The 56,115-nt window shown below is 69.7% G+C and carries 61 protein-coding genes (2 of these 61 running past the window's edge); 43 read left to right on the top strand and 18 right to left on the bottom strand.

Annotation, left to right across the window (positions count from 1 at the left end; all coding sequences use genetic code 11):
• From LX12_RS19365 to LX12_RS19235, 27 genes are all read left to right on the top strand, one after another.
• On the top strand, positions 1–35 hold the end of the coding sequence (locus tag LX12_RS19365) for a VG15 protein (protein ID WP_253656229.1). 628 nt of this gene lie to the left of the window's left edge; the window shows 35 of its 663 coding nt (coding positions 629–663); its start codon lies beyond the left edge, outside the window; its stop codon occupies positions 33–35.
• Positions 36–97: 62 nt separating this feature from the next.
• Entirely contained in the window at positions 98–607 is a 510-nt protein-coding gene (locus LX12_RS19360) for a hypothetical protein (RefSeq protein WP_253656228.1), read from the top strand.
• 13 nt (positions 608–620) lie between these two features.
• On the top strand, positions 621–1,523 hold the full coding sequence (locus LX12_RS19355; protein ID WP_253656227.1) for a phage major capsid protein: 903 nt from the start codon (positions 621–623) through the stop codon (positions 1,521–1,523).
• A complete protein-coding gene (locus LX12_RS19350; RefSeq protein WP_253656226.1) occupies positions 1,523–1,786 on the top strand; it encodes a DUF7302 family protein in 264 nt (87 codons plus the stop codon). The genes LX12_RS19355 and LX12_RS19350 overlap by 1 nt, the downstream gene beginning before the upstream one ends.
• Positions 1,761–2,234 (top strand): hypothetical protein, encoded by a 474-nt coding sequence (locus tag LX12_RS19345; protein WP_253656225.1) that lies wholly within the window; start codon positions 1,761–1,763, stop codon positions 2,232–2,234. Before LX12_RS19350 ends, LX12_RS19345 begins: the two co-directional genes overlap by 26 nt.
• Complete coding sequence (locus tag LX12_RS19340) at positions 2,227–2,616, top strand: hypothetical protein (protein WP_253656224.1); 390 nt, start codon at positions 2,227–2,229, stop codon at positions 2,614–2,616. Before LX12_RS19345 ends, LX12_RS19340 begins: the two co-directional genes overlap by 8 nt.
• Positions 2,613–2,813, top strand: coding sequence for a hypothetical protein (locus LX12_RS19335; protein WP_253656223.1), 201 nt, complete (start codon positions 2,613–2,615; stop codon positions 2,811–2,813). Before LX12_RS19340 ends, LX12_RS19335 begins: the two co-directional genes overlap by 4 nt.
• Complete coding sequence (locus tag LX12_RS19330) at positions 2,810–3,070, top strand: hypothetical protein (RefSeq protein WP_253656222.1); 261 nt, start codon at positions 2,810–2,812, stop codon at positions 3,068–3,070. Before LX12_RS19335 ends, LX12_RS19330 begins: the two co-directional genes overlap by 4 nt.
• Complete coding sequence (locus LX12_RS19325) at positions 3,067–3,456, top strand: hypothetical protein (RefSeq protein ID WP_253656221.1); 390 nt, start codon at positions 3,067–3,069, stop codon at positions 3,454–3,456. Before LX12_RS19330 ends, LX12_RS19325 begins: the two co-directional genes overlap by 4 nt.
• Positions 3,457–3,514: 58 nt before the next feature.
• Positions 3,515–4,369 (top strand): hypothetical protein, encoded by an 855-nt coding sequence (locus tag LX12_RS19320; RefSeq protein WP_253656220.1) that lies wholly within the window; start codon positions 3,515–3,517, stop codon positions 4,367–4,369.
• A 127-nt stretch (positions 4,370–4,496) separates the two neighbouring features.
• Positions 4,497–5,009 (top strand): hypothetical protein, encoded by a 513-nt coding sequence (locus LX12_RS19315; RefSeq protein WP_253656219.1) that lies wholly within the window; start codon positions 4,497–4,499, stop codon positions 5,007–5,009.
• A gap of 128 nt (positions 5,010–5,137) precedes the next feature.
• Entirely contained in the window at positions 5,138–5,449 is a 312-nt protein-coding gene (locus LX12_RS19310; protein WP_253656218.1) for a hypothetical protein, read from the top strand.
• Positions 5,446–10,335 carry a phage tail tape measure protein gene (locus LX12_RS19305; protein WP_253656217.1) on the top strand — a complete coding sequence of 1,630 codons (4,890 nt, stop codon included), beginning with the start codon at positions 5,446–5,448 and terminating at the stop codon, positions 10,333–10,335. The genes LX12_RS19310 and LX12_RS19305 overlap by 4 nt, the downstream gene beginning before the upstream one ends.
• Complete coding sequence (locus LX12_RS19300) at positions 10,335–11,243, top strand: hypothetical protein (protein ID WP_253656216.1); 909 nt, start codon at positions 10,335–10,337, stop codon at positions 11,241–11,243. The genes LX12_RS19305 and LX12_RS19300 overlap by 1 nt, the downstream gene beginning before the upstream one ends.
• A 62-nt stretch (positions 11,244–11,305) precedes the next feature.
• Positions 11,306–11,674 (top strand): hypothetical protein, encoded by a 369-nt coding sequence (locus LX12_RS19295; protein WP_253656215.1) that lies wholly within the window; start codon positions 11,306–11,308, stop codon positions 11,672–11,674.
• Positions 11,671–13,389, top strand: a complete 1,719-nt coding sequence (locus tag LX12_RS19290; protein ID WP_253656214.1) for a Gp37-like protein — start codon at positions 11,671–11,673, stop codon at positions 13,387–13,389. The genes LX12_RS19295 and LX12_RS19290 overlap by 4 nt, the downstream gene beginning before the upstream one ends.
• Positions 13,386–13,757: a hypothetical protein gene (locus tag LX12_RS19285; protein ID WP_253656213.1), complete on the top strand. Its 372-nt coding sequence runs from the start codon at positions 13,386–13,388 to the stop codon at positions 13,755–13,757. The genes LX12_RS19290 and LX12_RS19285 overlap by 4 nt, the downstream gene beginning before the upstream one ends.
• Positions 13,754–15,103 (top strand): hypothetical protein, encoded by a 1,350-nt coding sequence (locus LX12_RS19280; RefSeq protein WP_253656212.1) that lies wholly within the window; start codon positions 13,754–13,756, stop codon positions 15,101–15,103. The genes LX12_RS19285 and LX12_RS19280 overlap by 4 nt, the downstream gene beginning before the upstream one ends.
• 15 nt (positions 15,104–15,118) lie before the next feature.
• The gene (locus LX12_RS19275) at positions 15,119–15,388 is read left to right on the top strand and encodes a hypothetical protein (RefSeq protein WP_253656211.1); all 270 of its coding nucleotides are present in this window, start codon (positions 15,119–15,121) and stop codon (positions 15,386–15,388) included.
• Positions 15,385–15,621, top strand: coding sequence for a hypothetical protein (locus LX12_RS22385; protein WP_253656210.1), 237 nt, complete (start codon positions 15,385–15,387; stop codon positions 15,619–15,621). Before LX12_RS19275 ends, LX12_RS22385 begins: the two co-directional genes overlap by 4 nt.
• On the top strand, positions 15,618–17,465 hold the full coding sequence (locus LX12_RS19265) for a glycoside hydrolase domain-containing protein (protein ID WP_253656209.1): 1,848 nt from the start codon (positions 15,618–15,620) through the stop codon (positions 17,463–17,465). Before LX12_RS22385 ends, LX12_RS19265 begins: the two co-directional genes overlap by 4 nt.
• Positions 17,462–17,815: a hypothetical protein gene (locus tag LX12_RS19260; RefSeq protein WP_253656208.1), complete on the top strand. Its 354-nt coding sequence runs from the start codon at positions 17,462–17,464 to the stop codon at positions 17,813–17,815. The genes LX12_RS19265 and LX12_RS19260 overlap by 4 nt, the downstream gene beginning before the upstream one ends.
• Before the next feature lie 55 nt (positions 17,816–17,870).
• Positions 17,871–18,083, top strand: coding sequence for a hypothetical protein (locus tag LX12_RS19255; protein WP_253656207.1), 213 nt, complete (start codon positions 17,871–17,873; stop codon positions 18,081–18,083).
• Positions 18,073–18,570: a hypothetical protein gene (locus tag LX12_RS19250; protein WP_253656206.1), complete on the top strand. Its 498-nt coding sequence runs from the start codon at positions 18,073–18,075 to the stop codon at positions 18,568–18,570. Before LX12_RS19255 ends, LX12_RS19250 begins: the two co-directional genes overlap by 11 nt.
• A 2-nt stretch (positions 18,571–18,572) precedes the next feature.
• Positions 18,573–19,373: a hypothetical protein gene (locus LX12_RS19245; protein ID WP_253656205.1), complete on the top strand. Its 801-nt coding sequence runs from the start codon at positions 18,573–18,575 to the stop codon at positions 19,371–19,373.
• Position 19,374: 1 nt separating this feature from the next.
• Positions 19,375–19,737: a hypothetical protein gene (locus LX12_RS19240; protein WP_253656204.1), complete on the top strand. Its 363-nt coding sequence runs from the start codon at positions 19,375–19,377 to the stop codon at positions 19,735–19,737.
• Entirely contained in the window at positions 19,737–20,984 is a 1,248-nt protein-coding gene (locus LX12_RS19235) for a hypothetical protein (RefSeq protein WP_253656203.1), read from the top strand. Before LX12_RS19240 ends, LX12_RS19235 begins: the two co-directional genes overlap by 1 nt.
• On the opposite strand, the gene LX12_RS19230 is transcribed toward LX12_RS19235, so the two are convergent.
• Positions 20,920–21,765 carry an SGNH/GDSL hydrolase family protein gene (locus LX12_RS19230; protein ID WP_253656202.1) on the bottom strand — a complete coding sequence of 282 codons (846 nt, stop codon included), beginning with the start codon at positions 21,763–21,765 and terminating at the stop codon, positions 20,920–20,922. The genes LX12_RS19235 and LX12_RS19230 overlap by 65 nt on opposite strands.
• A 91-nt stretch (positions 21,766–21,856) precedes the next feature.
• Here LX12_RS19230 and LX12_RS19225 point away from each other — a divergent pair, with 91 nt between their 5' ends.
• From LX12_RS19225 to LX12_RS19215, 3 genes are all read left to right on the top strand, one after another.
• Positions 21,857–22,366, top strand: a complete 510-nt coding sequence (locus LX12_RS19225) for a hypothetical protein (RefSeq protein ID WP_253656201.1) — start codon at positions 21,857–21,859, stop codon at positions 22,364–22,366.
• Positions 22,367–22,417: 51 nt separating this feature from the next.
• Positions 22,418–22,744, top strand: a complete 327-nt coding sequence (locus tag LX12_RS19220) for a hypothetical protein (RefSeq protein WP_253656200.1) — start codon at positions 22,418–22,420, stop codon at positions 22,742–22,744.
• A 661-nt stretch (positions 22,745–23,405) separates the two neighbouring features.
• Entirely contained in the window at positions 23,406–24,527 is a 1,122-nt protein-coding gene (locus LX12_RS19215) for a hypothetical protein (RefSeq protein WP_253656199.1), read from the top strand.
• A 7-nt stretch (positions 24,528–24,534) separates the two neighbouring features.
• Here the strand turns inward: LX12_RS19215 and LX12_RS19210 are convergent, their stop codons facing one another.
• The 3 genes from LX12_RS19210 to LX12_RS19200 all read right to left on the bottom strand — a co-directional run bounded on the left by LX12_RS19210 (position 24,535) and on the right by LX12_RS19200 (position 26,730).
• Positions 24,535–24,783 (bottom strand): hypothetical protein, encoded by a 249-nt coding sequence (locus LX12_RS19210; protein ID WP_253656198.1) that lies wholly within the window; start codon positions 24,781–24,783, stop codon positions 24,535–24,537.
• A complete protein-coding gene (locus LX12_RS19205; protein WP_253656197.1) occupies positions 24,780–25,661 on the bottom strand; it encodes a baeRF2 domain-containing protein in 882 nt (293 codons plus the stop codon). The genes LX12_RS19210 and LX12_RS19205 overlap by 4 nt, the downstream gene beginning before the upstream one ends.
• A gap of 79 nt (positions 25,662–25,740) precedes the next feature.
• Positions 25,741–26,730 (bottom strand): helix-turn-helix transcriptional regulator, encoded by a 990-nt coding sequence (locus LX12_RS19200; RefSeq protein ID WP_253656196.1) that lies wholly within the window; start codon positions 26,728–26,730, stop codon positions 25,741–25,743.
• Positions 26,731–26,918: 188 nt separating this feature from the next.
• Between LX12_RS19200 and LX12_RS19195 the strand changes: the two genes are divergently transcribed.
• Positions 26,919–27,809 carry a YdcF family protein gene (locus tag LX12_RS19195; protein WP_253656195.1) on the top strand — a complete coding sequence of 297 codons (891 nt, stop codon included), beginning with the start codon at positions 26,919–26,921 and terminating at the stop codon, positions 27,807–27,809.
• Between the two features lie 10 nt (positions 27,810–27,819).
• On the opposite strand, the gene LX12_RS19190 is transcribed toward LX12_RS19195, so the two are convergent.
• Positions 27,820–28,584, bottom strand: coding sequence for a DUF429 domain-containing protein (locus LX12_RS19190; protein ID WP_253656194.1), 765 nt, complete (start codon positions 28,582–28,584; stop codon positions 27,820–27,822).
• A gap of 53 nt (positions 28,585–28,637) precedes the next feature.
• Here LX12_RS19190 and LX12_RS19185 point away from each other — a divergent pair, with 53 nt between their 5' ends.
• Positions 28,638–30,083 carry an acyl-CoA synthetase gene (locus LX12_RS19185; protein ID WP_253656193.1) on the top strand — a complete coding sequence of 482 codons (1,446 nt, stop codon included), beginning with the start codon at positions 28,638–28,640 and terminating at the stop codon, positions 30,081–30,083.
• A 12-nt stretch (positions 30,084–30,095) separates the two neighbouring features.
• Here LX12_RS19185 and LX12_RS19180 read toward each other — a convergent pair whose 3' ends face one another.
• Positions 30,096–30,974, bottom strand: a complete 879-nt coding sequence (locus LX12_RS19180) for a spermidine synthase (protein ID WP_253656192.1) — start codon at positions 30,972–30,974, stop codon at positions 30,096–30,098.
• Positions 30,975–31,037: 63 nt separating this feature from the next.
• Here LX12_RS19180 and LX12_RS19175 point away from each other — a divergent pair, with 63 nt between their 5' ends.
• A complete protein-coding gene (locus LX12_RS19175) occupies positions 31,038–31,973 on the top strand; it encodes a cobalamin biosynthesis protein (protein WP_253656191.1) in 936 nt (311 codons plus the stop codon).
• Here the strand turns inward: LX12_RS19175 and LX12_RS19170 are convergent.
• Positions 31,951–32,910, bottom strand: a complete 960-nt coding sequence (locus LX12_RS19170) for an SURF1 family cytochrome oxidase biogenesis protein (RefSeq protein WP_253656190.1) — start codon at positions 32,908–32,910, stop codon at positions 31,951–31,953. The genes LX12_RS19175 and LX12_RS19170 overlap by 23 nt on opposite strands.
• A gap of 238 nt (positions 32,911–33,148) precedes the next feature.
• On the opposite strand from LX12_RS19170, the gene LX12_RS19165 reads away from it, so the two are divergent.
• Positions 33,149–34,165: a zinc-binding metallopeptidase family protein gene (locus LX12_RS19165; protein WP_253656189.1), complete on the top strand. Its 1,017-nt coding sequence runs from the start codon at positions 33,149–33,151 to the stop codon at positions 34,163–34,165.
• On the opposite strand, the gene LX12_RS19160 is transcribed toward LX12_RS19165, so the two are convergent.
• Complete coding sequence (locus LX12_RS19160) at positions 34,137–34,628, bottom strand: low molecular weight protein-tyrosine-phosphatase (RefSeq protein ID WP_253656188.1); 492 nt, start codon at positions 34,626–34,628, stop codon at positions 34,137–34,139. The genes LX12_RS19165 and LX12_RS19160 overlap by 29 nt on opposite strands.
• Positions 34,625–35,323 carry an HAD hydrolase-like protein gene (locus LX12_RS19155; RefSeq protein WP_253656187.1) on the bottom strand — a complete coding sequence of 233 codons (699 nt, stop codon included), beginning with the start codon at positions 35,321–35,323 and terminating at the stop codon, positions 34,625–34,627. The genes LX12_RS19160 and LX12_RS19155 overlap by 4 nt, the downstream gene beginning before the upstream one ends.
• A 120-nt stretch (positions 35,324–35,443) precedes the next feature.
• Here LX12_RS19155 and cobC point away from each other — a divergent pair, with 120 nt between their 5' ends.
• From cobC to LX12_RS19135, 4 genes are read left to right on the top strand one after another with little or no spacing between them, the layout of a single operon-like run.
• A complete protein-coding gene (cobC, locus tag LX12_RS19150; RefSeq protein WP_253656186.1) occupies positions 35,444–36,442 on the top strand; it encodes an Rv2231c family histidinol phosphate aminotransferase CobC in 999 nt (332 codons plus the stop codon).
• Between the two features lie 49 nt (positions 36,443–36,491).
• Positions 36,492–37,631 carry a Nif3-like dinuclear metal center hexameric protein gene (locus LX12_RS19145; protein ID WP_253656185.1) on the top strand — a complete coding sequence of 380 codons (1,140 nt, stop codon included), beginning with the start codon at positions 36,492–36,494 and terminating at the stop codon, positions 37,629–37,631.
• A 49-nt stretch (positions 37,632–37,680) separates the two neighbouring features.
• Positions 37,681–38,418 (top strand): zinc ribbon domain-containing protein, encoded by a 738-nt coding sequence (locus LX12_RS19140; protein ID WP_253656184.1) that lies wholly within the window; start codon positions 37,681–37,683, stop codon positions 38,416–38,418.
• Complete coding sequence (locus tag LX12_RS19135) at positions 38,367–39,560, top strand: bifunctional RNase H/acid phosphatase (RefSeq protein ID WP_253656183.1); 1,194 nt, start codon at positions 38,367–38,369, stop codon at positions 39,558–39,560. Before LX12_RS19140 ends, LX12_RS19135 begins: the two co-directional genes overlap by 52 nt.
• Positions 39,561–39,576: 16 nt before the next feature.
• Here the strand turns inward: LX12_RS19135 and LX12_RS19130 are convergent, their stop codons facing one another.
• Positions 39,577–40,497, bottom strand: a complete 921-nt coding sequence (locus tag LX12_RS19130) for an alpha/beta hydrolase (protein ID WP_253656182.1) — start codon at positions 40,495–40,497, stop codon at positions 39,577–39,579.
• 73 nt (positions 40,498–40,570) lie between these two features.
• Here LX12_RS19130 and LX12_RS19125 point away from each other — a divergent pair, with 73 nt between their 5' ends.
• Positions 40,571–41,113, top strand: coding sequence for a TetR/AcrR family transcriptional regulator (locus tag LX12_RS19125; protein WP_253656181.1), 543 nt, complete (start codon positions 40,571–40,573; stop codon positions 41,111–41,113).
• Positions 41,114–41,120: 7 nt separating this feature from the next.
• Here LX12_RS19125 and LX12_RS19120 read toward each other — a convergent pair whose 3' ends face one another.
• On the bottom strand, positions 41,121–42,392 hold the full coding sequence (locus LX12_RS19120; RefSeq protein WP_253656180.1) for a PucR family transcriptional regulator: 1,272 nt from the start codon (positions 42,390–42,392) through the stop codon (positions 41,121–41,123).
• 229 nt (positions 42,393–42,621) lie between these two features.
• Between LX12_RS19120 and LX12_RS19115 the strand changes: the two genes are divergently transcribed.
• The 3 genes from LX12_RS19115 to LX12_RS19105 are packed head-to-tail and all read left to right on the top strand — an operon-like array spanning position 42,622 to position 47,323.
• Complete coding sequence (locus tag LX12_RS19115) at positions 42,622–44,094, top strand: class I adenylate-forming enzyme family protein (RefSeq protein ID WP_253656179.1); 1,473 nt, start codon at positions 42,622–42,624, stop codon at positions 44,092–44,094.
• A gap of 38 nt (positions 44,095–44,132) precedes the next feature.
• Positions 44,133–45,914 (top strand): DUF3556 domain-containing protein, encoded by a 1,782-nt coding sequence (locus tag LX12_RS19110; protein WP_253656178.1) that lies wholly within the window; start codon positions 44,133–44,135, stop codon positions 45,912–45,914.
• A complete protein-coding gene (locus tag LX12_RS19105; RefSeq protein ID WP_253656177.1) occupies positions 45,911–47,323 on the top strand; it encodes a phytoene desaturase family protein in 1,413 nt (470 codons plus the stop codon). The genes LX12_RS19110 and LX12_RS19105 overlap by 4 nt, the downstream gene beginning before the upstream one ends.
• Positions 47,324–47,349: 26 nt before the next feature.
• Here LX12_RS19105 and LX12_RS19100 read toward each other — a convergent pair whose 3' ends face one another.
• From LX12_RS19100 to LX12_RS19080, 5 genes are all read right to left on the bottom strand, one after another.
• Positions 47,350–48,153: an SDR family NAD(P)-dependent oxidoreductase gene (locus tag LX12_RS19100; RefSeq protein ID WP_253656176.1), complete on the bottom strand. Its 804-nt coding sequence runs from the start codon at positions 48,151–48,153 to the stop codon at positions 47,350–47,352.
• Positions 48,154–48,270: 117 nt separating this feature from the next.
• Entirely contained in the window at positions 48,271–50,598 is a 2,328-nt protein-coding gene (locus LX12_RS19095) for a thiamine pyrophosphate-binding protein (protein WP_253656175.1), read from the bottom strand.
• Complete coding sequence (locus LX12_RS19090; protein WP_253656174.1) at positions 50,595–52,427, bottom strand: FAD-dependent monooxygenase; 1,833 nt, start codon at positions 52,425–52,427, stop codon at positions 50,595–50,597. The genes LX12_RS19095 and LX12_RS19090 overlap by 4 nt, the downstream gene beginning before the upstream one ends.
• Positions 52,427–53,053 (bottom strand): VOC family protein, encoded by a 627-nt coding sequence (locus tag LX12_RS19085; RefSeq protein ID WP_253656173.1) that lies wholly within the window; start codon positions 53,051–53,053, stop codon positions 52,427–52,429. Before LX12_RS19085 ends, LX12_RS19090 begins: the two co-directional genes overlap by 1 nt.
• Positions 53,050–54,027, bottom strand: coding sequence for a fumarylacetoacetate hydrolase family protein (locus LX12_RS19080; protein WP_253656172.1), 978 nt, complete (start codon positions 54,025–54,027; stop codon positions 53,050–53,052). Before LX12_RS19080 ends, LX12_RS19085 begins: the two co-directional genes overlap by 4 nt.
• Positions 54,028–54,143: 116 nt before the next feature.
• Here LX12_RS19080 and LX12_RS19075 point away from each other — a divergent pair, with 116 nt between their 5' ends.
• Positions 54,144–54,800 carry a TetR/AcrR family transcriptional regulator gene (locus tag LX12_RS19075; RefSeq protein WP_253656171.1) on the top strand — a complete coding sequence of 219 codons (657 nt, stop codon included), beginning with the start codon at positions 54,144–54,146 and terminating at the stop codon, positions 54,798–54,800.
• A gap of 28 nt (positions 54,801–54,828) precedes the next feature.
• Here LX12_RS19075 and LX12_RS19070 read toward each other — a convergent pair whose 3' ends face one another.
• The gene (locus LX12_RS19070; RefSeq protein WP_253656170.1) at positions 54,829–55,476 is read right to left on the bottom strand and encodes a TetR/AcrR family transcriptional regulator; all 648 of its coding nucleotides are present in this window, start codon (positions 55,474–55,476) and stop codon (positions 54,829–54,831) included.
• Positions 55,477–55,545: 69 nt separating this feature from the next.
• A protein-coding gene (locus tag LX12_RS19065) for an alpha/beta fold hydrolase (RefSeq protein WP_253656169.1) crosses the window boundary here: on the bottom strand, positions 55,546–56,115 show its 3' portion. It continues 396 nt past the right edge of the window; 570 of the gene's 966 nt are visible here — the last part of the coding sequence; the start codon falls outside the window, past its right edge; it ends in the stop codon at positions 55,546–55,548.

The following is a 56,115-nucleotide window of genomic DNA, read 5'->3' as shown; positions in this document are numbered from 1 at the left end:
GGATCGCAGAGAACCTCCCCCAAGCAAGGGGGTGAGCGCCCATGGCAGCGCGACCAAATGCCAGTGATGTCCGACGGGACAGAAACGGAGCAATCCCATGAGCGACAACCAGAACCAGGGCGGCGATCCCAGCGGTCAGGGTGGCGATCCGAATGCGTCCGGTGACGCGCCGAAGACGTTCACCCAAGCCGAAGTCGATCAGCTGATCGGAAAGACGCGCACCGAGGTGCGCAACCAGGTCAGCAGCAAGTACGCCGACTACGACCAGCTCAAGGCGGCGGCGGAGGGCAAGAAGACCTCCGACGATCGCATCGCCGAGCTGGAGAAGCAGTACGCGCAGTCGCAGGCGAATTCGTTGCGACTGCGCGTGGCGGGGGACTGGGGCGTGCCGACCAAGCGCGGCGAGAACGGCGAGGCGTCCGACGCCGACCTGTTCCTCACCGCGACCGACGAGGACACCCTCGTCGCCCAGGCGAAGCGCTACAACGACCTCATGGAGCAGCAGAAGCAGAACCAGCCCCACGTGTCGCGTGAGGGCACCAACCCGCGGCCCCAACCGAACAGCACCCAGGAGTTCCTCTCCGCGCTGACCGGCGGGGGCCAGTAGCAAGGAGAAGATCATGGCAGTGCTCCAGAGCACCGATCTCTACCTGCCGACCAACATCGCGTCCGGCATTGTCGAGAAGACCAAGACGGGTTCCACCGTCGCGGCGCTCTCGGGCCAGGAGCCGATGCGGTTCGGCAAGACCGAGATCATCACCTTCGATGACGATCTCACCGCAGAGTTCGTCGAGGAGTCCGCGGCCAAGGGCAGCGACGACGCCAAGCCCGGTCGCGTGACCGCGGTGCCCCACAAGGCCGTCGTGCAGATGCGCACCTCGGACGAGTTCAAGTGGGCCGACGAGGACTACCAGCTGGGCATCCTCGCCAAGTACCAGGAGAAGTGCGCCCGCGCCATTTCGCGCGGCCTCGACCTCGGCCTGTACTACCGCCTCAACCCGCGAACCGGCACCGCGATCAGCGCGTGGACGAACTACCTCAACTCGACCACCAAGCGGGTCGAGCAGGGCGCCAACGCCGACATCGATTTCGAGACCGCCGCAGGGCTCGTCATCGGCGCCGGCTACTCCGTCAACGGTGTGGCCTTCGACCCGAAGTACGCCTGGACGCTGTCCACCGCGCGCTACAACGACGGCCGCAAGAAGTACCCGGAACTCGGCCTGGGCGCTGGCATCTCCTCGTTCGAGGGCGTGTCCGCCGCCGTGTCGACCACCGTGTCGGGCAAGCCCACCGACGGTGACACCACCGACAACAAGGTGCGCGCCATCCTGGGCAACTACCAGGGCGGCATCCGCTGGGGCGTCCAGAAGTCGTTCCCGTTCCGGCTGCTCGAGTTCGGCGATCCCGACAATGCCGGCCGCGACCTCGCCGGTCACAACGAGATCCTGTTCCGCACGGAGATCGTCTACGGCTGGTACGTCTTCGCCGACCAGTTCGCGGTGATCGAGGATCTGGTCGCCTGATGCGGCTGCGCAACACCGCCAACGGTGCGGTCATCAACGTCGACGACGAACTGGGCAACTCCCTGCTGGGTGGTGGCTGGAAGTCGGCTGAAGAGGTGGACGTGCCCGACGGCGAGCCCAGCGAGTCGTGGAAGGTCGCGGAACTCGTGGCCTACGCCAAGGCGCACAGCATCGAGATCACGGGGGACGCGCGCCGCAAGTCCGACGTCCTCGAGGCGATCGAGAAGGCGAAGCAGGGTGACGGCAGTAACCCTGGGGCCTAACGACCTGGCGCCGTTCGCGACCATCGACTCGGCGAAAGCCACAGAGATGATCGCGGACGCGCTGGGCATGGCCGAGCTGGTCGCCCCGTGCATCTCCAAGCCGGATTTCAAGTATCCGGCGGCCGCGAAAGCGGTGTTGCGGGGCGCGATCCTGCGGTGGAACGACGCCGGTTCCGGCGCCATCACCACCAAGCAGGCTGGGCCGTACCAGCAGGTTGTCGACGCGAGCGTGCGTCGCAACAACCACCTGTTCTGGCCGTCGGAGATCGAGCAGCTCCAGTCGATGTGCCGGGACGAGAACGCGGGCGGTGCGTTCGCGATCGACACAGCACCGTCCGGTCGCGGCAGCCATTCGATCTGGTGCTCGCTCGGCCTCGGTGGCGACACCTGTTCGTGCGGCATCGGTGTCACGGCGGGTCAGTTCCCGATCTGGGAGCCCGATGTCTGACGCCGCGTTCCCGACGCCGTACCTCGTGGGTGTTCGCGCCTACGAGGGCGGTGACGGTGACGACTGGGGCAACGAGACCGACAGCTGGGCTGATCCTGTCCCGCAGCCGGTCTACGGCTGGGGCGCGCCCGGACGGCAGGACGCTGCAGAGCCGAAGGTCGTCGGCCACGACCGTGTCGTCGTCGAGACCGAGCTGCTGGTCCCGTCCGGATTCACCTGCAGCCCGCAGGATCGCGTGATCCTCGACTTCGATCCCGACACGTGGACCGAGGACGCCGGCATCCCCGAGCACGACGTGCTTGGCGAGGTCGAGTCTTACGACCGTGGGCCTTTCGGCTGGAACCCGGGCGGCGTCGTCAACTTGAGGCGGGTGACCGGGTGAGGAAGCTCCAGGTCGTCGTCGGGCTCGACCAGGCGGGCGAGGAGATCGTCGACGAGTTCGTCAACCCCTACGCCGAGTTCACCTGGATCACCGAACGTTCTGGCGTGCTCTCGGTCATGGACGGTGAGCGGGCGGCGACCGCTTACGCGCCCGGCGCTTGGCTCGTCGCGCGGTACGCACAGGAGGAGGAATCGTGACAGTTCGCATCGTTGACACTCCTGACGCGCTCTACGAACTGCGTCGTGATCCCGCTCTGGTCGCGGTGGAGCAGGCCGAGGCGCAGAAGATCGCGGACCGCGCGAACGCGCAGGGCAAGGGCACGTACGCGGTCGGTTCGCGCCAGGGCATTCGTGACCCGCAGGGTCGGTGGCGCACCAACGTGTCGACCGCCGACGCCTACGCGATGCGAGCGAACGCGAAGTACAACATCCTCATCAAGGCCATGTCGGAGTGACTGCCGTCTCGGTCATCACGGTCGCTCGATCGGTGCTGACGTCGGCGCTGCCCGCGGTGAAGGTGTCGAACACGCTGCCGGCATCCCTACCTGCACGGTGCATCCGTATCTCACGAGCCGGAGGTCCGCGCACGCGCGAACTGGACTCGCCGCGGCTGCTCGTCGAGTGTTTCGCCTCCACGTCCAAGGGCGCGGCCGACGGGCCACAGGCCGAGCAGGACGCCTGCGACGCCTACGACGCCCTTGACGCGGCGAGCAACGCCGGGCCCTGGGCGGGCGGATGGATCACAGGCTGGGACGGCAACAACTTGGTCGAGTTTCCCGACCCCGAACAGCCGTCACACGCCCGGTGGCAGTTCACCGGTTCTCTGTTCGTCCTCACCTGACAACTACATCCCCCTTCTTGCGGCTCCTGGTCAATCTGCCTGAAAGGGGCAACCAATCATGACGGTCACAGTCAAGAACGTCTTCGTGGCTCAGTCGATCGACGGTGGCGTGTACTGGCGCGCCCCGCTCGGGACCGAGCAGCCCACCGACGCGACGTCGCCGCTCGACGACGCGTTCGAGAACCAGGGCACCTGCTCGAAGGACGGTCTGTCCGTCGGCATCGCCCGGTCCTCGAAGTCCGAGCAGGACTTCGACGGCGTGGACTACGTCGACATCCAGGACGAGTACAACGGCACCTTCAAGCTCACTCTCATGGACGTCGAGCTCGAGTCGGTCAAGAAGACCGCGTTCGGCGACGAGAAGGTCACCTTCGAGCCCGCGACCACCAGCCACGGCAACCGCTACCACGTGGAGCACTCGCAGGATCAGCTGCCGCTGTCCTCGCACGTCTTCTGGACCCGGTCGGGCAAGAAGATGAAGCGCTGGGTCGTCGAGGTCGGCCGAGTCACCGATATCGCGGAGATGAAGGCCCAGCGCGACGCGTCGACCAAGCTGGAGCTGACCATCAAGGCGAAGCGCAACTCGAACGGCAACCTCGTCGAGGAGTACGGCGACGACGGTGAGAAGCTGCCCGCGACGCCGACCACGAAGACGGTCACGATCACGGGCTCGCCGACCGGCGGCACGTTCACCCTGTCGGTGGGTGGCCAGACCACTTCGGCGCTGCCGAACAACGCCACCGCCTCGGCCGTTGACACGGCCCTCGAGGCACTGTCGACCGTCGGCACCGGCAACGCGACGGTCACCGGTTCGGCCGGCGGCCCCTACTCGGTGACGCTCGCGAACGGCGGCACCCTGACCGCCACGTCGAGCCTCACCGGCGGCACCAACCCGGGCGTCACCGTCTCCTGACACCCAATCGACTCGGCCTGGCGGGGTGTCTCATCACCCCTTTGACCAGGAGCCGCGACTCTCCGCCAGGCCGGGGCATGGCTCCTGATCACCATCCCATCCATTCCGAAAGGGCTCCTGGTCACCCATGTCTGCTGTTCCCGAGGGCTACGAAGTCGTCGACTCGATCACCGATCACTACATCCGTCTCGCCGTGCCGGTCGTCGGCCGCGACGAGCCGATCCTGATCTGCGCACCCCGCAAGGACTGGGTCCCGCCCAGCGAGGTCGACAAGGTCTACGAGTTCCTCCGTCCCTACCAGGAGGCGGAGGCGAAGGTGCTGGAGTGGCACCGCGCCAAGGCCGTCCGGGACGAGCAGATGGCGGAGTGGCACCGCGTCAACGACGGACTGCCCGAAGCAGAGCGCGCCCCCGAGCCGGATGAGCTGCCACCGTTCCCCGACGATGCGAAGGCCACGCTCGAGAAGGTCACCATGCGCGAGCTCGACCTGCGCTGGCTCAAGCCGTACATGAGCGCCGCCGACTACAAGCTGCTCACCACGTCGAAGAATATCCCAGAGAAGAGCGTCGAGGATCTCCGGCGCCGCCTCGAGTCGAAGGACATCACGACGGGGGAATCTTCCGCCTCCACCGACTCCTGAAGGAGCACGGGGAGGCGATCGCCTGCGACCTGATCGATCGTGGGCTGCGCCTACGAGACCTCGGCAAGCCGTGGTTCTCGTGGGTCGACCTGCGTGTCATTGTCCGACGCGCGCAACGCGATCCGTCGATGGAGCTCCACCGGGAACTAAACCCGGATTGGGCGTTCGCGGATCCGCATACGTTCCTGCTGGCCGAGATCGCCACGCTGCAGTCCTCTTTGCGATTCCTGACCGCTCAGCAGCTCGTCGGCTTCGACGAGGACGGCAATCCGAACGACGTGCCCGAGACGTTCTGGCCGGCGACATACGGACCGCACCGAACTGCCGAAGAAGACCAGCCCGATGAGCCGCAGCACGACAGCGATGACGATGTCGCTCGCGCTGTCGCCGACGAACTCCTGCTGATGCAGGGGATCTCCCGAGGAGGTGAAACCGCGTGACTGAACTCGCAACCGCGTACGTGTCCGTGCTCCTCGAGACGAGTCGGGTACCTGGGCAGCTGCGGACGATGTTCAGTGGCGCGGGTCGGGAGGCGACGACCGCAGGACGCACCGCGGGACAGTCGTTCTCGTCGGCCCTCGGTGGGTCACTGAAGAACCTTGGTGCGGTGGCGGGCGTGACGGGTGCGGTCGCGGCGGTCGGCGGGGCAATGAAGTCGGCCATCTCGTCGGGCATGGACTTCACCACCAGTCTGAACACGATGCAGGCTGTCGCCGGCGCGTCGTCGGAGCAGGTCGCAAAGGTCGCCCAAGTTGCACGGGACCTCGGCACCGACAATCAGCTCGCGGCGACCTCGAGCGTTGATGCCGCGCAGGCGATGGTCGAACTCGCCAAGGGCGGCTTCACCGTCAACCAGTCGATGCAGGCCGCGCGTGGCACGCTGCAGCTGGCCGCGGCGGCGCAGATCTCGGCCGCCGACGCGGCGACGATCCAGTCGCAGGCACTCCAGGCGTTCGGCAAGGACGCCTCGTACGCTGGCACCGCAGCGGACATCCTCGCGAACGCCGCCAACCAGTCGTCCGCCGAAATCACCGACGTCGCAATGGCGTTCCAGCAGGGCGGTGCCGTCGCCAACCAGTTCGGCCTGTCCATGCAGGACACCGCGGCGACGATCGCACTCCTCGCCAACGCAGGCATCCAGGGGTCCGACGCCGGCACCCTGCTGAAGTCGGCGCTCCTCGCGCTCACCGACACCGGCAAGCCTGCGCAGAACGCCATCGAGCAGCTCGGCCTCACCGTCTACAACGCCCAGGGCCAGTTCGTCGGCATGGAGTCGCTGTTCGGCCAGCTGCAGACCGCGTCGAAGCGGATGACGCCCGAGATGTACCAGGCTGCGACGGCGACGCTGTTCGGTTCGGACGCCGCGCGCATCGCCGGCGTCGCTGCGCAGCAGGGCGCGGGCGGCTTCGACCGCCTCCGTGACGCGATGGGGCAGCAGGGATCTGCCGCCGAGGTCGCGGCCGCCAAGATGCAGGGACTCCCCGGCGCGTGGGAGAAGCTGAAGAATGAGGCGCAGGACGCCGGGCTCGCGTTCTACGACGCGGTCCAGGGCCCGCTCACTTCTGCGGCGACCGCAGCGGCAGGCGCGATCGGCAGCATCACCGACGGCGCGTCCGGGCTGGGCAGCAAGATCCGCGACGGCTTCGAGGGCATCGTCGACGCGTTCCAGAACGCGGGCGGACCGGCTCTGATCATGGAGTGGGGCGGGCGTCTCAAGGACGTCTTCACCTCGCTGTGGGGCTCGATCGAGGATTTGCTGCCGCTCGTCGGCACGTTGGGCGAGACGTTCGGGCAGGCCGGCGCGATCGTTTCCGCTATCGGCGTCGAGACCCTCGTGAGCGGCCTCGAGGCGGCGGCCGGGATCCTCGACGCCACTGTCGTGCCCGCGCTGCAGCTGACCAACTCGGCGCTGTCCGGCATGCAGCCGCTCGTCGTCGGCGCCGTCGCAGCCTGGCTCGCGTTCCGTGCCGTCGGCCCCGCGCTTGCTGGACTGCGCAGCAGTGTCGCGACACTCGGCGCCACCACGACCACGGCCACCGCGCGACTCACCTCTCTCGCGACCGCCCAGTCGGCCGTCGTGCGAGCGGGATCGTTCGGCGCGGTCAGCATGGGCCGCTTTGGCACGGCGATCGCGCAGGTCGGCCAGAGCGCGCCGGTCGTCGCTCGGATGCAGTCGTCGTTCGTGAACGCTGCGACCGGGGCGGAACGCTTCGGCCGCACCGCTGGCATCGCATCCGCCGCCGGTACAGGGCTGCGAGCAGCAGGCGCTGGCATCGCCGGCGTCTTCGGCGGGCCCGTGGGACTCGCGCTCGCCGGTGCCGCAGTCGTCGGGACGATGTGGGCATCCTCGGTGCAACGTCAGTCTTCGGCCGTCGACGCATACCGCGGGTCGCTCGCATCCCTCGCCGAGGAGCAGAAGCGCACCAAGGAACTGCTCGTCGACTCCAAGGGTGCGCTGACCGGGGACGTGTTCTCGTCCGTGGCGTCCCAGGTGGACGACGTGCGCGACTCGTTCACGAACGCCGGGAAGGCAACCGCCAGTTGGAACGACGCCCTCGTCTCCGGCCTGACGTTCGGTCTGAACGACCAGGAGAAGAAGGTCAACGAGACGGCGTCGGCGAATCGCGAAGCCGCCGAGGCCATCAACAACCTGGGCATGACGTCGCAGGCGGTCGGCCGCCAGGTGGCGGGCAGTGCGAGCGGCTGGGACCAGCTGAAGGCTCGACTGCTCGCGATGCCCGAGGGCGGGCAGAAGGCAGCCGAGACCCTGCAGGACGTGCGGAACAAGATCCTGCAGCAGCAGGACGTCGGCCGCCGCGTCACCCCGGGGATCACCGAGCTGGGCACCGCGTTCCAGGTGATGGGCGACAAGAGCTCCTCGGCGAGCGACAAGCTGAACGCGCTCAAGTCGGCCATGGACGCGATGAACCCCGCACGGTCGCAGACCGAGGCGGTCGCACAGTACGGCGAGGCGATCCGGAAGGTCGCGACGTCAACCGACGGCATCAACGGGACTGCGTTCGACCCGGCGGGCAAGTTCAACGCGATGTCGGAGGCCGGCGCGAACCTGTCGCGCACGCTGGCTGATCTCGCGGACAAGTCGGCGCAGGTCGCGTCGACCGGCGGCGACATGGGCACGGTGAACGCGCAGAACGAGCAGGCGTTCCAGGCGCTCGCCACAGCGACCGGTCAGTCGGTGCAGACGATCCGCGGCCTGTACGAGTCGCTCGGCGGCAAGGCGGTCGACCTCTCGGTGCAGCTGAAGGGCGCCCCGGAGGTGACCCAGCAGCTGGCCGCGATCTCGGCGCAGTGGAACAACACGCCGGAGAAGAAGACCATCGAGGTGGAGGAGTCGTCGGTCAACGCCGACACCCGCGCCGCACTCGAGCGCCTGCACGCCACGGTGTCGCAGCCGATGAACGGCATCGTCACGATCACCGCAAACGACGATCGAGCCCGCGCGCAGCTGCTCTACGTGTCGCAGAACGTGAACCTGCTGAACGGGCTCACGGCGAACCCGAAGGTCGGCCTCGAGACCGACGCGTTCACGCTCGGCAACCAGAACGCCCGCAACCAGCTCCGCGACTTGTCCGCCCAGATCGCCAACCCGCAGGCGAAGCTGACGATCGACGAACTGCTGCAGGGCAAGGCCGTGTCCGTGGCGCAGCTCGAGCAGCTGTCGGCGACGACCGCCAATCCGCAGGTCCGGATGGAGGTCGACAAGATCCTTGCGAACATCGCGCTGGTGAACTCGGCGCTGGACCGCACTGCGCAGGAGCGCGTCGCCTACATCAACGCTCAGGTCACGGGCCTCAACTTCGGGGACCGGACGCCCGACGGCGGCGTCTTCCGTGGACCCGGCATCTCGCGCGCGAGCGGTGGTCCGGTCACGGGGCCGGGCGGTCCGCGCGACGACAAGGTGCTGATGTGGGGCTCGAACGGCGAGTTCATGCAGCAGTCGGCCGCCGTCGACTACTACGGCCTGCAATTCATGGACGACGTCAACAACATGCGTCTGCCTCGCCGTGCCACCGGTGGCCCCGTCAGCAAGGACGATTTTGACAAGCTGGCCCGCGGCGGGTTCGGTGCGAGCCGTCCTCTCGAGGGCGCGCCGTACGTGTGGAGCGGCGTCAACTGGGGCGACTGCAGTGCGGCACAGTCAGCTTTCGCCCGTCTCGCAGCAGGGCTCGCCCCGTTCGGCGGTCGGTACGCGACCGCATCAGCGGCGAGCGCACTGAAGTCGATGGGCGCGAGCCAGGGAATCGGCCAGTCGGGTGACCTGCAGCTCGGGTTCTACAACGGCGGACCGGGCGGCGGGCACGCCACCACCAAGCTCCCGTCGGGCGTGAACGTTGAGATGGGCGGCAACCGCGGCGACGGCCAGTACGGCGGCGGCGCGGCCGACCCGAACGAGGGTCGCTTCAACGAGAAGTGGCACTTCCCGGCGTCGATGTTCGCCGACTCGACACCGCCGCTCCCGACGACCGGTGTCGGCGACGACACGGGCGGCACGCTGTCACGCCCCGACCTCACCACACCGGACATGTCGACGACCTCGACCACCACGCCTCGCGGCACGTCGATTTCGACGCGAATCGGTGGCGCTATCGGCGCCTTCTTCGAGGGCCAGATCAAGTCCGGTCTCGACGTCATCTCGGCGAACGACTCGCCAGGCTGGCTGTCGGCGATCACCGAGTACGAGAACCAGGTCGAGCAGAGCAAGAAGGGCGGCGCCAAGAACTCGCAGGAGCTGTCGAACGCTCAGGCGCAGCGCAAGTACGAAGCCGACAAGCTCACCCGACAGCAGGCGTACGAGGCGCAGCGCGACAAGCTGCAGGACGAGAAGAGCGCCACGAAGGACGAGGGCAAGAAGGCGGAGATCGACCGCAGGCTCGCCGACCTGAAGCGTGACTATCAGGACGCGACCCTGAAGGCGAAGCAGCAGTACGACGCCGAGAAGCTGACCCGCCGCCAGCAGTCGCGTGTGGCCGACCCGGGCACCCGCAAGCCGAACCCCGGCCAGGACTTGGGCGGCGTCTTCGACGACGGCGGCGAGGCCAACGGTCTCGGCATCATGCACAAGCGGGTCATCCGTCCCGAGCGCGTCCTGTCCCCGGATGAGACGCAGGCCTTCCAGGTCGGGATGCGCAACGGCTTCGCGGGCGCGAACGATCGTGTCGAGTCGCTCCTCGGTGAGCTCGTCAGCCTCTACCGCGCAGCGCCGCCGAGGGGTCAGGTGCAGTACAACCTGCGCGACGAGCGCGGGCTGCGGCTCGCGGAAGAGGCGCAGCGTCGGCAGATCTCGGTCGGATTGGCGGGCCGCTGATGAGCGTGCATGACCTTGCGACCATCGAGATCGTCGCCGACGACGACTCCGCGGTGGTGTCCGGTGGCGAGTTCGGGTTCAAGCCGATCAAGCTGAGCACCGATCCGAAGGGCCTGTTCTCCGACGAGCTCGAGCTGCAGATCATCCAGACCGCGTTCGCCCCTGGCGGTATCGCGGGCGAGGATGAGCAGCCCGTCCGGACGCTGACGCTGCCGTTCAACCTCTACGACACGGGCGCCGGCATCGAGGCAACGGTCAGCCGGTTCCGCAAGCTGTGGCGCAAGGGCCGCACGGTGCAGTGGCGCACCACGACGCAGGAGTCGGGGCTTCGCGTGCTGCAGCTGCGTCGGTCGAAGGGCATCGAGTTTTCGCCTGCGCGCGACTGGAACTTGCAGCAGTGCGCGAAGGCGACCGTCGAGGCCGTGGCGCTCAACCCGTTCTACGAATCCGCGCCACTCCAGGTGACGCTGACCAATCCGTCGAACGGCTCGAACACACTGTGGGCGCCGGTGTGGAACCCGACTGATCAGCGGGGCTGGCCCGAGTACGCGCTGCGACCTAACGGCGGTGCGACGTCGTTCGGGTTCCCTGACTTCAGCTTCGGCAACGAGCAGGACATCGACGTCCGATGGACGCCGGGGCAGTTCGCGGGCCGGATGATCGTCACCCCGCCGATCAGCGTGTGGTGGTCGGTCATGTCGCACCCGCTGATGGACACCTACGTCGCCGCGGATCTATCGAACGCGCCGGCACAAATGGGCGCTATCGACCCGCTGTTCTGGATCCCGCCGTACACCGGCACCCAGGACAACCCGATCATGATGCCGTTCGTCATCAACGGCCCGAAGGGGTCGCAGATCAAGTACATCATGCGTCGCTTCTGGTCAGCGGAGTCGGGGCTCGAATGAGCGCCAAACTGATCCGCGTCTCGTCGGACGCGACAGGTGAACGTCGCTCTGTGCGCGTCTACGTGTACGACACCGTCGAGGCGATGCGCGCGGCGGGAACGCGCTTCAACGGCAACGACGTCAGCGACGCGGTGGGGCTGTGCCAATGCATCAACAGGGTCGTCGTCGACCGCGACGGCCGAGCGACCAGCCACGCTGACTCGGTAATCGTCCGGCTGAGCCGATCGCACCTCACCACCCAGATCGTCGTCCACGAGATGAACCACGCTGCGACGGCCATCTACGGATCAAGCCTGCAGGGGCACGAGCTGGCGATCGATGTGCTCGACCACACCAACGAGACGCTGGCGCATCTTCAGTCGGACCTGACCGCAACTCTGGTCGGCCGCTTGCGCGCACTGGGTTACGGCGACCGGGTCGGCGTCCGATGAGCACCTCGGTCGTCGCCTTCGCAGGTGACAGCCTCGACGACTTCGCCCTGTGGGCCCGCGAGATCCGCGAAACCCGCATCGCGCGCATCGCCCGACCGCCGCGCATCCGTCTCTACGACGGCAACTACAAGTACCGCGGCACCTGTTACAGCCCGGCGGACGGCTCGACCGGAGTCAAGTACAACGACACCGGATCCATCCACCTCGAGCTGCCCATCGACAGCTCAAGCGAGGAAGGCATCCGCCAGACGTTCCTCGCGCACTGGGCACTGGACCAGGAGTCGCGCGGCACAAGCAACATCCACGTCGTCGTCGAGAAGGACGGCGCACGGATCGCCGGCCGCACCGACCCTGTGAACGGTGTGACGCTGCACCGATCGAAAGACGGTGACCGCGTCATCCTCGAGTTCCTCGAGGACATCCAAGAGCTGAAGCACGTCCACATGGCGGCATCGCCGTTCCTGCCGATCGGTCTCGTGCAGGAACCGAAGGAGCAGTTCCTGTTCTGCCCGGTCGACTGGGGTGGTCTCGCGACTCTCGGCTGGAACATGCTGCGGCTGCAGGGGACGAACTTCAACCTGAACCTGGATCTCCTCGACCCGTCGAATCACTCGACCGGGTTGTGGGCACAGGCGCAGATCGTCCCCATGCCGAAGCCCATCGGGTCGACGGTCGCACCGACGACCATCGTCGACGGCAACATCAAGAAGTCGTGGTGGGACGTCATGGCGCCGCGCCTTGAGGACGCCGAGCTGATGATCGTCACTAGACGATTCCTCGACGGCGATCCCGAGCCGTGGCCGGGCGCCGGTACGAACTGGCGGCAGGGCACGCTGTTCGTCGACATCGTCGACAAGTCGGGCTGGCAGTCGGGAACGTCGCTCGGCGGCAACCTCGCGACTGGCCTTCTGCGGTCTATCGCGAGCGTCACCAGCAATTACGTCGAGGACTCGTACGACCTCATCACCGGTCAGCCCGTCGACACGACTGGACTCAAGCTGCCTGGCGTCCTTGGCACCCAGCCGTCGCACCCGAACGTCGTGTACCGCGACGGCGACATCACCGGCATCCAGGACTTCAAGCTGACCCGCGGCGCCGGCGGCCCTGGACGGATCACCGCCGGCGGTCAGTCGATGCCCGGTGTGAATGAGCTGTGGGAAGCCGGGATCGGCTATGCCGGTGACGTCCTCGGCGACAACATCAACATCGCCGGCTACGGCGTCGGGTCGCTCGGCAGCATCCTGAACGCTTTCCTCCTGCCGATCGTGAAGGACGCGTTCCTGGCGTACATCACGGTCCCGCTGCTGGTGCGGGTCGCGAAGCAGGGCTGGGGGCACTACCTCGAGACTGCGGCGACCGGCGTCACGCAGGCCTACACGCCGTCGGCGTTCATCGACCTCCGCAAGCGGCGTCGTGAGACCGACCCCGACACCACGTTCAGCTTCGAGGTCGCATCGGCGATGCCGTGGCTGATCGGCGACAACGGCTACGGCCACTGGTGGCTCGGTGACCGCGTGGGCGCGACGTCGCGGCATCTGGGCGCGCGTGTGTACGTCACCCGCTGCCGTGAGCTGACTCTGCCGATGAAGCGCGGTGAGCCGTCGTTGTGGCAGGCCAAGTTCGGCGACGTGCGCACCCAGAAGGACGCCTTCGAGCGACTCATCGAACTGGCCTCGACGACCGCCGCTGACCTGAACGCGATTGGACTGGGATGACTGACACCGTGACATCGGGCGGCGACCCGATCGACCCGGAGAAGGCCGCTGAGGTCGAGAAGCTGACGAAGGCGTTCATGTTCGCGCTTCTCACCGGCAACGAACAGCCCTACCCGATCCCGACGCCTGCGGTCCGGAACATGGCGGACCGCTTGTACGACTGCGGAGTCCGTCAGACCGACGCCGTTGCGGAGGAGGTTGTGCTGCCGAACTGGGTGACGGAGAAGGTCCGCGAGGAGGCCGCCCCCGTCGCCACGGATCCCGACCACCATGCGATGCAGGACACCGATCGGGTGATGGTCGCGCCCGAACCGCCGAGGCGGATTGCGCAGAAGTACATGGGCGTGGTGGAGGACGTCGAGCTGTGACGACCCCGAACTACCCGTGGGCGACCACGACGCCGGCGGATCTGCCCCAGGGGGTCAGCACCCCGTCGCAGCAGGGCGAGGTGCTGCAGGACCATACGCAGGCGAAGTACACCGGGCTGGCTGCCGATCGGTTCCCGGCGATCGCGAAGACGACATCCGCGGGTTCACCGTCGTCGGTCTCCGGCCCGATGGGATTCGTCACGAGCGTCTTCTCGGGCATCGTGTCGCGCGTAGCAACCGCCGACCCGGCGACGGTGACGAAACCCGACGACATCGTCGACAGGGCGGGCAGCTTCTTCACTGGCCTTCCGCTCCTGTCGTTCATCGGCGACATCGCGGGGGCGATCACCGGCGCGATCGGCGGCGGGCTGAACACCATCCGCCAGTTCTTCGACGACCTCATCGGCAATGCGCTGCAGGGGATCAACCCGTTCTCGATCTTCACCAGCATCGGCAACATCTTCTTCCACCAGTCGGCCGTGGCGAACACCGCCACAGCCGCGTCGTCGGGTGTGGCGAGCATCGTCGACCAGCTGTTCGGCGGGTGGCGGGGCACGGTGTCGGGCGATGCTGGCCAGGTCGCGCAGACGATGAACGAGGTCCGGCAGTCCATCGAGGGCGACACGTTGAACGTGACGCTGATCGGGTCGGGCCAGTGGATCGTCCCTGAGGGATACAAGGACTGGGTCGTGACCGCGATCAGCGGCGGCGACGGCGGGCAGGGTGGTGACGGCGGCACGTTCGCCGGCGGCGGCGGCACCGGTATCGCGCAGGGCGGCGTGAACGGCGGTCAGGTCGGCGAGATCTTCACGACCGAAGAACTCGGCGGGGCGGGAGCTTCGATCAACTACGCGACGGGGAACGCGGGCGCGGGCGGCACCGGCAAAATGCAGTTCGGTGGGCAGGGCGGGCAGTCGGTGTTCGGTCCCTTTGGTCCCAACAACAACTACTGGCGCGGGCAGCGTGATGCGGGTGCGCTCCCGACCGGTGTCGGATACGCATTCGCCGCGAAACCCGGCAACGGCGGCAACGGTGGGCCGATTTCGGGCACGTACACCGGCACTCGCGGCGGCGCCGGTCCAGCGGCCCCAGGCGGCAACCCGGGCACTCGGGGGCAGCCTGGGCAGAACGGCACCGAGGGGCCGTTTGTGAAGAACCCGGGCGGCGGTGGCGGCGGTGGCGGCGGTGGCGGAAACTCCGGCGGGTTCTCGGCAGCGGGCCGCGGTGGTGACGGCGGCGCCGCGGGCGCCGGCGGCGGCGCGGGTGGGTCGTCGACGACAGATTCCCCCTTTGGTGCGGGCGGTAACGGTGGCGCGGGTCGGTTCTATCTCCAAGGCCGCAGGTAAAGGATTGGTGTGTACATGAAGGCGTCTGACATCAACACCCCCGCGAAGGCCGAGCCGTACATCGACGGGACGTGCACGGTCACGCTCACTGGCCGGGTGACGGGCATCGTGCAGGGGCCGACGTGGGTCGAGGTGCAGATCGACCCGGGCGTCGAGGGCGGCACCGTCGCCGCGGTCCGATTCGACGACGACGACCCCATTGAATTCGAGATCACCGAAGGCACTCGCGCACTCAACCCGCCCGAGACGGTGGTCGAACAGGTGCCGAACGAGATCGTCCGATGAGGTTCACAGTCGAACCACGTGGACGCTACTTCGTGGTCACCGATGCCCAGACCGGCGCGCAATGGCCGTACACGACCGAAGTAGCAGCGAATCAAGCTGCCGTGACGGCAAATACGGACGCTACCGCGATGCGCAACCACATCGCAGCGACACCTCCTGACGCCACGCTGCCCCCCGAGGACGAGCCGGTACTGCCGGTCGTCGACGACGAAGGACCGCAGACAACACCATGAACACGATCATCGACACCGCCGCCGGATTCCCACCCGCGGCGGCACTGAAGGCTGCCGGTCACACGGGCCTGATGGCCTACGTGTCCCCGTCGCGGTCGGGCACGAACTTCCCGGGTAAGCCGATCACTCGCGACATCGCCGACGCCTACCGGAAGGCCGGAATCGACATCGGCGCGGTGTGGCAGCTCGGCAAGCCCGGTGACCAGACGCCCTCGGACTGGACCACCGGACGCGAGGGCGGCCGCCGCATGGCGCGAGAAGCCCGCGACCGAGCGTTCGCCGCCGGGATGCCCGGCTACTGCCCGATCTACTTCGCCGTCGACGAGAACATCACGCTCGCGCAGTGGAACTCGACCGCCGTCGAGTTCTTCCGCGGCTGCGGTGACGTACTCGGCACCCAGTGGGTCGGCATCTACGGCAGCTCGCGCGTGTGCGGGTGGGCCATCGAGGACGGCGTCATCGGCCGCTCCTCGCGATCCAACTCCGGGCCGTGGGCGTGGGTGACCCGCGCCTGGTCTGACGACAACGGTCGCGGCTACGCCTCGCTGTACCAGCGCGTGATCGACACCCCGTCGTCGCCGGGCCCGAAGGTCGGCGGCATCACCGTCGATGTCAACGACGTCTACGCCGCCGACTGGGGCCAGTGGTCGATCGACCGCACCCCGAAGACCACCCCTTCGCCTGACCCGACCTCCCCCGCGCCGGTCATCCCGACGCCGGCGCCCACGACAGGAGCTCCGACCATGCCCGACTACGGCACCACCAAGGTGATGCACGGCTTCAACGCCGACTCGGCCGGTACCGGCAACAGCAACGGCCCACGCCGGTCGACCGACTTCGGCGCCGTCCACACCCAGCAGGGCAAGGGCCCGGCGGTGAACCTCGCTCAGTTCTGCATCAACTCGGCGAACACGAGCAACCCGGTCGCCTACAACCACTCGATCGACGGCCGCGACACCGTCGAGATCGTCCCGCCGAACGAGGGTCCGTGGGCCGCTGCCGACGCCAACGACATCGCCTACCACCTCTGCATCGCAGGCTCGTTCGCCGAGTGGTCGCGCGGGCAGTGGCTCGACGGCATCGACGACTCCGGTGACGGCCTGTCCGAGGACCTCGCGATCACCCGCGCGGCCAAGGCGATGGCCGCCGCGTCGCAGCAGTTCGGGTTCCCACTCGACTACGCCGGGTCCAACGGCACCGCGGGCTGGCCGCTGAGGGCGAAGGGAGTGGTGGGTCACCGCGACTTCGGCGCCCGCGGAGGTGGCCACACCGACCCCGGCAACGGGTTCCCGATGGACGAATTCCTCAAGCGCGCGAAGTCGTTCCTCGCCCCGGTGCGCAACCTCATCAACGACGCCGCGGCGGCGAGTCCGTGGGTTGGTGCGCGCGTCGACCCTCCGTTCGTCGAGCACGCGCTCAAGGCCGGCGTGTTCGCGGTGTACGCCAACGCGCACATCTACTACAAGCAGGGCGCCGAGGCGGCGTTCCCGATCCCGCACGGCGGGCTCTTCGAGACGTGGGGCGCGGACTACGGCTACGAGAACGGCCGCCTGGGTTACCCAACGCGTCCGTTCCTGAAGTTGCCCGACGGTGCGGTGCAGGCCTTCGAGGGCGGCACGCTGCTCCGCAAGGACGGCGCCTCCCGCGGCTTCGACGTCCACGGACGGATCGGCGACACCTACCGCGACCTCGGCTGGGAGAACAGCCGTCTCGGCTACCCGGTCTCCGAGGAGATCAAGGTGCCCGGCACCGACAACATCGTCCAGCACTTCGAGCACGGCGACCTCACCTGGTCCCCGTCCGGCGTCATCGTCACTCTCGCGAAGGAGACCGCTGCAGCATGACCACCACCAAGATCGCCGCGTTCATCCGCCGCGAGCCCGTCGCGGTCGCTCTGTCCACCATCATCGGTGCGCTCGTCGTGTACGGCGTGACCGCCGGTTGGTTGACCGCCGACGCCGCGCCGATCGTGCTTGCGGTCGCGTCGCTGGTGCTCGGGGTGCCGGTGACCGCGGCGGTCCGCTCGCAGGTCAGCCCGGTCGCCGCGGTCCAGACCGCGGTCACCGACGCCGCCCGCGACGCGCTCACCCGGGCGGTGAACAACCAGGCCGCCACCCCCGAGGTCGGGGACGCCCTGAACGACGTCGTACGCAACGTCACCGCCCACTTCGGCCGACACCGCGCCGAGTCCTGACCGGTGCCTGCGGGGTGCCTCTCCATGAAGGGACTCGACCGTGAAAGTGCCGCGAGTGACGCTCGTGCAACTGGTGACAGCTGTCGTGATCGCCATGTGGGTGATCGCGAACATCGCCGACATCTTCCTCGCCGACTACACGCCGCCCGAGTCGCTGAACACCGCGTTCATGGCTCTCGTCGGGCCGCTGTTGGCGCTGATGGTCACCAGACGCGGAGACAAGACCGACGACGACAAGACGTCCGGGAGCGACGAACATGATCACTAGCACCGGGATCGCGCTGATGCTGATCGGCGCGTTCGTGACTGCGCTCGTGCGGGTGGGGTACTTCCGCGCGAAGGGCTACAAGGTCCGGATCCTGTACATCCGCCGGACGGACGCGGCGTTCACCGCGGGCGTCGTCCTCATCACCGCGCTGTCCCTGGTCACGATCATCACGACGGCACGCAACTCGGCGGCGGGGGAGGAGTGCGCCCGCCAGTTCCGGAATGCGTTGCTCTACAACGCGAAGCTCAACCAGGAGCAGGCGGGACTGAGCGATGACCTCGAGGACGAGCTGACGAAACGTCGGGCCGCGCAGGACAACCTGATCAACACCCTCGGGCCGGACCGTGTCGCGTCGCCGCAGTCGCTCACCCAGTACCGCGTCGTCGTGGGACAGATCGAGCAGCGGATCGACGACATCCGCGAACGCAAGATGCAGGCGCAGCGGTCGCGCGCGCCCTACCCCGATCCGACCTGCGGGAGGAACTAGCCATGGCTCTCGTCACCGTGACCGGCACGGTCACCGACATCACCGGCAGGGGAGACCCGGACCAGCTCGTATTCTCGAGCCCCTCGATCCGCCAGGACGTAATGTCCCCGCGGTACCAGCGGGTCTCGCCCGATGCGACGACCGGCCAGTTCTCGGTGCAGCTCGTCGCGGGCCCGGCGACAGTCCGCGTCGGCGGCAAGGTCTACCCGTTCATCGCGGCGGCCGGCGACCTGTGGTCGATGATCCAGGTCGGCATCAACATCCCGCCCGGTACGTCGGCGGAGAAGTTGCAGGCCGCCGTCGCGCAGTGGGCGCAGGACTTCGCCGACGCTCGCTACGCCACGCCGGCATCGGTCACGACCGCGGTCAACGCGCTGAAGAACCTCATCGTCGGACCCAATGCGCCGGCGACGCTCGACACGATCGCGGAGATCGCGGCGGCGCTTGGCAACGATCCGCAGATGGTCGCCAACCTGACCACGACGGTGGCGGGGAAGTACTCCAAGCCGTCGTCGGGGATCCCGTTGTCGGACCTCAAGAAGGCGGACCTCGACGGTGCTTATGCCCCCCGCTGGCAACCGAACACGGCCTACACCGCGGGGACCGTGGTCCTCGCCCCGACCGGCGACGTCGTCACCGCCAAGGCCGACTTCACCTCCGGCGCTTCGTACGTCGCGAGCAACTGGAACCCGGTCAACGCCCCGGCCACCGAGCCCCAGGCGCGCATCGACGGCGACGCCGCCACCCTCACCACCGCGACCGGCCGGGCCGTCGCGTTCTCCCTCATCGGACTAGGAGCCTGACATGGCAACGCAGAATGTGATGGCCGCAACGTCGGCCCTCCCTGGTGTGCTCGTCTCGAAGCAGATCGAGAACGCGGAGACGACCCAGTACACCGGGCCGGCGAACTCGTCCGTGAAGCTCGGCAAGGCGACGCTCGCGAACCCGACCGCCTCGGCCGTGACGGTGTCGGTTTCGATCGTGAAGTCCGGCGGCACGGCGGGTGCGGCCAATCGGGTTGTCGCGGGGCTCGCGCTCGCCGCGGGCGACTCGGTGGTTCTCAGTGAGATCGAGGGCCACTTCCTCGGCCCCGGCGACCTCATCTCAGCCATCGCCGGCACCGCTACCGCCGTGGTCCTGGTCATCTCCGGCGTGGTGCTGTCCTGATGCCGCGGCCATCCCGACTCAACCCCCGCGCCGTCGCCGACGCCACGGTCGCGTCGTTCGGAGATCTCCGGCCGTGCGCTGACCCTGTCGGTGCGCTCAACTGGTCGCTGACCGGGATCAACCACTGGAAGCCGGTCATCGCGGTCGGCGTCGACGGCAACGCCTACGGCCGATCCGGGACCACCGTCGCCACGATGTCGGTCGACTCGTGGGCCAACACGGTGGACGGCCCGGACTTCTCGTCGCTGCACTCTGGCGCGCAGATCGTCTACGTCAACCGGCTGTCCGAGGGGTGGGTGTTCGCCACCGACAACAGCAGCACCGACACCCTGATCTGGTGGTTCTCGCCCGCCTCGCAGACGTGGGGGCCGTCGATGACGGTCAACCAGATCGTGTCGTGCCGGTCGACGACGCTGAACATCCTCGGCGTTTCGATGCCCAAGCCCGGCCCCGACGGGAAGTCGGTGCTGCTCTACGGGGAGTACGGCGGCGGCTACTCGACCGCCCGGAAGCTGTGGATGACCCGCGACGGCGGCCAGACGTGGACGTCGATTCTCACCATCGGGCCGGGCACCGACACCGCGAACGCCTGCCACTTCCACCAGTCGACCTACGACCCGAAGCGGCAGCGGATCATTGCCTCCACCGGTGACGTCGGCAACCGCGGCCTGTTCTTCTCCGATGACTGGGGTCGCACCTGGAAGCGGTGGACCCAACCGTCGACGAGCCCGTACTACAACTCGGCGGCCCCGGCGGGGAACATGCAGCCGACCGCGGTGATCGTCATCGAGGACCGGGTGTTCGGCACGCCCGACGAGGGGTCGATCAAGGCGGGCCTGATCGAGATGGACCTCGACGCCCCCGAGCGCCCCGGCATCCGACGGTTCTACACCTCCGTCGACACGTTCGGCGCCGGCCAGTACGGCTACGGGCAGCTCGCCCAGCGCGGCCGCGAGGTCTACATGTGCTTCCCCGACACCGGGTCGGGCAGCAAGAAGCAGCTCATGGTCGGCACCGGCGACGGCGGCCGCACATGGTGGGAGCTGGGCTCGATCGCGACGTCGGGCTCCGCGAACTCGATCGGCGGCATCGCCGGCCCCGACAAGAACGGCTACCTGTACTTCACCGTGTTCAACGCCACCGGTTTCGGCCAGACGGGAACGCGCACCGTGCGGGCCAAGGTCATCGACTGGAAGTTCCGGCACCCGCAGGCGCCGGCGTTGACGTACTCGCCGCTGGCGCAGTAGTCGCGGTCCCGGCCTGGGTGCGCAGGGCCTGGACGAGCCGGTCGGCGATGTCCTGGTGACCGGCGGGGCTCGGGTGAACCTTGTCCCGTGAGATCAGCTGCGCGGCGTTGCTCGTCGTGACCCACGGGTCGAGGCCCTCGGCGGAGATGTACGCGATCGACCGGGCGGCGGCGGCGCTCTGCAAGATGGTGTCGACGTTCTGGATCGCGTTCACCGACGGCTCGTTGCTCGGGTCACCGGCGATCGGCCCGAACATGGCGAGCTGCACACCGGGCCACTTCGCCCGCACGCGGCTGATCAGCGAGTCCGCGTTCTGGTAGAGCGCGCCGGTGACCTCCTGGTCGTTGATGCTGCCCTGCACGATGACCAACGTGGGCGCCGGCGTGGCGGGCAGGGTGTCCAGGGCCTGACCGAACGTGAGTCCGTCCTTCGGTCCCTGCTTCACGTACCCGCTGCCGCTGTGGCCGCTGACTACGAAGTCGCCGCCGAGCTGCTCGCCCGCGAGATAGGCGTACCCGCGAGTGAGGGGGTTCGCGCCGGTGCCCTCCGTGAACGAGTCGCCGAGAAACAGGACCCGCTGGTTCGCGACGTTGAGGGGCCGCGGGTCCGGCGCGGCGACGGTCTGACTAGCAGCCCCGGCCATCGCGGCGGCGCGGTCGGCCGCTGACACCTCGGTGGGTTGGTCGGTGCGCCACACGAGCACGCCCAGCACAACCGCCACCACGGCGCATATCGCGAGCACGATGCTCTCCCACCTAGACAACCCCCGCGAACGCCTCATGCCAGGAATCTATCGGTCGCCCGTGCAGGTTGCCGGATATGTCAAACGAACGAGGGACTGACGGGTTGGCCGGCGCGGCTACTCTCGCAAGATGGAGATCGACCAGCGCGGGCAGCTCGGGCCACTGCTATCAGACATGTCGGTTCCGGACTTCCGGCTACCCACGTCAGTGATGGCGGCGGTGTACGCGTTGAGTGCTGGTAAGTACGACAGCTGCTACCTCGACGTCGAGGTGGACAACTCCGGCATCACCTACAAGTTCTGGTGGCTTCAGGGAGACGTGATCGGCTGGGTGACCGCGTCGAGTTCGGACATCGACTGGCAGCACCGCCCTCTGCGCGAAGAGCCGGAGGACGCGAAGACCGACGCCCAGCTTCGCCGGATCGGCGACATCGAGCGAATCGAATTGGCTGAGCTGAAGGTGTGGCAAGACGGATTCCAGACCGGCGTGCTCAGTGTCGATGCTCCGATCCGCCTCGCTTTCCGTCAGGGTGACGGCTTGGCCTTGGGCGACCGCGACCCTCGCAACGCTGCGGGTCGCGAGAAGCGGGACGCCTTCGTCAAGGCCGTCATGAAGGCGTTCGGCGCCACCCGCCCATAACGCGGAGAAAGGGCGAACGGACCGCTGTCCGATTTGGGCTAGTCTGCCGGGATGATGCAGATCACGTCAGACGAACAGTGGTACGACCAGGTCGAGGATGACGTCGCGGTTGAGCAGGGCGGACGCCTGCACCTGAACGGCATGGTTACCGGTCGCCTCATCGTTCGTCGAGGAGGCACCGCCCAGATCAACGGAATGGTCGGCGATTTGGTGATCGAGCAGGGCGGCTATGCCAACCTCCACGGCACTTGCACCGGCTCGGTGACGAACGAGGGCGAGCTAACGGTGGCGGGCATCATCAAGGGTCAGCTGCGAGAGGGCGGCGACGCGACCACAACGGTGGTGCCCGGCGCCTACGTCAACGGCCAGCAGCGCTGACGGAACCACCTACGCCTCGCCCGCGTCCAACGAGGGTGAGCATCGTCGACGCCTGGGGCACCGCGGCCATGATCGCGGCATTCTCGTTTCTGCTGTACCGCTACCTCGTCGGCCCGCCGCCGGACTGACGCCGCAGCGATCGCGGTGCGGTCGAGATGTCGTCGGCGGCGGTGACCGCGTCGCACGTCCGGCAGACCCAGTGTCGACACGGGACCTCGCGCTGGTTGCTCCACCCCACGAGATGCGATCGCGGCCGGCGCCAGTCCGCGCCACACGCCGGGCACGCCGGCGGCTTCCACTCGACCCACGGCGACACGGGACCTCCTCGGCCCGCGACGAGTGAGCACCAGCCTACGAACGACCGCAGACACGAAAGCGCCCCACCTTGGAGGTAACAGGGTGGGGCGCGTTCGTGCGTTCGCGGGCTTCCCTCCCGGTCACGCGCGACGAGCGTAGCGACGTGGTCCGACAGTGTTACCCGAGGTAACACCGCCGCCTGTTCACCTGGGATTTTGGCGCGTACGCCACCTGTCACGATCGCACACCGCTATGTGTCGTGACCTGCGGAAACGTGCTGAATTCGGAGGGTTCAAATCCCTCTGCGCGCACCACGGTTCCCGGGGCCCGTTTCGTCCGACGGTCCCGCGGGCACACGGCCGCGATGACGCAGGAACACTTCGCTCGTGACCGGTCACGAACCGACGGTGGGGCATCCGTCCTCGTCGTCGCCGATCCCGGTGAGCCGACCGATCTCGCCCGGCGTGTCGTCGAGCACCTGCCGTCGGTGATGCACGGACACGATCCCGACGCGCGGTCATGGACGGCGACTCTGCTGTCGGAATCCCATGTGCCCGAGGAGGACACCGAGTTCGACCAGGTCGTCGACAGTGTCGATCCGCGCTCCCGGGACGAGGAGCTCGTGCTCTACCTGACCGACATGCCGCGGCGTGACGGGACACGACCTGTGGTCGCCGAGCTCCATCCCGAGCATCGCTTCGCGATGATCTCGGTCGTCGGCGTGGGTGGGATGGGCGTCGGTCGGCGCGTGCACGATGTCGTCGGTCTCGCGGTCGCGCACCTGCTGGACGGGCCGCTCGTGTCGACCCCGTCCGTGCGGCGGCGATTCCCCACCGCCCCCGTCGGGTCCACCGGGGTGCGCATCTTCTCCCCGCCGGGCCTGCGCCGCGCGCGACTGCTGGCCGGCATGGTCCGGGCCAACCGGCCCTGGCGCCTGGTGAGTGGCCTGTCGAAGGCGATGGCGGGTGCGTTCGCGACAGGGGCGATCGCTCTCGCGACCAGCACGATCTGGCTGTTCGCCGACCTCATGGGGCCGTGGCGCATGAGTGCCGCGACCGTCCTGTCCATCGCGGCCATGGTCGTCTGGTTGATCGTCGACCACGAGTTGTGGGAGCGACCGGCCGGACCGCAGGAGCGCGCCCGATCGATGCTCTACAACGCGGCGACCGTGGTGACCCTGCTCCTCGGTGTACTCGCGTTCCACGTCGCCCTGTTCGCGCTCCTGTTGTTCACCGCCGGGGTGGCCCTCCCACCCAGCTTGTTCTCCCAGACGCTGAAACACCCGGTGGGCGCCTCGGACTACCTGTTGCTGGCCTGGCTCCTCGCGTCCATCGCGACCATCGGCGGTGCCATGGGTTCGGGGCTCGAGGACGACGACGCGGTCCGCTCGGCTGCCTACGGCGTCCGGCAGCAGGAACGCATGCGGCAGATCCAGGACCGCACCCGGCAGGCGAGCACGGACGACCGGTCGGGCGAGGCCCGGTGACGGGGTCTCAGCGACCGCCGGCCGACGTCCGCGGCAGGTAGCGCAGGATTGCGCCGATCCCGTCGGTCGGCGAGACCCGTTCGTCCACGCGGACGAGATCGGCGTCGGTGGCGATCGCGAGCATCGGCAGCGCCTCGTCGGCGCGGAGCACCCGCTCGGGTGCGGCGCCCAGCTCCGAGAGGTTCGCGGCGGTCGGTGCCACCGTCGTCGGTGACCCGTCGTCGACGACGGTGGCGTCACCGATGTCGCCGATCACCAGGGTGTCGACCTCACCGTTGCGCAGCGCCCCGCAGACCGCGGTCCGGTCAACCCCTCCACCGCGAGGCCCTCCTCGCGGTGGATCTCGGCGTCGAAGCGCCTCGCCGTCGCGTCGAGGACCTCGTTGCGTCGACGTTCGTCGGCCTGGGCGACCGCGGCGAGAATGTCTGACTCGGACAGACCGCTGCCGCGGGCCCCGATCGGCAGGTTGTGGAGCACGTCGGCGAGCCGCGACGGGGCCGCGGCGTGCAGATCGGCGAGCGAGGTCGTCTCGCCGACGACGTAGACCCTCTCGGGTCGGCGGCGGTCGACGATGGCGCAGAGATGGTCGACCGCGGCGGCGATGTTCTTCCGCGACTGCTCGTCGGAGCGGCGCTGCGGATCGCCCGGCCCGGCGGTCTCGGCGCCCGACGCGTGGTGCACCGGGGTCCCGACGCCGTCGACGGTCTCGCGGTGGGCCACCGACGTCCCGGTCAGCTCGAGGACGTCGGCGCCCGTGTGGTCGACGACCGCGACGACCTGCAGCGTCGACGAGACGCCGTGCTCGATCAGGGGGACGAGGTAGGGCAGCGCCGAGTGTCGGGCCACGGTCCGCACGGGCGGCCGGACCAGACGCGCGTCGAGATGGACGCCGGATTTCGTGGCGACGATGGAGCGGCCCGACGCGCCGACCGGGGGAGCGCTGCGCAGCAGCGTGTCCTCGACGAGGTCGACGACCCGTTGCTCCGCGCCCGCGTCGACGAGGTCCTCGCGGACGGCACGCCACCGCAGCGACAACTCGTGCTCGGCGTTCTCGGTGTCGTGTGAGTCGTCGATGTGGACCGACACGAACGGCGGCTCCTGCTCGGTCAGCGAGCGGAGATTGGATGCGCGCACGGGTGGACTCCTCCCGATGGGACGTCGTGATGTCGCCCGGCGGGTGCCACGGTCCCCGTGAGGTGAAACGTCGGGGCGCTCAGGCGTCGAGCGGTGCGCTCGCGGCGCGGTAGCGCTCAGCGATGTGGTCGTGCTCCGCGGCCTGTGCGAGGCAGAGCCTGCGCAGCGGCTCGGGTCCGAGGACGGTGAAATCGGCGTCGAACCGGTGCAGCCACCAGGCGATCGACTCCAGCGAGGACCCGAACAGTGCTATCTCGCAACTGGTCTCGTCGCCGGCCTCGATGACGCCCCACTCGGGTCGGACCATCGACTCGACATCCTGCACGGGGGCGTGGATACGCACCCGGGCGTCGACGGCCCGCATCGCCGAACCGATGCTCGCGGCGACGAAGGCCGCGGCACCACCCTCGGGCAGGTCGCGGGCGGCGAAGCGCGGTCCGGTCGGTGTCTTCGGGGTCATCCGGTCGACGCGGAAGGTGCGCCAGTCCTCGCGTCCGACGTCCCAGGCCAGCAGATACCAGCGCGCGCCGTTGCGGACGAGCCGGTAGGGCTCGCACTCACGCCGCGATTCCTCACCCGTCCGCGTGCTGTAGTCGAAGCGCAGTCGCTCACGCCGGTGGCAGACGAGCGCGATGTCCGACAGGGTCGCCGCGTCGACCGACGACGTCGGGGCGGGCCGGTCGACCGTCTCCACCGTCAGCGCGTCGAGACGGTGCCGCAGTCGCGACGGCATCACCTGCCGCAGCTTCGACAGCGCGCCGGAGGCGGCGTCGTCGAGTCCGGTGACCGAGCGCGTCGCACCCGACTGGAGTGCGACGGCGACGGCGAGCACCTCGGCGTCGTCGAGCAGCAGCGGGGGCATCTCGGCGCCGGCGCCGAGGCGGTACCCACCCCCGACCCCGACCGTCGCGTCGACGGGGTACCCCAGGGTGCGGAGCCGATCGACGTCGCGGCGGACCGTGCGGGGCGTGACCTCCAGCCGACGGGCGAGGTCGGCACCGGACCACTCCTGACGCATCTGCAGCAGCGACAGCAGCGACAGCAGTCGGGCGGACGATTCGATCGGCATGGGGGTCATCCTGGCACCGATTGCGGTCAGAATCTGTCCGCGAGTGCCGGCGGTCGCCGCACGCCCCGACGGCGTTCGACACGCCGTGCCGAGACAGGGCTGAGATCGTCTCGTGTCTCATCCGTGCTCATCGGCCGCATGGGTCTCGTTAGTCTCGCTGTGTCTCATCAGTCTCACGAGGAGTCGGCATGGTGCTGCTGCGGTTTCGACGGGCCATCGCGGCGGTGACCGCGGTCGTCGCCCTCGGGGGCGGCGTCGGCGCGCTGCAGGCGACCGTGGCCGCGCCCGCGAGCGCGGCCCCACCCACCACGACGCTGTTCAACTCGGCGCAGGCGAAGTTCACCGCGGGCGACGTGCCGGGCGGACTCGGGGATCTGGCCGCCCTCCTGCGCGTGGCCCCGAACGACGCCCAGGCACTCGCGCTGCAGGCGGTGTGGTCGGACTTCACGCTCGACCTGATCACGCGGCAGAACGCCCTGAACCGTCTGGGCGCGGTGTCGCCGGCCATGGCGGGGACCGTCGGGCGGATGTTCGGTGCGATCGGGGCCGGCATCGGGACGATCCCGAACCCGTTGCCAGGCATCATCGGTCCGCAGACGGCGATCGTCGTGCTGGGCTATGGACTCATGCCCGACGGGTCCATGCGCGACGAGCTCACGTCGCGGTTGGGTGCCGCCTGGTTGCAGGCCGTCGCCGCGCCCTGGTCGACCGTCATCGTCAGCGGTGGTGCCCCACACGCCGGCGTGACCGAGGCCGCAGCGATGCGGAACTGGTTGGTGGGACGCGGGATCCCGGCCTCGCGGATCGTCGTGGAGGACCGGTCGGGGTCGACGGTGCAGAACGCGCTCAACTCCGCGGCGATCGCCCGGTCCCGCGGACTGGGCAACGCGGTGCTGGTGTCCAGCGCGGATCACGTCCGTCGGGCCGCCGCCGACTTCACCATGGCCGGACTGCCCGTCGTCGGCGCCACCACGCAGCTCGACGGCTGGCTGCCGCAGCTCATCCCTCCGCTGCGGCCGTCGCAACGGGGCATCTACCTGGACGTGACCCGGACGGCGGGGATCCCGGCGCGCCGCTGAGCCACGAGCTTCACCCGACGGCGAGGCTTTCCAGATCGCCGGAGGGCAGGTGGATCCAGCCCTCGCGCCGGGCGATCACCGCGGTCTCGCCGTCGGGCAGGTGGGTGCGCCCCAGCGCGGCGGCACGGGCGATGCACGCCGCGATCACCGCGTCGAACACGTCGTCGCTGCCGCGGACGGCCGCCTCCGACACGCTCAGCTGCAACCACGGGGCGCGAGACAACAGCTCGTCGACGAGGCCGTCGAGGACCATCGCCTTCGCCGGGCCCTTGTATCCCCGGTGATCGAGTCCCCAGACCCGGAGTGCTGCCGCGGGATAGGCCTCGACGACCGGTCCGTCCACACGGTCGGTGACCCCCAGCGCGCGCAGCAGTCCGACGCAGCGCATCGCCACGTGCGCGATGAGGTCCGCGGAGACGCTCAACGGGATGAGACGTGTTCTCTCGCGGACCACGTCGTCGGTCACGCGACGCACGAGACCGGCCCGGGCGCCGCGCGTGTCCGACGCGGCGGGCAGGTCCCGATCGGCCTCTGCAACCGACGTGTCGGGGTCGCCGAGTTCGTGGTGGGCGACGACGAACCGGACGAACCGGTCGGGCCACCCGAACGGTGCGTCGATGCCCACCCGCTCGCACCCCGCGGCGGCCGCGACGATGTCGGAGTCGGTGGCGCCGAGCGTGATCCGCTCCACCTCGGCCCTGCCCGACCGCCACCGCAGGACGGCGAGCGCGGACTTGGTCGGCTCGGCCGCGAGGTCGACTCCCAGGGTACGCACGCCCCGACGGTAGCCCCCCGGGGCAGCCCCCGACGCTGTGTCACAGTGGGCGGATGCTGTTCCCGCTGCTGACACCGTCCGCGGTCGCCGCGACGACCGACGTCCCCGACACCGTGTCCGTCGACGGTCTGTCGTTCTCCCGCGCCGACGTCGCCGGCGCGGCCACCGCGACCGCCGAGCGCCTCGGCGGGGTGCGTGTGGTCGCTGTCGAGGCCACGCCCACGATGGCCACGGTCATCGCGGTGGTGGGAGCGTTGCTGGCCGGCGTGGTCGTGGTGCCGGTCCCGCCGGACTCGGGCAGCGCGGAGCGCCGCCACGTCCTCGACGACTCGGGCGCCCAGGCATGGCTCGGACCCGAGCCGGCAGATGCTGCGGGCCTCCCGCACCTGCCCGTCCGCCTGTACGCGCGGTCGTGGCACTCCCATCCGCAGCCGCCGGCGGGTCACGCGGCGATGATCCTGTACACGTCGGGCACCACGGGCGCGCCGAAAGGCGTTGTCAGCACGCACGGGTCGATCGCTGCGGGCCTCGACGCGCTCGCGGCGGCCTGGCGGTGGACCGCGGACGACGTGCTGGTGCACGGGCTGCCGCTGTTCCACGTCCACGGGCTGATCCTCGGTGTGCTGGGGCCCCTCCGGATCGGCGGTCGGCTGGTGCACACCGGCCGACCCACGCCCGAGGCGTATGCGTGTGCCGCCGGGACGATGTACTTCGGTGTCCCCACGGTGTGGTCACGCATCGCCGCCGACGAGCACAGCGCCCGCAGCCTCTCGGACGCGCGGCTGCTGGTCTCGGGCAGTGCGCCCCTGCCCGAGTCGGTCTTCCGCCGTGTCGCCGAGCTGACCGGCCACGAGATCGTCGAACGGTACGGCAGCACCGAGACACTCATCACCCTGAGCGCCCGCGTCGACGGCGAACGCCGCGCCGGGTGGGTGGGGCTGCCCCTCGACGGTGTGGAGACGAGGCTCCGACCGGACCCCGAGTCCGCGGGCCCGGACGCCGACGACCTCCCGCATGACGGGGAGTCGATCGGCGAGTTGCTGGTGCGCGGCCCCATGCTCGGCGCCGGCTACCACGGTCGGCCCGAGGCGACCGCCGAATCCTGGCTGCCCGGAGGGTGGTTCGCGACCGGCGACGCCGCCGTCGTCGACGCCGGGGGCATGCACCGGATCGTGGGTCGACTCTCGACCGACCTCATCAAGTCGGGGGGATTCCGGGTGGGCGCGGGGGAGATCGAGAGCTGTCTGCTCGACCACGACGCCGTCGCCGAGGTCGCCGCGGTCGGTGTGCCCGACGACGACCTCGGCCAGCGCATCGTCGCGGTCGTCGTCACCGCGGCCGGACACGACGGCGGGGACGACCTGGCTGCGACGCTCGTCGCCCATGTCGCCGAACGACTCTCGGCGCACAAGCGTCCTCGCGACGTCCGCTTCGTCGACGAACTCCCGCGCAACGCGATGGGCAAGGTGCAGAAGAAGGCTCTGCTCGAGGCGCCGTGACGGCGTCGCGGGTCACACGGACATCAGTGGTGCGCCCCGGTCGGTGGGCGGGTCGGCGTCGGTGTACGGCCGCGCGCCGGCGGTGAATGCGCGGGCGTCGGGACCCTCGCGCACCGACGCGGGGACCGCGTCGACGAGAAGTCCCCGCACCAGCGACGGCGAGGCGGGCAGGGGATCGTCCGAGGCGGCGACGACGACGTTGCCGTAGCGGCGACCTTTGAGCATCGCTGGGTCGGCGACGAGGAGCGTGTGACGGAAACAGGCTGCGACGGTGGCGATCTGACGCCGCGCGTACGCGAGATCCCGGGTGTCGGCGACATTCATCACCACGAGCCCGCCGGGTCGCAGCACGCGGCGGATCGCGTCGAAGAACTCGACCGTCGTCAGATGTGCGGGTGTCCGCGCGCCGGCGAACACGTCGACCACGACGAGGTCGCGACTGTCCGGGGTGAGCCCCTCGGTCACCGTGCGGGCGTCCCCGACGCGCAGTCGCACGACCGGTGCGCGGGGGATGTCGAAGCGTGTGCGCACCAGGTCGGCGAGCGCGGCGTCGACCTCGACCGCCACGTGCCGGGAGGCCGGTGCCACCGCCGCGAGGTACCGGGGGAGTGCGCACCCGGCCGCACCGAGGTGCAGCACCCGCAGCGGCCCGCCGAGGTCGAATCGGTCGGCGACCACCGCCGCGATCCACCGCATGTACTCGAAGTCGAGACGGGTGGGGTCGGCGGCGAGATGGGAACTCTGCACGCCGTTCACCTCGAGCAGCCAGCCCTGGCCGTCGGGATCGGTCGTGATGACCGCGGTCCCGGAGTCGATCGCGACGGTGCCGGCGATGTCGTCGGGTGCGGCGGCGCCCGCCGCCGGACGACGCCCGGATCGCTGTCGGGCCACACGACGACACTGCCACGGCCTGCGCGACGACGTGCGGGGCCGTGCCTGGCAGGGTGGTCTCCCGTGACCCGACGACACACCGCGCGCGCCGTCGGCATCGCGCTCGGGGTCCTCGCCGACCGCGTCGTCGGGGACCCACGACGGTTCCACCCGGTCGCCGGTATGGGCACGGTCGCCGCGGCGCTCGAGCGACGCGTCTGGTCCGACAGCCGCGTGGTCGGTGCGGTCTACACCGGGACGTTGGTGGGTGGGGTCGCGGGCCTGACCGCGGTCGCGGACCGAGGTGGCCCGCGCACGACCGTCCTGACCACCGCGGCGGCGACGTGGGCGTCGCTCGGCGGCACCACGCTGACCCGGGTGGTCGAGGACCTCGGCACCCTCGTCGGCGCCGACGACCTCGACGCGGCACGCGACCTGGTCCCCAGCCTGTGCGGGCGCGACCCGCGGTCGCTCGACGCCGACGGGATGGTCCGGGCCGCGGTGGAGTCCCTCGCGGAGAACACCTCCGACGCGACTGTGGGCCCGCTGGTCTGGGCGGCGATCGCCGGCGCGCCGGGGGCGCTCGGGTACCGCATGGCGAACACGCTCGACGCGATGGTCGGGTACCGCTCCGAGCGACACGGCCGGTTCGGCTGGGCGTCCGCCCGCCTCGACGACCTCGCCAACCTGGTGCCGGCCCGCGTGACCGGACTGGCCGTCGTCGCTCTCGGCGCGGACCGTCGGGGTGCGGTCGCCGCGTGGCGGCGCGACGCCGGACGACACCCCAGCCCGAACGCCGGCGTCGTCGAGGCGGCGTTCGCCGGCGCGTTGGGCACGGGACTCGGTGGCCTGACCGTCTACCCGCACGGCATCGAGGACCGGCCCCGCCTCGGCGACGGGCCGCCGCCGACCGTGGACGACCTGCGTCGCGCGGTCGAGTTGTCGCGTCGGGTGCAGACGGTGGTCGCGGTGGCGGCGTGTGGGGCCGCGCTGCTCGTCAGTCGCCGTAGCGGTCGGTGAGCTTCTCCCGTGCCGAGGCCGACGTCTCCTCACGGCGCGGCCCGAAGCCGATGCCGCTGCGGACCCGGCTGCTGCCCAGGCCCGACGACGACGCCGAGACGAGGTCCTCGCGTCGGCGTCGGGCGCGTGCCGCGACACCCTCGGTGCGCGGCGGCGGGGCGGCTCCGGCCTCGGCGCTGTCGGTCGTCGCCGCAGCCGCCGCGGCACGGCGGTGTCGGACCTCGGCGACGATGAAGTAGCCGAGACCGAGAGGCGCCATCACGCCGAACGCGATCCACTGCAGTCCGTACGACAGGTAGGGCCCCGAGTCGAGCTGGGGGATGGGCAACTCGCCGAGGCTGCCCGGCTGATCGGGGGACAGCTGCAGGTAGGCGGGCATGGTGTCCAGGCCGACGGTGCGCCCGAGAACGGCGGGGTCGATCGTGTAGACCTGCAGCGCGCCGTCCTCGACGCGCGGTCCGCGGCCCGGCGACGTGCCCTCGCCGACGCGGAGTCGCGCGGAGACGGTGGCCGGACCGTCCGGTGCCGAGGGCACCGACGGCAACGCCGTGCCGTCGACCGGGCGGACATAGCCGCGGTTGACGACGAAGACGCGCCCGTCGTCGAGGCGGAACGGGGTGAGCACCTCGTAGGCGGGTGCGTCCGACACCGACCGCAACCGGACGACGGCCTGATCGGCGGGGAGGTAGCGCCCGGTGACGGTCACCTCGCGCCATTCGGAGTCCGTCGGCAGCGGGCCGCGCCCGGGCCAGACGGAGTCGATCGGGACGGCACTCTTCGACACCGCACTCTTGATGAGCGAGTTCTGGTGCTCGGTCCGCGAGTTCTTGCCCAGCTGCCACGGTGCGAGGACGTAGAAGCAGGCCGCCGCGAACGCCACCACCACCACGGCGAGTGCCACCCACCCCGGGCGGGCGAACGTGCGCAGGATCCGCATGTCACAACGGTACTAGGGGGTCGGGGCGTGGGTCTCGAGCCGTGACGACGCCGACACATCGGTGACGACGCATGGGTCGGATACGCTCACCGACGACGGCCCGTCGCGAGGCGGCGGGCGACCGCTGAAGACGATCGGCGGCCGTCGCCCCACCGGTCCGTGCACCCTCCCCGTCGACGGGACGGTCCGCGTCACCTGCCGCCCACACCGGAGCCCGTCTCCGACGAACGGAGCCATCGTGCGCGATTTCACCTGCCGCAACTGCGGTCAGCAGCTGTCCTTCGAGAACACCCTCTGCCTGAAGTGCCACCATGCGCTCGGGTTCCACCTGCCGACCCGGATCATCCACGTGCTCGGCGACGACGGCAGCGGTGAGGTCGACGGCACGCCCGTCCAGCGGTGCGCCAACAACGTCGTCGCGAAGTGCAACTGGGTCGTCGACGAGACCGCCCCCAACGGCCTCTGCGAGTCGTGCCGGCTGACGCGCACCCGCCCCGCCGACGACGACACCACCGCGCTGAGCGAGTTCGCCGACGCCGAGGCGGCCAAGCGTCGCGTCATCCTCGAGCTCGACGAGCTGGGCCTGCCCATCCGCGGACGCGACGACGACCCGCAGACCGGTCTGGCGTTCGACCTGTTGTCCAGCGAGGCGCAGAACGTCATCACCGGCCACGCCGACGGCGTGATCACCCTCGACCTCGCCGAGGGCGACGACGTGCACCGCGAGCAGCTGCGTGTGTCGATGGACGAGCCGTACCGCACCCTGATCGGCCACTTCCGTCACGAGATCGGGCACTACTACCAGATGGTGCTGGTCGGTGACGGTGAGCACCGACCTCGCTTCGAGGAGCTGTTCGGCAACCCCGACGACGACTACCAGGCCGCGCTCGACCGGCACTACAACGAGGGTCCGCCGGAGGACTGGCACGACGACTACGTCTCGTCCTACGCGACGATGCACCCGGCGGAGGACTGGGCCGAGACGTTCGCCCACTACCTGCACATCCGCGACACCCTCGACACCGCGGCCGCGTTCGCGATGGCGCCGTCCGGGGCGACCCTCGAGTCGGACCTGCCCGGCGAGGTCGGCTTCGAGAAGATCATCGAGCTGTGGCTGCCGCTGTCGTGGTCGTTGAACCAGATCAACCGCTCGATGGGCCACCAGGACCTCTACCCGTTCGTGCTACCACCGAAGGTGCTGGAGAAGATGTCGTTCCTGCACCAGCTCATCGCCCCGGGTTTCGACGGCGTCTGACCTCCTCGCGGATCCAGTCGACGATCCCGGGCGTCGCGGCCTCCACCTGTTCGCGCACGAGCACGAAGTCGTCCGCGTCGCCGTAGTAGGGGTCGGCGACGTCGAGGTCGTCGTGGGCGTCGGGATCGAACTCCCGCAGCAGCCGGGTGCGGTCACCGTCGCCGCGCCGTGCCAGCGCCCGGCGGTGACCGGAGTCGAGTGCGACGAACAGGTCGGCGTCGTCGTGCTCGGGACCCAGCACCGCGGCGGTGTGTGTGTCGTCGTAGCCGGCTCGCCGCAGTTCCGCGCGGGCGCGGTCGTCGGCGGGCTCACCGACGTGCCAGGCACCGGTGCCCGCGCTGTCGATGCGCACGGCGTCGGCGAGACCGGCGCGGTCGAGCGCGGCGGCGACGATGATCTCGGCCATGGGCGAGCGGCAGATGTTGCCGCTGCAGACGAAGGTGACGTGCACGGGGTCGGTCATGCCGTGACCTCCCGGTCGGCGTGCAGTCCCAGCACGGTGCGCAGCTCGTCGACGGTGCGGACCGACCACGCCGCGTCGTCGACCTCACCGGGCAGCGAGTAGCCCCACTCGACGAACACGGCCGGGATGCCGAACTCGCCGGCCCCGTGCACGTCGTGTGATCGGTCGCCGACGATCACGACGTCGGCGACCTCCTCGTCCGTGTCGATGCCGAGCGCGGCCAGGGCGTGGGCCACGACGTCGCTCTTGCTCCGGCGGGTGCCGTCGTCGCTGGCCCCGGCGATGACGTCGAAGTGGTCGGCGAGACCGAAGTGGTCGAGGATGCGACGCGCCGTCGTCTCGTTCTTCGACGTCGACACCGCCATCCGTCGGCCGGAGGCGCGCAGATCGCGCACCAGGCTCGCCATGCCGGGGAACACGGCGTTCTCGCGCCACCCCACGGTGGTGTACCGCTCGCGATAGGCCGCCATCGCGGCGTCGACGGCGGCGTCGTCGAGCCCGAGCGTGCGGAAGGTGTCGACCATCGGCGGTCCCGCGATGCCCTCGACGACGGCGGCGTCGGGGTCGGGCGCGCCGATCTCGGACAGGGCGTGGCGGAAGCTGGCGGCGATGCCGTCGAACGAGTCGGTGATCGTGCCGTCGAGGTCGAACAGCACGGTGGTGGACGGGGCGGCCGGGTCGGCGGGTGCGGGCACCGATCCATTGTCCCCGTAGGCTGGTCGGTCGTGTGGCCCGGAGTGACGCGCGTCGGTGAACCCGGGCACCCGTGCGCCACGCCACCGGCCGATCTGCTGTCCCACCACGGCGATCGTGACGTGGCACCGGGGATGCTCGACTTCGCGGTGAACGTCCGCGGCACCACCCCCGAGTGGTTGCGAGAGAAGCTCCGCGCCCGCGTCGACGACCTCTCCACCTACCCGTCGCCCGACGACGAGGACGCGGCCGTCGGGGCGATCGCCGCCGCACACGGTCGTGACGACGCCGAGATCGCTGTCCTGTCCGGTGCCGCAGAGGGTTTCGCACTCGCCGCCGGGCTGCGTCCCCGCCACGCCGTCGTGATCGCCCCGTCGTTCACCGAGCCCGAACGCGTGCTCCGCGCGGCCGGGGTGCCCGTCACCCGCGTCGTGCTGCCGCCGCCGTGGCGTGTGACCGACGCCGTCGTCCCCGACGACGCCGACCTGGTGGTCGTCGGCAACCCCACCAACCCGACATCGGTGCTGCACCCGGCCGGTGCACTCCTCGCGCTGTGCCGACCCGGCCGGGTCGTCCTCGTCGACGAGGCGTTCGCCGACGTCACCCTGGCGGAGGTCGGCGGCGACCTCGTCGACGAGCCGCAGTCGGTCGCCGGGCGCCGCCTGCCGGGACTGGTCGTGCTGCGGTCGGTGACGAAGACCTTCGCCGTACCCGGCCTGCGCGCGGGCTACCTCGTCGGTGACGCCGACGTGGTCGCGCGGATGGTCGTCGCACGGCCGCACTGGCCGGTCGGGACGCTGCAGCTGGCGGCGGTCACCGCAGCGCTCGGCCCGATCGGCCGCGACCACGCGCGCGCGCAGGCCCGTCAGGTCCGCGCGGAACGGGACACCATGTGCCGCATGCTCGTCGACGCAGGGGTGACCGTGTGCGGTGATCCGCAGGCGTCGTTCGTGCTCGTGCACGACGCCGACGCCCTCGCCCGTCGCGGGCGACTCGCCGACGCGGGTGTCGCGGTCCGGCGTTGCGACACGTTCCCCGGCCTCGGCGCCGACCACCTGCGCCTGGCGGTGCGCGGCCGCGACGACGTCGCCACGCTGCTCCGGGCCTGGTCCGCGAGCTGATCAAGCGCACATCACGAACGACGGACGACACCACAGAAGGGCGGACCCCATGGCCGCGGTCGGAGATCTCGTCGAGTTGATCGATGAGCACTACCCACCCCACCTCGCCGAGAGCTGGGACAGCGTCGGGCTGGTCTGCGGTGACCCGCTCGACACCGTGACCGCCGTGCTCGTCTGCGTCGACGTCACCGACGCCGTCGTCGACCACGCGATCGCGCACGGCGTCGAGCTGATCGTCGCCCACCACCCCCTGCTGCTCCGCGGGGTCGACACCGTCGGCGCGCACACCCCCAAGGGACGCATCGTCCACCGCCTCGTGCGGGCGGGATGTGCACTGGTCACGGCGCACACCAACGCCGACATCGCCCGTCCCGGCGTCTCCGACGCGCTCGCCGACGCGCTGGGCGTGCTCGACACCCGTCCGCTGCAGCCGACCACCGCACCCGCCCTCGACAAGTGGGTGGTGTTCGTCCCCGTCGGGGACACCGACGCCGTGGCCGACGCGATGTTCCGCGCGGGCGCCGGGGCGATCGGGGACTACAGTCGCTGCCGCTGGCAGGTGACGGGCAGCGGTCAGTTCCTCCCCGGCGACGCCGCCACGCCGCACATCGGCACCCGGGGCGAGATCGAGACGGTCGTCGAGGACCGGCTCGAGATGGTCGCGCCGCGTTCGCGTCGTGACGCCGTCCTCGCCGCTCTCCGCGACGCGCACCCCTACGAGGAGCCGGCGTTCGACGTGCTCGTGCAGGCGGCGCTCGCCGAGGACCGCGGGTTGGGCCGGGTGGGGCGTCTCGCCGAACCGACGACGCTGTCGGCGTTCGCCGATCACGTCGCATCGGCACTGCACCTCGCGCCGTGGGGCGTGCGTGTGGCCGGGGATCCGGACGCCGAGGTCGCGACCGTCGCCGTGTGCGGCGGGGCGGGGGATTCGCTCCTCGACGCGGCCACCGCCTCGGGCGCCCACGTGTTCGTCACCGCGGACCTGCGCCACCACCCCGCCGACGAACACCTGCGCACCGGAGGGCCCGCACTCGTCGACGCGGGTCACTGGGCCACCGAGTTCCCGTGGTGCGCACAGGTCGCCGGCGTCGTCTCGGCCTGGGACCCCTCGCTCGTCGTGGACGTCTTCGAGGCCCCGACCGACCCGTTCACCGTGCACGCCGCCGGTGACGGCGGGTCCGGCGAGTAGGGTCGCGAGTCTGCCGTGACGCCGAACCCCGAGAGGACCCCAGCTGTCGATGAGGGCTGATCCCGCCGCCCAGCGCCTGCTCCTGGAGTTGGCCGACGCCGACGCCGAGGTGGCCCGCGCCGCGCACCGTCGTACCACCGCACCGGAGGTCGCCGCCGTCGACCAGTTGGTCGAGTCACTCCGCGTCCATCGCGACGCGGCCGTCGCCGCACAGATCGCGGCCGAGGACCAGGAGCGGGAGGTGCGCCGGCTGGAGAACGAGATCGCCGTGCTGACCACCCGCGAGCAGAAGGACACCGCGCTGCGTGACGGTGGGACCCTGCAGGGCAAGGCGCTCGTCGAGATCGGGCACGAGTTGGCCGGGCTGTCCCGTCGCCGGGGCATCCTCGAGGAGGAGCTGCTCGAGGTGATGGAACGCCAGGAGGCCACCGCCGCCGAGGAGCTGCGCTGCGGAGCGCTCGTCACGCACACCGAGGTCGAGCTGGCGCAGGCACGGGAGAAGGCCGACGCCGCCGTCGGCGACATCGACGTCCAGGCGGCGTCGGCGGCGCGGCACCGCGACGAGATCCGCGCGCGTGTCGATCCCGCGCTGCTCGCGATCTACGACCAGCAGGTGGCGCGCGGGCGGGTGGGCGCCGGCCTGCTGCGGCAGGCGCGGTGCGGCGCGTGCCGCATGGAGATCGACCGTGGCACCCTCGCCCGCTACGGCAAGGCCGATGCCGACGAGGTCCTCCGATGCGAGGAGTGCGGTGCGGTGATCGTCCGCACGCACGAGTCCGGGGTCTGAGCGTGCGGGTCATCGTCGAGGCCGACGGGGGATCGCGGGGCAACCCCGGCGTCGCCGGGTACGGCGCGGTGGTGTGGGACGCCGACCACGAGTCGGTGCTCGCCGAGCGCAAGGAGTACATCGGCCGGGCCACCAACAACGTCGCCGAATATCGCGGCCTCATCGCCGGATTGGGTGCCGCGAGGGACCTCGACGCCGACGAGGTCTGGGTGCGGATGGACTCCAAGCTCGTCGTCGAACAGATGTCGGGTCGGTGGAAGGTCAAGCACCCGGACATGATCCCGCTCGCCGAGCAGGCCCGGGATCTCGTCGTCGAGTTCTCGCGCGTCGACTTCGCCTGGATCCCCCGGGCGAAGAACTCCCACGCGGACCGGCTCGCCAACGAGGCCATGGACGCCCAGACCGAGGGGCAGGTGGCGACCACGCCCGAGCGGTCGGCGCCGATCGAGAAGGCAAGCGACTCAGCTGCTCCCGCGACGACCACAGCGAAGCCCGCAGGGACGGGACCCGGGTGGACCGGGGCCACCGGCACGCCGACACGCCTCCTGCTGGTGCGTCACGGCCAGACCGCACTGTCGGTGGACCGTCGCTACAGCGGCCGCGGGAACCCCGAGCTCACCGCACTCGGTGTGCAGCAGGCCGATCGGGTCGCCCACCGCATCGCGTCGAAGGGCGGTATCGCCGCCATCGTGTCGAGCCCGCTGTCCCGTGCGCGGGCGACGGCCGACGCGATCGCCCGCCGTGTCGGACTGCCGGTGCACGAGGTGGAGGGCTTCACCGAGACCGACTTCGGTGAGTGGGAGGGCCTGACCTTCACCGAGGCGTCGCAGCGGGACCCGGACCTGCACCGCGCGTGGATGTCCGACGTCACCGTCGCCCCGCCCGGCGGCGAGAGCTTCGAGGCCGTCACCGAGCGTGTGCGCGAGGCGACCCGGGAGGTCGTCTCGCAGTACGGTCCCGGCAACGTCGTGGTGGTCAGCCATGTCACGCCGATCAAAACCGTTCTGCGCCATGCCCTCGACGTCGGCCCGTCGATCCTCTTCAAGCTGCACCTGGACCTTGCGTCCCTGTCGATGGCCGAGTTCTACGCCGACGGCGGGACTTCGGTGCGGCTGGTCAACGACACGAACCACCTGTCCTGACGGTCTCCATGACCTCTCAGGTGGCCCGGACGGTCGCGGACAGGAAATCGAGGACGTCGCGGATCACCTGCGGGAACAGGGGATCGTTGTAGGGGTCGAAGTGCCCTCCGGTGTACTCGCGCACCGTCGAGCGAGGAATCTTCGCGGCCGCGGCACGGGCGGCCGCGGCCGGCGCGATGTCGTCGCCGTCGGCGACCTGGATCAGCACCGGGCACGCGATGCGGGCAACGGTCCTGATGGGTGAGTAACGGCCGATGTGCAGGAGGATCCGGGCCGCGACCGTCTCGGGGACGGTGCCACGGACGAAACCGGACTGGCGGGCCATCTCCTCGAACGCCTGCTCCGCACCGGGCGCGGTCATCACCGCTGTGGTGCCCGGCGCGCCGATCGAGTGCACATAGCGCGGGGGCGCACCGCGCAGGGCTCGGACGACGTCGACGACGGTGGCAGGTGCGAGCCGGAGCGCGGAGCGCAGACCGGTCGCCCGCACGGCGGCCGGTCCGCTCAGATGAGGCACCTGGGCGACCACCGCGGCGAACGGCTGACCCTCGGCGGCGAGGGTGAGGACGTGCCCGCCGGCGAACGAGGTGCCCCAGCCGACGACCCGGTCGGGGTCGGCCTCGGGCAGGGACCGGGCAAAGGAGATCGCTGCCCGCCAGTCGGCGAGTTGGGAGGGGATGTCCAGGAGCTGTCGCGGTTCGCCGTCGCTGTCGCCGAAGTACCGGTAGTCGAACAGCACGACCGCGTAGCCGGCAGCGGCGAACTCGCGGGCGTACCTCGGGAGGCTGAGTGTCCGCGGGGACCCGAACCCGTGCGCCATGACGATCACGGGGACCCGGCCGCCTCCGTCCCCGACGGCCGGGATGTGCACGTCGGCGGTGCACCGAACCCCCGACGACAGGAAGTCACGCGTGTCGACGGTCACTTCTCCGCTCACGGCAGCCTCTCTCTTGAATGCTCGACAAGAAACTAGCCCACTTCTTGTCAAGCGGTCAAGATACGATCGGGACATGCCACGGAACCGCCGCGCCCGCGACCGGGACGAGAAGCGTGGTGAGATCGTCGCCGCAGCCCGGGAACTGTTCATCGCAGAGGGGTACGCGGACGTGTCCGTGGCGCGGATCGCGCGACGGGCCGACGTGACCTCCACGACGGTCTACTGGTACTTCACCGACAAGGACGAGCTGCTGGTCGCGGTTCTCGACGAGCTGCTGGAATCGGCACTGGCCGAGATCGGATCGCTGGACGACTCGTCCATCGAGCACCTCTTCCTGCTGGCGGCCACCCGGTTGACGGAGCTGGGATCCCTCGTCGACGCCGTCCACACGCGGCGTCTGTCCTCGCCGGCCGTCGACGAATGGCACGACAACTTCCACGGGTTGGCCGAGACGGTGACGCGGGCGGCGCTGCCGTCGACGATGGACGCCGATCGCGTCGACGCGCTGTGTCGCATGATGACCTTCGTCATCGAGGGCATCGTCACCCATCGGCCGCCGGACGCTGCTGTCCGTGAGATGGCGAGCACCCTCGCCGCGATGGTCGGCGACAGCTGACAGGCGGTCAGCCCGGCCGTCTCCACTGCGTCACGAGGAGCGCCACCTCGACGTCGAGGCGGTGGGACGGCAGTGGTGCGCCCAGTGCACGCTCCGCCGCCGCGACGCGGTACTTGATGGTGTTCGGATGCAGGTGCAGCGCGGCTGCTGTCGCCTTGTGACTACCGTTGCGCCGCAGGAACTCTCGCAGGGTGACACGGAGTCGCTCTGCCTGCTCGCTGGGTCGGGCGAGGTCGCCCAGGACGCGGGCCACCCAGTCGTCGACGGCGGTCGGTTCGCGCGTGAGCTGTGCGGCGATCGCCACCCCGGGCGCGGTGTAGTCGACTGTCCCCGCACCGTCCCCGCCGGCGAGCGACGCGATCCGACGCGCCTCGGTCGCCTCCCGATGCGACCGGCGGAACCCGGCCAGACCCGCGTGCGCCGCGCCCAGCGCCAGGCGGATGCCCGGGGTCGCCGGTGGGCCGGGCACCGGACCGGCGCCGTCGTGCGGACCGCGATGGTCGCCTGCGACCGGGAACCAGGCCCAGACGGTGCGGTCGTCGACGGGGACGACCAGCGCGGCCGCCGTTGCTCCGCTGCGCTCCGCGTGGGAACGGACCTCCCGGGTCAGGTTGTGCGCCTCGCGGACCGCGGTGTCGGTGATCCAGGCGATGACCGCGCGGTGGGTTCGGTCGAGGCCGTAGTCGAGTGTCGCCGACGCGGTCGTCGGGTCGATGTCGTCAGGGCCGGTCAGGATCTGCCGGATGTGGTGTGCGCGTTGAGCGTCGCGGTGCGACAGCCAGCGCTCGCGCTCCTCCTGGTACTCGCGGACCACGGTCTCGGACACCCAGTCGATGTACGACGATCCGACCTGGTGGATCCGGTGGAACACGGGCAGTCGAAGGGCGGGATCGACGTCGAGGAGGGCCATCCGCCCGTAGACGCGGTCCATGAACGTGTTGTAGCCGAGGCGATAGGCGCGCACCAGGGCGGTGACCGGCGCGGCCGTCCTCGCCAGGTGGCGGGCGTAGTCGATCGCGGCGGTCGGCGCCTGCAGCTGCGCCGTGGACACCCCGTCGTGGACGACCTGCAGGAAGGTGGTGACGTTCCCCTCCACGCTCGCCCCGAGGAGCTCGAGCAGTTGCGGGTCGCCCCGCAGCTCGGAGATCTCGTGTTCGAGGACGTCGCGGATCAGTCGTGCCTCGCCGGTGATGTCGCGGGCCAGATCGGCGTGCACCTGGTCGACGACGAACGCGGCCGCGCCGTCGAGATCGTCGGCGGGCACAACGTCGTCGGTCACGCCGCTGACGGTAGCGGTTGATCATCGCCCGCGGTGCTGATCGAGATCTGCAGTTCACACCGGTGCGCGTCGTCCGGTCTGGACCGACGGGCGCCAGGGGTCGATGTCGCGCAGTTGTCTTGCGGGGACAAATACCGATCGAAACTGTGTCGTCCCGGGATATGGCCTGCGTCACACGGCGCTTCGTACCGTGGGTGCGCCCACCGTCGTCACATGATCCGGAGAACCGATGCACCTGCCCGACATCCCCGGCCGCCGCGCCATGCAGGACCCCGATGCGGCGATCGTCGCCGACGACACGACCGTCTACACCGCGGCCACGTTCGACGCGGCCGTGGTCCGGGCTGCACGCGTGTTGGCCGCCGCCGGTCTCACGCGGGGGACCGTGGTGGCGGTCGTGGTGCCGAACACCGCGGATCTGGTGGTGGCGTTGTTCGCGGCGTGGCGACTGGGGGCCGCGGCCACGCCGGTGAACCCCGCCCTGGGCAGACACGAGATCGCCTACCAGCTGGGCGACTGCGCAGCGCGGGTGGTCGTCACCATCCCGGAGCTGACGGCCGCGATACCGGAGGGCTTCCGGGTCGTGACCGACCTGCATGCCGCTGCCGACGCCGGCGATCCCCCGGTGGGTTCCGACGTCCTGGCCGAACCCGACGACCTCGCATTGCTCATCTACACCAGTGGGACCACGGGGAAACCCAAGGGCGTGATGCTCGATCACGCGAATCTGAGCGCGATGGTCTCGTCCAGCATCGCCGAGATGTCGATGGACTCCACCGCCCACAGCCTGCTGATCCTGCCGCTGTTCCACGTGAACGGCATCGTCGCCGGTGTGATGTCCGCGCTCGCGGCAGGGGGCCGGACCACGATCGCCGGGCGTTTCGACCCGCGGACTCTGTTCGACCGTGTCGAGGCGGCGCGGCCCACCTTCTTCTCGGCTGTGCCCGCGATCTACGCGATGCTCGTCGACCTGCCGGAGACGGTCACCCCGGACACCTCGTCGCTGCGGTACGTCATCTGTGGCGCCGCGCCGGCGAGCGCGGAGGTGTTGCGGCGCTTCGAGAGCCGCTATGGCGTCCCGGTGATCGAGGGCTACGGGCTGTCGGAGGGGACGTGCGCGTCGACGCTGAACCCCGTCGACGGTCCGCGCAAGCCGGGCACCGTCGGACGTGCCATGCCCGGTCAGACGGTCCGCATCGTCGACGCCGACGGGGAGACGATCACCGACGGACGGCCCGGCGAGGTGCTCATCCAGGGACCGAACGTCATGCGCGGCTACCTCGGACGCCCCGAGGAGACCGCCAAGACCCTCGTCGACGGATGGTTGCACACCGGTGACGTCGGGTTCCTCGACGACGAGGGGTATCTCACCCTCGTCGACCGCTCGAAGGACATGATCATCCGCAACGGCGAGAACATCTATCCCCGCGAGATCGAGTCCGTCGTGTACCTGCTCGACGGTGTTCGCGAGGCCGCGGTGGTCGGCCGTCCGCATCCGACGCGCGGCGAGGAACCGGTCCTGTTCGTCTCGCTCAACCGCGACGCGTCGCTCACCGAGGACGCGATCGACGCACACATCGCCGAGCACCTCGCCCGATACAAGCGCCCGGTGACGATCACGGTCGTGGACGACATCCCCAAGAACCCCGTCGGCAAGATCGACAAACCATCGTTGCGACGCCAGGTCGCCCCCGTCGCCTGATCCCGTACTCCATCCGCACCCACCGAGAAAGTTCTGCCATGGGCCTGCTCTCACCCACCCTTCCCGACGTCGACCTCGCCGAGTGGCGTCGTCGTCCCCATCTCGACCGCATCAAGCTGCAGGTACAGCACTGGGGAGAACAGGGTTTCGGCACACCCGCCGGTGCCTACCTGTTCTACGTCGTGAAGATGGTTGCCTACCTGGTGATCCCGCTGGCCATCATCATCGCGACCACCCCCGGCATCGGAGGGTGGGGACAGATCGGGGAGTGGTGGACCGAGCCGATCGTCTACCAGAAGTTCGTCATGTTCACCGTGTTGTTCGAGGTGCTCGGGTTCGGCTGTGGCTCCGGCCCGTTGACGATGCGGTTCTTCCCGCCGGTGGGTGGGTTCACCTACTGGTTGCGGCCCGGGACGATCCGGCTCGCACCCTGGCCGACCAAGGTGCCCTTCACCGGGGGTGACACCCGAACGGTCGTCGACGTGGCTCTCTACGCCGGTCTGCTGGTGACCCTGGGCTGGTCGCTGGCGTCCGACGGCGTCAGCGGGGGGCCGGGGGGTGCCGGGATCATGAACTGGGCGTTCCCGCTCGCCACGGTCGTCCTGCTCGCCGTCGTGGGTCTGCGGGACAAGGCGATCTTCCTCGCGGCGCGCTCCGATCAGTACTTCCTGATGGCCGTCGCGTTCCTGTTCCCGTTCGTCGACATGATCATCGCGCTGAAGCTGATCATGGTCGCCGTCTGGTGGGGTGCTGCGACGTCGAAGATCAACCACCACTTCCCGTTCGTGGTCGCGGTGATGATCTCCAACAGCCCGCTCATCCGCAGCACGCGCCTCAAGCGCACGCTCTACCGAGATTTCCCCGAGGACATGCGGCCCTCCACCTTCGCGAAGTTCACCGCGCACCAGGGGACCGTCGTCGAGTTCGTGTTGCCTGCGATCCTGTTGTTCTCGACGAACACCGTTCTGACGACCGTGGTGCTGATCGGGTTCACGATCTTCCACCTGTTCATCATCTCGACGTTCCCCGCCGGTGTCCCGCTCGAGTGGAACGTCTTCGTGATCCTCGGCTCGTGGTTCCTGTTCGGGCACTACACGAATGCGGACTACGCCGTGTGGGATGCGACGACCGCCTGGCCGTTCGTCGTCGCGGCCCTCCTCGTCGCCGGCATCGTGGTCGGGGGCTTCCGACCGCAGTGGGTGTCGTTCCTCGTCGGCATGCGGTACTACGCGGGCAACTGGGCCACCGACACCTGGATCCTCAGGCCCGGCCTTGAGGAGCGGATGAACGAGGAGATCATCACGTCTGCGCCGATGACCAAGATGCAGCTGCTGAAGCTGTACGACGAGGACACCAGCGAGTTCATGATGCAGAAGTTCTCGGCGTGGCGGGCGATGCACAGTCATGGACGCGCGCACATGGGCCTCATCTCCCGTGCCGTCGCGAACCGTGAGGACCACGTCATCCGCGAGGGCGAGTTCATGGCCGGTGGCCTCCTGGGGTGGAACTTCGGTGAGGGACATCTGCACAACGAGCAGCTCCTCGCGGCTGTGCACAATCGGCTCCACCTGGCCCCGGGCGATCTGATGGCCGTGATGATCGAGGGGCAGCCGTTCCACCGCGGAACACAGAGCTACCGCATCGTCGACGCCGCAGCGGGTCTCATCGAGGAGGGCACCGTGTCCGTGTCGGACACCATCGCCCGACAGCCGTGGCTCGACGAGAGCGGGGACATCCCCGTCACGGTGACGCGTCGGGCGACGTCCGTGAGCGCGAACGGTACCCGTCGCTCGGATCCCGGCACGGTCGGCAACCGGTGACCACCGCGACGGTCGTCGGCTCCGGGCCCAACGGGCTCGCCGCCGCGGTCACCCTGGCCCGAGCAGGCGTGTCGGTCACCGTCCTCGAGATGGCCGACCGGATCGGGGGCGGTACCCGTACATCGGAACTCACGGTCCCCGGCGTGCTGCACGACGACTGCTCGGCGGTACACCCGATGGGCGTGGCATCGGCGTTCTTCCGTTCGGCGGGCCTGGATCGGTACGGGTTGCGATGGCTCAGGGCGCCCATCGACGTCGTCCATCCGCTCGACGGGGGCCGGGCCGGGGTCCTGCAGACCTCGCTGTCCGACACCGTCGAGGGTCTCGGTGCGGACGGCGCCCGGTGGCGGCGCGTGTTCGGGCCGTTGGTGCGGACGTTCGAGGACCTCGCCGACGAGTTCTTCCAGCCGATCACGCACATACCGCGACATCTGGTGCCGATGGCGAGATTCGGGCCGACGGCGCTGTCGCCGGCGACGCTGACCGCGTCGCGGTTGCAGACCCCCGAGGCCAGAGCCCTCTTCGGGGGTGTTGCCGCGCATGCGGTCTACCCACTGAGCCGACCGACGACGTCGGCGATCGGCGCGATGATGATCGCGGCGGGTCACAACCACGGGTGGCCGGTCGCCGAAGGTGGCTCCGAGGCGATCACCACCGCGATGGCGAAGCTGTTGGCCGAGCTCGGTGGCACCGTGCACACGGGCGTCGAGGTCACCCATCTCGACGAGGTGACGTCGGACATCGTCATGATGGACCTCTCACCGACCGCCGTCGTCGACCTCGCCGGCCACCGGCTGCCCGCGCGCGTTGCCAAGGCCTATCGCAGATACCGATACGGCCCTGCCGCGTTCAAACTCGACATCGCCGTCGACGATCACATCCCGTGGACCAACGAGGCGGCGCGGTACGCCGGGACCGTGCATGTCTGTGGGTCGTTCGAGGAGATCGTCGCCGCGGAACGCGACGTCCACCGGGGCGTCATGCCGCAGCGTCCGTATGTGCTGCTCGCGCAGCAGTATCTGGCGGATCCGTCACGGTCGGCGGGATCGATCCACCCGATCTGGGCGTACGCCCACACGCCTCACGGCTACACCGGGGACGCGACCGGGCTCATCCTCGACCAGATCGAACGCTTCGCCCCCGGCTTCCGGGAGCGAATCGCCGCGATCCACTCCCGCAGCCCGCGCGAGATGCCCTCGTACAACCCGAACTACGTCGGCGGTGACATCATCACCGGCCTCAACTCGCCCCGCCAGGTCCTCATGCGACCGCGCGTGGCGTTCGACCCGTACGCCACCGGCATCGACGGGGTCTACATCTGTTCGGCCGCAACGCCTCCCGGAGGGGGAGTGCACGGGATGAACGGTCACAACGCGGCGCTCAGCGCGCTTCGGCACGTGGCGAGATGACCACAAGTCGGCTCTGTCGGCGACCGTCAGTTCTTGAAGGGGTTGAACGTCCTGCCCAGCACGTAGCCGAGCCGCGTGGGGATCGGCTTCGCTCCCGCGGCCGTGAGCTTGTTGACGGTCCCGGGGACGCACACCGCTTTCCCGGCCTCGACGGCGTCCCATCCCTCGCGGACCACGTCCTCGGCCGACTGCCAGAGGATCCCGGGCAGCTTCGTCGACGCGGCGTCACGGGTGCCCATGACGTCGTGGAACTCGCTGTGGGTGAACCCCGGGCACAGCGCGGTGACGTTCACTCCATGTGGCTTGAGCTCCATGTCCAGGGCCTGCGAGAGATTGAGCACGTAGGACTTGATCGGGGTGTACAGCAGGCTGGCCGCCGGGGGCAGGAGTGCGGCCAGCGACGAGAGGTTGACGATCCGGCCGTACCGGCGCTCCTTCATCCCCGGGATCACGAGGTGGGCCAGTTCCGTCACCGCGGTGACCATCACCTGGATCTCGCGGGCCAGGTCCTCGAACGGGGTGTCCGCGAAAGCGCCGTTGCCGGAGAAGCCGGCGTTGTTGATCAGGATGTCGATGTCGATGCCCTGCGACGTGCACTGATCGACGATGCTTCGCGGCCCCGCATTGTCGTTCAGATCTGCGGCGATCACCGTCGCGGTGACGCCGTACCCGCGGCGGAGCTCTTCGGCGAGGGCGACCAACCGGTCCTCGCGACGGGCCACCAGGACGACGTTGTTGCCCTGAGCAGCCAGGTGCCGCGCGAACGCGGCGCCGATCCCGGCCGAGGCACCCGTGACCAGCGCGGTCCGCGACGTGGTCGGAACAGACATGACTGTGTTCTCCCTCTACGGACTGCACTGCGGACCACGCCACGCTAGCAGCGTCTTGAGGGGCAATCAAGAACGGTGTCGAGCCCTGTCGGTGCGCGGTCAGCCTCATCCGGTCGGTCACCCGAGGACGTCGAGCGTCGCGCGGACGATGCTGTCGGCGTCGATCTCGTGGTGCCGGTACGTGTCGTCGAGAGATCCGGCCTGGCCGAACGAGGTGACGCCGAGCGCCCGCAGCGGCACCGAGTTGATGGTCGCGAGGAACGCCAGCGTGTGTGGGTGGCCGTCGAGGATGGTCACCATCGGCGCGGCGCGGTCCGCCGGGAACACGCTGTCGAGGATCCAGGTCGGCGCGTCCTGTCTGCCGGCGCGGGCCTGGGTCGCATCGAAGAGCAGTCCCGGACTGGTGACGCAGACGACGTCGGCGTCGATGTCCATGTCCCGTAGGCGTTCCGCGGCGCGGATCGCCTCGGTCGCCATCGCGCCCATCGTGACGATGGTCGCGGCCGGCGTGATCTCCGCGGTACGCAGGGGATACGCGCCGGCCACCACCTGGCGTCTCCGCCGCTCCCGCGCAGCGGGGTCGGACGGGACCTCGGCCAGGCCCTGCTCGACGGGACGGGTGGACAGTCGCAGGTAGGCGGAGCGGCCGTCGGGTCGGCCGAGGTGGGCCAGGGAGTCGAGCAGGACCCACTGAACCTCGATGGCGAACGCGGGCTCATAGGTGACGCAGCCGGGCTGCTCCAGACCGACCGAGGGCGTCGTGATCGACTGGTGCGCACCGCCTTCGGAGGCCAGCGTGACACCCGACGGTGTACCCACGAGGATCGACTGGCCGCCGGCGTAGACGCCGAACGACCACGGCTCCAGTGCGCGTTCGACGAACGGGTCGTAGAGGACACCGATCGGCAGCAACGGCTGACCCCACCGGCTCCACGTCGCGCCCAGTTCACCGAGGAGGCCGACGAGGTTCGTCTCGGCGATGCCGAGTTCCATGTGCTGGCCGGTGGGTCGCTCACGCCAGTGCATGATCGTCTCGGCGTCGTCGGCGAACCAGTTGTGTCGTTCGGCCGGGGACCACACGCCGACCTTGTTCAACCACCCGGCGAGATTCGTCGTCGAGCTGACGTCGGGGCTGACGGTCACCACCCGGTCGGCGATCTCCGGCGCCTCACGGGAGAGGTCCAACAGGACCCGACCGAGTGCGGCCTGGGTGGTGGACGTCGCGGAGGGAGTGCGGTCGACGTCGCGCGGCACCGAGAGTCGGGGCAGCGGTGGGACCGGGTCGCGTCGGAGTCGCGCCGAGACCTGTTCGCAGAGCTGTCCCTCCGGGGACTCCGACGGGAACCGTCGCCAGGGGTTCCGGGCGTCCTCGCCGAGCGTGACGGCGAGGTCGTCGAACTGCTCCACGCTGAGCAGCGACGAGTGGTTCTGCGGGTGGCCCTGGATCGGAAGGCCGAACCCCTTCACGGTGTAGGCGATGACGACCGTCGGCCGTGTGTCGTCGATCTGGGCGTAGGCGGCCTGCAACGCCCCGATGTCGTGCCCGCCGAGGTTCGCCACGGCCGCCAGCAGCGTCGAGTCGTCGAGATCGCCGATGACACCGGTGATGGCGTCGGCGTCGGGTCCGACTCCGGGCAGACGGGTACGCACCTCCTCGGCCGAGCACCGCAGGAGTCGTTGGTATTCGGGGTTGGGCATCTCGACGATGCGACGACGCAGTGCGTCGCCTCCGGGACGGGCGAACAGGCTCTCCAGGATGCGTCCGAACGAGACGGTGATGACCTGCCAGCCGGCGGCGGTGAACATCTGCTCGAGCCGGCGGGCGGCGATGTTCGGGACCACCCGGTCAAGCGACTGGCGGTTCAGGTCGACGATCCAGACGATCTCCCCGAGGTCGGCGACGCTGGGGTCGAGCACGGCCTCCCAGATCGCGCCCTCGTCGAGTTCCGCGTCACCGACGAGCGAGTACTGCCGACCCGTCCCCGTGCTGCCGAACGTCGTGTCGACGTAGCGGCGCGCGATCGCCCCCCAGATCGGTGCGGTCGCGCCGATGCCGACCGATCCCGTGGAGTAGTCGACGGGGTCGGGGTCCTTCGACCGGCTCGGATACGACTGGAGGCCGCCGTACTCCCGCAGCGTCGTGAGCCACCGCTCGTCGAGTTCTCCCAGAAGGTGGTTGATGGCGTGCAGGACCGGTGAGGCATGGGGTTTGACCGAGACCCGGTCACCGGCACCCAGCTGACCGAACCACAGCGACGTCATGATGTGGACCATCGACGCACTCGAGGCCTGATGGCCACCGACCTTCAGCCCGCTCGGGTTGGGGCGAACCCGGTTGGCATGGTGGATGATCGCCGTCGAGGTCCACAGGACACGGCGGGCGATCGTGTCGAGCGTGCGGATGTCCGGTGAGGCCGGAGCGATCTCGGGGACGTCGATGCTCATTCGGTGCTCCTGGAGGTGCGGGCGTCGGCGGTCGCGGCACGGGCTGGGACGAGCTGCGCCCACCCCTGAGCGAGGAAGGCGTGCAGCGCGTCGGCGGACTGGTCGGCGGGACGGTCGTCGTGCCAGACGATGTGGCCGTCGCAGCGGACGATCACGGCGCCGCCGCGGGTCAGGCGGTACAGCTCGGCGGCCGACTCGGGCGCCACGCAGACCGCTCCGACGTCCACCGTCGTGACCTCGAGTGGACTGATCAGATCGGCGTCGAGGCGCTCGAGCCAGGCCACGGGGTCGGTGGTCACGACGGTCAGCACGACCGGTGATCGGTCGACCAGTTCGAGGATCGATCGACGGTCGTCGCCGACGTCGACGGGGACGTGCGGCAACCGGCCCCCGGCGACGACGGACGGGAAGTACTCGATCACCTCTTCCGGATCCGTCGATCCCGGCGGCGTGCCGTCGTCGGCGATGAGCGGACCACAGTAGCGATAGCCGAACTCCAGCCCCGTGGACACGAAATGGGGCGCCTGGTCGGGGATCGCGAGGGCGGCACGGTCGCGGATCCGTCGGGCGCGAGCCGTGTCTCGGCCCAGGATGGCCGTGCGGGCCAGGCCGGCACGGATGAGGTGATCCGAGGCCCGCGCCGCGAGGGCGTCGGGTACCCAGGTCAGCGGTGCCCGTCCCATCAGGGACGTGACGGTCTGCAGCGCCCGGTTGGTCGCGCCGAAGTGCTTCGTCACCGCGTCGAGGGTGAAGTGGTTGCGCACGCTGTGGTCGGCGAAGAGTTCCACCACCGGCCGGCGTTCGATCTCGTAGGTGTCGAGCAGGGCGTCGTCGGCGCGGTGGTTGAGCACCGCGTCGAGCTTCCACGCCAGGTTGTGGGCGTCCTGGACACCACTGTTGAGCCCGTACCCGCCGGTGTGCGGGAAGCGATGGGCGGCGTCACCGACGAGCAGGACGGGACCGCTTCGGAACGACGACGCGGTCTGCGACGTCATCGTCCACGTACCGGTCGACCGGATGTCGTAGGTGTTGTCGGCGCCCAGGACCCGAGGCAGGGCGTCGCGCCAGTACCGATCGGGGTCAGACGCGATCGGTTGGCCTGGATGGACATACGTGCCCATCAGGATGTAGTGGTCGTCGGCGTGGGCGATCAGGACCCCGGCGAAACCGGGTTGGTAGATCCACGTCAGCAGCGGGCGTTCGTGAGGGTGCAGGTCGGGGGAGCGGAAGAACGCACTCGCCATCCGTGCCAGCACCGGTCCCTGCATGGTGATGCCGAGCAGGTCCCGGACGACGCTGTTCGCACCGTCGGCTGCGATGACGAACGGTGCGGTGTCCGAGCCTGATCCGGTGCGGAGGGTCGCACCTGACCGGTCGGTCACGAGATCGGTGACGGCGACGCCGCGGTGGAACGAGACCAGCGGCTCGTCGTCGAGGTGCTGCCACAGCAGTGGCATCAGCAGGTGCTGACCCACGTGGGAGATGAGGAAGTCGCTGTGTGACCGCACCCTCGCGAGTTGCTCGGGTTCGGAGAGGAGGTCGATCTCGCCGAGCGGGGTCGCGCCGATCGTCGAACACCACCGGATGAGGTTGATCTCGGAGATGGGCGGGGACAGCGCGGCGATCTGCGCCGCGAGGTCGGGGTCGACCTCACGCCAGATCTCCAACGACCGCGCGTTGATCACGTGCGCTGCAGGATGTCCCAGTGGGTCACGCCGCCGATCCAGGACGGTCGACGGGATCCCGCGGGATGCGAGCAGAAGGGCCAGGGTCGACCCGGCGGCACCCGCTCCGCAGATCACCACCGGGGTGTGCGGTGGCGTGATCATCACAGCGTGCGGAAGGTGATGGCGCGCTTGTTGACACGCGGCCGTGTTCCGGGCCGGACTCCGGCGTAGCGGCCGGTCAGCGCGTGCGGCGGTTCGCCCGCGCGCAGACGTTCGAGGAGGTAGGCGGGGTCGATCGTCACGCCGATGGGGTTCTCGGCGAACTCCTCGCTGTCGAAGAACGCGGCGGTCTCCTCCGGGGTCGCGAAGTTCTCCACCTGGAACTCCAGACGTGTGCCGTCGGGGTCCTCGTAGTACAGGGAGGTGGTGGGGCCGTGGTTGATCGACCACACCGGGTCGATCCCGAGCGCGGTCAGACGCTCGTGGTTGAGCAGCAACCGCTCGAGGGAGCTGTAGGTGAACGCGAGGTGGTCGACGCCCACCACCTTGCGTCGGAACCGCGCGAGGGGGAAGAGCCGTCGGACGAGCCCGGGGATCTTCACCAGGGCGAGACGGTGACTCTCCTCGTCCCAGGTCAGAAAGGCGATCTGCGAGTCCTCGTGGACGACACGAGCGCCGAGGACCTTTCCGTACCAGTCGATCATCTCCGCGGCACGCGGGGTCTTGATGACGTAGTGCGCGAGGATCTCGGGCGCGAGTGCGGTGGTGCTGGGAGCCGGTGTGGTCATGCGGGAACGCCTTCCGGTGCGGTCGCGGCGACGATGGGTGTCCTCTGGGTTCCCAGGTCGAGAGCCCCGTCGGGTGTTCGGATCGAGGCGGTCACGGTGTCACCGGGCCGCAGGAACGGTCCGGACACGTTGCGGCGGATGAACGCCTTCCACATCACGTGCTCAGGGAGGAGCGCCGTGGCGAGGCGGCGCACCAGCGCCGGCGGTGATTTCGCGGCGGTGCCGTGCGGGGTCCCCGTGAGGACGACGTCCCCGGGCGACAGGTTGGAGAACGTGCTGAGTTCGGTCAACGACTCGGCGGGTCGGTAGACGACGTTCGAGGTGTTGTCGGTCTGGCGCAGCTCGCCGTTGACGCGCAACTCGAGGTCGAGGTCGTCCAGCAGCGGGTAGTCGTCCTCTTCCAACAGGACGAGCTCCGGTCCCAGTGGGCAGAAACCGCGGTAGCTCTTGCCTTTCAGGTACTGCCCCTGGGGCAGCTGCACATCGCGCGCCGACAGGTCGTTGCCGATCGTGACCGCGGCGACGTACCTGGGCAGATCGGCGTCGGTGATGGTCACGGGCCGGTCGATCGGGGCGCCGATCACCAATGCGAGTTCGATCTCGTGGTCGAGCAGGCGCACGTGGCGAGGTCGCTCGACGGGGTCGTAGGGACCCGTGACCGATGCATCGGTCTTGTCGAAGAACAGGTTGAAGGCGCGATTGTCGGGGTCCATCCCGGACTCGATGGCGTGCTGCCGGTAGTTCGCGCCCTGACACATCACGCGGCACGGGACGGTGATCGGCGACTGCACGTCGACCTCGGGCAGCGAATGGCTCGGGGCGCGGCGACGGGCGTCGTCGATGTCGGCTCGCCCGCTCTCGAGCAGCGCTCCGGTGGTCGGGTAGTCGTCGGAGAGTGCCGTGACGTCCGGGCCGTTCACGACCCCCCAGTGCGTCGCCCCGTCGTCGGTGTACCGGATGACCCGAATCGCCATGCGTCCTCCTCGATCGGATGCCTGTCGACGTCGACGCTACGGACACGTTGACTGCAAGTCAACGAATTGCGGTCAATCACTGGACGTAGAGTGCGTCGGATGGCGGAGGTGCTGTGATGTCGGCCGCGGAGCACGGCTGCGATACGACCCCACGCGCCCGTCGGAGGACGGCGACGCGCGGGCGACTCCTCTGGGCGGCCAGAGAACTGTTCGCGGAGAACGGCTTCGACGACACGACGGTCGCCGCCATCGCGCGGCGGGCGGGGACGGCGCATGGACTGCTGTTCCACCACTTCGGCTCCAAGCACGGTCTGTACCGGGCGGTGCTCGACGAGGTCGTCGCGGAGATGGATGCCGCGTTCCTCGCAGGGGCGGGCGCTGCACCGGAGGACGTCATCCGCGGTGGACTGCGCGGGCACCTCCGCTACGGGGCCGAGAACCCCACGCTCGCGCTGCAGCTGGTCGCCGGCAGCAGATCAGCGGACACCGACGTCCGCGAGTCGTCGCAGGCCGGTCGTGACCGCGTCGTCGGTGTCCTGTCCTCACGCCTCGGCGTGGAGGTCGACAACCCGACCGTCGTGCTGGTCGCGCGCACGTTCGCCGCCGTCGACGAGGCGTCGGTGCAGTGGGTGCTCGGTGAACAGTCGCTTCCCCTCGACACCCTCGTCGAGTGGCTGATCGAGTCCGCGGCAGCCGCCATGCGCGCAGCGCGCCTGCTGGATCCGAAGCTCGACGTCGATGGGGTCCTCGCGGTGCTCCGCCCACGACCCTGAGACCCGTGTCGGACGTGCGTGACCCGGATCAGCCGTCGAGCGTGCGGAGCGCACCGTCGAGGTCGAACGTCTCGTCGAGGACCGACGCGGTGCCCAGACACGCGACGATCAGGGCCTCCATCCACGCCAGGAGCCGGTTCGCGTCGACCGTGTCGGTGTCGTCGAGCCACTGCACCACGGCCTCGTCGATGGCGCCGACGGCCGCACGACCCACGACGCGCAGCGCCGGGTTGGTGGTCTCCAGCCCGAGGAGCCCGGCGAACGCCTCGAGGGCCTGCCATCTGCCCGCCTCGTAGATCTCCCAGGCCTCGGCGTCCACACCGCGGCCACCGAGCACGAGTCGCAATGCGAGGCCGCGATGTTGGTGAAGATAGGCCAGGTGTTGTCCGAGCGCACCACGGATCATCTCCCGTGGGGTCGCCCCGGGCTCGAAGGTGAACGCGGCGTTGAGCTGTTCGGCGGTGGCTCGGACCGCGGCGAGGTAGATGCCGCGCTTGTTGCCGAAGTAGTGGAAGAGAAGGCCGTGCGCGACTTTCGCGCGGGCCGCGATCTCCGCCACCGCGACCTGCTCGTAGTCGGTGTCGGAGAAGACCTCGATGGCGACGTCGATCAGGCGGGCCCTGGTCTCGGCCGCCTGCGCTGCCCGCTTCGTGGGTTTGCGCGAAGGGCTCGGCACGGCGCGCTCCTCACTGATGACTGATCGGTGCGATCCTATCGCCGCGTCCGTCCGGGACCACCGGCCACGTCAGAGCTCCATCGGGGCGACGCCGGGGGACACGAACCGGTGCACCTCCTCCACGAACCGGCGTGGGCGTTCGATGTGGGGCCAGTGGCCGGTGTGGTCGAATCGGACCTCGTCGGCAGTGGGGACTCTCGAGAGGAACAGCGCGACGTCGTCTCGAGGCGAGAGAGCATCCTCCGCACCACGCAGGATCCGCGTCGGGCACCGTACCTTCTCCAGCTCACGGCCGGGATCGCCGGTCACCGTCGACGCCAGGACCGGAAAGGTCGCGGGCGCACCCAGATCCTGCATGGTGGCGCGGACGACGTCGGGGTCGAGGAGGTCGGGCCGAGCGACGAAAGCGCCCAGCGCAACTCGGCGCAGGCGCACTGATCCGGCGATGAGGGAGGCGACAGGCTGGGGGAGTGGCAGACCCACCACCGCGGACTCGGCCACCAGTGTCGCCACGGCCCGAGGGTTGCGGCGGAACGTCTCGACCGGCTGTCGGATGAGGTGCACCAGCGACAGGATCGGCCCGCCGGTGATGATCAGGCTTCCCAACCGGTCCGGGTGTCGCACCGCCACCCGCGTGGC

Origin of the sequence: Williamsia serinedens (genome assembly GCF_024171725.1) — a bacterium.
Taxonomy (GTDB): Bacteria; Actinomycetota; Actinomycetes; order Mycobacteriales; family Mycobacteriaceae; genus Williamsia_A; species Williamsia_A serinedens.
This window is presented reverse-complemented; position numbering and strand designations above follow the sequence as displayed.

What these genes read in the sequence shown, in the direction of transcription:
- LX12_RS19360 (WP_253656228.1), top strand. Translation starts at nt 98, where the DNA reads ATGAGCGACAACCAGAACCAGGGCGGCGATCCCAGCGGTCAGGGTGGC.
- LX12_RS19355 (WP_253656227.1), top strand. Translation starts at nt 621, where the DNA reads ATGGCAGTGCTCCAGAGCACCGATCTCTACCTGCCGACCAACATCGCG.
- LX12_RS19350 (WP_253656226.1), top strand. Translation starts at nt 1,523, where the DNA reads ATGCGGCTGCGCAACACCGCCAACGGTGCGGTCATCAACGTCGACGAC.
- LX12_RS19340 (WP_253656224.1), top strand. Translation starts at nt 2,227, where the DNA reads ATGTCTGACGCCGCGTTCCCGACGCCGTACCTCGTGGGTGTTCGCGCC.
- LX12_RS19320 (WP_253656220.1), top strand. Translation starts at nt 3,515, where the DNA reads ATGACGGTCACAGTCAAGAACGTCTTCGTGGCTCAGTCGATCGACGGT.
- LX12_RS19315 (WP_253656219.1), top strand. Translation starts at nt 4,497, where the DNA reads ATGTCTGCTGTTCCCGAGGGCTACGAAGTCGTCGACTCGATCACCGAT.
- LX12_RS19310 (WP_253656218.1), top strand. Translation starts at nt 5,138, where the DNA reads ATGGAGCTCCACCGGGAACTAAACCCGGATTGGGCGTTCGCGGATCCG.
- LX12_RS19300 (WP_253656216.1), top strand. Translation starts at nt 10,335, where the DNA reads ATGAGCGTGCATGACCTTGCGACCATCGAGATCGTCGCCGACGACGAC.
- LX12_RS19290 (WP_253656214.1), top strand. Translation starts at nt 11,671, where the DNA reads ATGAGCACCTCGGTCGTCGCCTTCGCAGGTGACAGCCTCGACGACTTC.
- LX12_RS19285 (WP_253656213.1), top strand. Translation starts at nt 13,386, where the DNA reads ATGACTGACACCGTGACATCGGGCGGCGACCCGATCGACCCGGAGAAG.
- LX12_RS19275 (WP_253656211.1), top strand. Translation starts at nt 15,119, where the DNA reads ATGAAGGCGTCTGACATCAACACCCCCGCGAAGGCCGAGCCGTACATC.
- LX12_RS22385 (WP_253656210.1), top strand. Translation starts at nt 15,385, where the DNA reads ATGAGGTTCACAGTCGAACCACGTGGACGCTACTTCGTGGTCACCGAT.
- LX12_RS19265 (WP_253656209.1), top strand. Translation starts at nt 15,618, where the DNA reads ATGAACACGATCATCGACACCGCCGCCGGATTCCCACCCGCGGCGGCA.
- LX12_RS19260 (WP_253656208.1), top strand. Translation starts at nt 17,462, where the DNA reads ATGACCACCACCAAGATCGCCGCGTTCATCCGCCGCGAGCCCGTCGCG.
- LX12_RS19250 (WP_253656206.1), top strand. Translation starts at nt 18,073, where the DNA reads ATGATCACTAGCACCGGGATCGCGCTGATGCTGATCGGCGCGTTCGTG.
- LX12_RS19245 (WP_253656205.1), top strand. Translation starts at nt 18,573, where the DNA reads ATGGCTCTCGTCACCGTGACCGGCACGGTCACCGACATCACCGGCAGG.
- LX12_RS19240 (WP_253656204.1), top strand. Translation starts at nt 19,375, where the DNA reads ATGGCAACGCAGAATGTGATGGCCGCAACGTCGGCCCTCCCTGGTGTG.
- LX12_RS19235 (WP_253656203.1), top strand. Translation starts at nt 19,737, where the DNA reads ATGCCGCGGCCATCCCGACTCAACCCCCGCGCCGTCGCCGACGCCACG.
- LX12_RS19230 (WP_253656202.1), bottom strand. Translation starts at nt 21,765, where the DNA reads ATGAGGCGTTCGCGGGGGTTGTCTAGGTGGGAGAGCATCGTGCTCGCG.
- LX12_RS19225 (WP_253656201.1), top strand. Translation starts at nt 21,857, where the DNA reads ATGGAGATCGACCAGCGCGGGCAGCTCGGGCCACTGCTATCAGACATG.
- LX12_RS19220 (WP_253656200.1), top strand. Translation starts at nt 22,418, where the DNA reads ATGATGCAGATCACGTCAGACGAACAGTGGTACGACCAGGTCGAGGAT.
- LX12_RS19215 (WP_253656199.1), top strand. Translation starts at nt 23,406, where the DNA reads ATGACGCAGGAACACTTCGCTCGTGACCGGTCACGAACCGACGGTGGG.
- LX12_RS19200 (WP_253656196.1), bottom strand. Translation starts at nt 26,730, where the DNA reads ATGCCGATCGAATCGTCCGCCCGACTGCTGTCGCTGCTGTCGCTGCTG.
- LX12_RS19195 (WP_253656195.1), top strand. Translation starts at nt 26,919, where the DNA reads ATGGTGCTGCTGCGGTTTCGACGGGCCATCGCGGCGGTGACCGCGGTC.
- LX12_RS19185 (WP_253656193.1), top strand. Translation starts at nt 28,638, where the DNA reads ATGCTGTTCCCGCTGCTGACACCGTCCGCGGTCGCCGCGACGACCGAC.
- LX12_RS19170 (WP_253656190.1), bottom strand. Translation starts at nt 32,910, where the DNA reads ATGCGGATCCTGCGCACGTTCGCCCGCCCGGGGTGGGTGGCACTCGCC.
- LX12_RS19160 (WP_253656188.1), bottom strand. Translation starts at nt 34,628, where the DNA reads ATGACCGACCCCGTGCACGTCACCTTCGTCTGCAGCGGCAACATCTGC.
- LX12_RS19145 (WP_253656185.1), top strand. Translation starts at nt 36,492, where the DNA reads ATGGCCGCGGTCGGAGATCTCGTCGAGTTGATCGATGAGCACTACCCA.
- LX12_RS19140 (WP_253656184.1), top strand. Translation starts at nt 37,681, where the DNA reads ATGAGGGCTGATCCCGCCGCCCAGCGCCTGCTCCTGGAGTTGGCCGAC.
- LX12_RS19135 (WP_253656183.1), top strand. Translation starts at nt 38,367, where the DNA reads ATGCGAGGAGTGCGGTGCGGTGATCGTCCGCACGCACGAGTCCGGGGT.
- LX12_RS19125 (WP_253656181.1), top strand. Translation starts at nt 40,571, where the DNA reads ATGCCACGGAACCGCCGCGCCCGCGACCGGGACGAGAAGCGTGGTGAG.
- LX12_RS19115 (WP_253656179.1), top strand. Translation starts at nt 42,622, where the DNA reads ATGCACCTGCCCGACATCCCCGGCCGCCGCGCCATGCAGGACCCCGAT.
- LX12_RS19110 (WP_253656178.1), top strand. Translation starts at nt 44,133, where the DNA reads ATGGGCCTGCTCTCACCCACCCTTCCCGACGTCGACCTCGCCGAGTGG.
- LX12_RS19100 (WP_253656176.1), bottom strand. Translation starts at nt 48,153, where the DNA reads ATGTCTGTTCCGACCACGTCGCGGACCGCGCTGGTCACGGGTGCCTCG.
- LX12_RS19095 (WP_253656175.1), bottom strand. Translation starts at nt 50,598, where the DNA reads ATGAGCATCGACGTCCCCGAGATCGCTCCGGCCTCACCGGACATCCGC.
- LX12_RS19090 (WP_253656174.1), bottom strand. Translation starts at nt 52,427, where the DNA reads ATGATCACGCCACCGCACACCCCGGTGGTGATCTGCGGAGCGGGTGCC.
- LX12_RS19085 (WP_253656173.1), bottom strand. Translation starts at nt 53,053, where the DNA reads ATGACCACACCGGCTCCCAGCACCACCGCACTCGCGCCCGAGATCCTC.
- LX12_RS19080 (WP_253656172.1), bottom strand. Translation starts at nt 54,027, where the DNA reads ATGGCGATTCGGGTCATCCGGTACACCGACGACGGGGCGACGCACTGG.
- LX12_RS19075 (WP_253656171.1), top strand. Translation starts at nt 54,144, where the DNA reads ATGTCGGCCGCGGAGCACGGCTGCGATACGACCCCACGCGCCCGTCGG.